Source organism: Niallia sp. WK069_GA_01, assembly GCF_983173855.1.
In genome coordinates, this window is record NZ_OZ470138.1 from 4,727,672 (window position 1) to 4,785,342 (window position 57,671).

Consider the following 57,671-nt stretch of genomic DNA (forward strand, 5'->3'; position numbering starts at 1 on the left):
TATTATAAATTACTTGAAGGGAGCTAATTAAAAATGGGATTACAAACAAAAGTCGAATTACAAAAAGAATTAAATGTACAAATTGCTAACTGGAGTGTGCTTTATACAAAATTGCATCAACATCATTGGTATGTAAAAGGAACTTCTTTCTTTACATTACATGAAAAATTTGAAGAGTTATATAATGAAGCTGGAGCTGCAGTTGACGATATTGCAGAAAGATTGCTTGCAATTGGAGGAAACCCTGTTTCCACTTTAAAAGAATTTATCGAAACATCCACTTTAAAAGAAAGTACTGAACCATTATCTGCAATTGAAATGGTAAGATCTGTTGTAGAAGACTTCAGCCATATTGATACACAATTAAAAGCTCTTGCCGATCATGCTGATCAATTAGGTGATAACGTAACAAATGACATGGCAATTGGATTAAGCGGCAGTATTGAAAAACACCTTTGGATGTTAACTGCATACTTATCTGAATAAATTTCCAAAAAGGTTGTCCCAAAAAACTTAGTTGTTTTCTGGGACAACCTTTTTTTGAACAAAGCTTAGGCTTAAAAAGGTATTAACCATTTCAAACTGACTGCATTATAAAACAGGTTTAATGACTTTTAAGTGATTTGGTAAAACATTTATTTCATTTGGTGTTTTTGTGTATATCTCCCCATCCATATCCACATCCACAGGATGAGAAGTAGATACTTTTACCTTTTTACCACGATAATACTGGATATCCTTATTCATCACTTCATCTGTGTCTTCTTTTCTTAATGCGATAATTTCTTTTAATAAATTTAGAGTTGTATTTTTTATCATGAAAATGTCTACAAAACCATCATTATATTCTATTGCCTGAAAGGGTATTGATTTTCCTCCAATATATTTTCCATTTGCAATTAAGACCATTACCGCATCTTCTTCAATCGTTTTTCCATCTATCTCCATGTTAACATGTATGTCCTCTATTTTATTTATTGTTCTTACAGCACTAAACAAATAGCTTGCCTTCCCAAATACATTCTTCTCTTCCTCCTTAATATTATTAGATGTTTCTGCTATAAGCCCAATTCCCCAAAAGTTTAAAAAATAATGTTCATCCGCTTGAACTACATCTATAAAGACCTCACTGCCGTTCACTATCTCCTCTGTCGCTCTTTCAATATTTTGCGAAATCTCCAATGTTCTTGTAAAATCATTACAAGTCCCCCCTGGCAATATGGCCAAAACAGGTCTTTTGTTTAATTTGGACAATCCATTGATGCACTCATGTACTGTTCCGTCACCACCTAAAACAATCACTAAGTCTACTTTTTCTCCATACTGCTCACACAATTCCATTGCATGCAGCGGTTTAATTGTTTTGCATAAATATATTTGCTCCATATGCTTCGTTAAGATACGCATACATATCCCAACCAGCTGATATATATCCTGTTTCCCAGCATTTTCATTATAAAGAAATAACACCTTTTTATACGGCATACTATTCATCCTTTTCTTTTTACTATACAAGCAATTAATAAGAAACTAGCTACTTACCATTCTATACACCTTATTCCCCAATAACAGCGACTTTAAAGCTTTTTTATTGGATTAATTCACTCGAACAAATTGAACCTTTTTATACTTCTTAGGTCGTCCTTTTCTAAAACCCTTCTCCTGCTTTGCAATTGCCTTACCTTTCAGGGGACGTTTGACAATCATATCCGTTCTATTTCAACAACAGCCAATATGGTTTGTAAAAAGAATTTGCCCATTGTTTTATCAAGATATAAAATGGAACCACTAGTAGCCAGTTCACTTTATAATAAGAGTAGCATTTCATAACATTCGTATTAAAACGGGGGAGCTATTAAAAATGAGTAAACAATTTGTCGTTATTGGACTTGGTAATTTTGGAGGAAGTCTAGTAGAGGAATTTCATGAGATGGGTGCTGAAGTTTTAGCAATTGACCAATCTATTGAAAAAGTAGAAAAATACCAGGGGATAGCAACACACTGTGTTCAACTGAATGCCTTAAACGAAACAGCATTTAGCCAATTAGGAATACGCAACATGGACCATGCCTTTGTTTCTTTTGGGGATGACGTAGAATCCAGTATTTTAACAACACTTATTCTCAAGGAATTAGGAATCAATCAAGTATGGGTGAAAGCTGCTGATAACTATCATAAAAGAGTTTTAGAAAAAATCGGTGCAGATCGTGTTATTCATCCTGAAAAAGATATAGCAAAAAGAATTGCCCATCATGTTGTTTCCGAAAAAATGATTGATTATATCGAACTATCTACAGAACATGGCATTGTTGAGATGATCGCTACCAAAAAAGTACATCATAAGTCTATCATTGAATTAGATGTTAGAGCCAAATACGGATGTACGATTATCGGCATACAAAGAAAGGGCAAAACAATTGTATCTCCCTCTGCTGAAGAAGTGATTTATAAAGAAGACGTTTTAATTGTTATTGGCAGTAACGAGGATTTATATCATTTTGAAAAAGAAGGTCTTTAATTACCCTTGTTTCATAACAGATTAAACCATTTTTCATCCTTATTTTCGTTTTTCATCCTTTTAAAAAAACCTTTGTTTTTTTTCGTTTAAACAATTACTTCACGGGTAAATGATTATTAATCGACAAGAAAATAAGGAGTGAAGAATATGAACAGTGCAAATTATTGGAACGGGTGGAATTATTATTTAGACAGGCTACCCGACTTCTTGCTAGCCATTTTAGTATTAATTATTGGTTGGATTATTGCAAAAGTAATTGAAAAAATAGTTTTAAAAGGACTAAACAAGACAAATCTTGACAATAAAATATTCCGAGATAAAAACACAACAAAATATTCTTCTGAAAAGATAATCAGTAAAATCGTATATTATATTTTACTAGTATTTGTATTTACTTTATTTTTTAATATTTTAAGCTTAACAGCTATTGCTTCACCATTAGTAAGCATGCTTTCATCCATTTTAGGAGCTGTTCCCAATATCTTAAAAGCAGCTATTATCCTTTTATTTGCTTGGGTTATCGCAACAGGCTTAAAATTTATTATCAAAAAAACTGGAACTACTTTAAAAGCACATGAAAAACTACAAAAGTGGAAATTAATTGAAGGAAATCAACAGCAGCCGAATTTAATAGACAAGGTTGCAAATATTGTATTTTATTTTGTATTGCTACTGTTTCTGCCAGCAGTATTAGGTGCATTAAATCTTCAAGGGGTTTCTGAACCATTTACGAATATGCTGCATAATATATTAGCCTTTTTACCAAAATTATTAGCAGCTGCTCTTATTATTTTAGTTGGCTGGTTTATCGCAAAAATTGTAAGAACCATTGTAACAAGCTTTTTACAAAGCATTGGAACAGAGAATTTAGTTAATCGTGTTGGTTTAACGAAACTGTTTGAAAATACAAGTGTATCTTCTATTATAGGAAATATTGTTTTTATCTTTATTATGATACCAACTGTTATTTCCGCCCTTGATAAACTGGATATTGAAGGAATTTCCGATCCAGCCATCAACATGTTAAATGATATTCTGACGATGATTCCAAATATCGCCGTTGCTATCGCCCTTCTACTAGTTGGAATCTGGCTAGGAAAATGGGTAAAACAAATCATCGTATCTTTATTAGTGAAACTCGGTTTAGATTCGTATGTAAGAAAAATGGGGATTAGTCCTACTGCAAGTATTTCAAACATTATTGGATCTATTGCACAAATTTTGGTCGTTTTCTTATTAGCGGTACAAGCTTTAAATCTAATCGGACTTCAGTTCTTAGTAACACTATCTACAGCTGTAGTTGCCTATTTACCTCAAGTTATTGCAGCCATTGTTATTATCGGTGTAGGTTTATGGTTAGGTTATTTAGTTCAAAAGGTTCTAAGCGGTTTAATACAAGGTGCACACTTCCGTTTACTTCCTGCTGTTGCAAAATATGCGATCATTGCCCTTTCTATTTTTATGGCATTAGATCAATTAGGGGTTGCATCGTCCATTGTTAATGCTGCTTTCATCCTAATTCTTGGTGGATTAGCATTGGCATTCGGCTTAGCTTTCGGTCTTGGCGGCAAAGAGTTTGCCTCTAAACACTTAAGAAAATTGGATAATGCTATGGAAAATACAACAATCAACAAATCAAAAGATGATCAAAGCTTGTAACAAAAAGAGACTGTCCCAAACTTTCGGGACAGTCTTCTTTCTTTTTATTAAATCTATCAGTAAGTAAAACTTCTTCCTACCTCTATTTCTTCAACCATTCATATCCGTCAATTAACTTAGACAACGGAACAATATTCGCTTCTTGCTCGAAGACGGGGATATACTCTTTTAAAACACTAACCACTGTTGGTCCAGAGATGCCTACATGCCCAATCGCAATAAGTTGATCCTGCTTATCTAATTCATGGGCTAATTTATTTGCTTGTTTTACAATATACTGGTTCGAGTAAACATGATCAAAAAATAAGTTATTTTCTAAATAAGGAACATGCATCTCTTCCGCCAATTTTTTTATTACACTATTTCCTGTTGTTTTACTGTCTAAATAATATAAGTTATTCTTCTGGCATTCTTCCAATATAATGCGCATAACCCTTTCATCCTCTGTAGCTTTTGAACCCATATGATGATTCATCCCAACAGCATACGGAATACTCTTAATAGCTTTTCTAACCCTTTTTCTTATTTCTTTATCACTTAAATCCGTAGTAATGGCACCAGGACCTAGCCAGCTTTTTTTTCCCTTTTTTGGTTCTAACGGCAAGTGGACAATCACCTCATGCCCCTTTTTATGAGCAAGTTTGGCATCCTCCTTGCTTGTTGATAAAAAAGGCATAATAGCAGCTGTTATTGGAACAGGTAAATTTAACATTTCTTCTGTTCCCTTCATGTTATTGCCAAAATCATCAATAACAATCGCCAGGACATTCTTTTGTTCTATTTGTTCTGCCTGAACAACTGTCCCGCAGGAAAATATAAATAAGAAAAACAAGATAACTTTTTTCACGATACTATCCTCCTCTTTTTTATAGTATTTTCTATTCTGAAATACTTCATCCAATAAAAAAGGCACCTTGTCGATATGATACGTGTTTTTCTGCTCATCCTGTGAACATCTCCGAAGCTACGTATCACTTTATATGAAGGAAATCTTTATTTGTGAATAAAATAAAAGGCAGTGAAAAATTTGATAAAATCAAACTTTTCACTGCCTGGTAAGAAAGTAGACTAACTAAACGCCCTAGTTTTTCAATTAAAAACCAATTTACTTTTTAGAATTCAATTGCAAATGTTTAATGGTCACATTATTGAACGTTGCCGTACCACCTTCTGCAAATAAACTAATTCCTTTATCCTCTAACTCTGGAAACACTTCACTTGAATAAACAATCTTTCCATCATCGACGAATACTTCAATCGTTGTTTTATCGACTAAAATTTTCAAATGCACATTCTTTTTCTCTTTATCAAAAGGTGCTTTAGACTCTAGATATTTATTGCTCTCATCCGGTTGGCCCGTATAGCCTCTATTAACATAAGAATATGCTTCATCCAGCTTAATTCCAATATCAATATGTCTTGTTTTATCCTCCGATTCCCGAAGTCTTAAGCCGACATTGTCTATATCCGACCAGCTTATATCTGCTTCAAGCAAATAACTGTCTCCCTTTGCTTTTAGCGTTTTTGTATCTTGTACCTCTATATCATTAAAAGTTTCCGTTGACGTTACAATATCATTTAACGTCTGAACTGGTTGTGATAATAAACTATATTGATCATTCTCTTGTTTTTTTAACGTAATTTCACGAACGATAGAATCGGTTCCATTGAAGTCTTCCTTTAAAGTAGGTGTATTATTTACATAATCCCAGTTATTCATCCATGCTAATGCAAACCGCTTATCACTGATATTTCCATCATCAAACGTTACACCGCCATACCAGTCAAAACCATAATCAAGCCATTGTGGCTCAGAATCATCTGCAGTAAATTGGGTACCGTTGAAATCACCTGTCCAATAAGCATAAGTATTCGGTTTGCCAAATGCCTTTCCATTAGCACTCGCACCTAACACCCATTGCATGGTCCCATCATCTGCTTGTATTTGAAAGAGATCTGGACACTCTACTAAACCAATATCTTTCGTTATAAAATCACCAATATATTTCCATTCTTTTAAATTATCTGATTGATAAAAACCAATCTTCTCTCCTTCGGCCATTAAAGTAATCCATTTATTTGTTTGCTCATCCCAAATAATTCTCGGATCCCTAAAATCCTTTTGTCCTGGATTAGACATAACTGGCTGATCGCTATAAGATGTAAAAGACTTGCCTCTATCTTGGCTGTACCAAAGATATTGCTCCTGTTTTCCACCATCTTCAGAAGGCTGGGTGACGATTGCAATAAGTGCGCCTTCTCCAAATCCTGCTGTATTATGTTCATCCATCACAACAGAGCCAGTCCAAGGATCACCATTTTTATTCGTATATTTAGGGATTGCAACTCCCTCATCCTGCCAATGCACCAAATCTACAGATGTCGCGTGACGCCATTCGGTTCCATTTCCATTAGGGTAATCACGGTTATAAAGGTAATAGTAGTGAAATTTTCCATCCATATAGATAGGTTTTTGGGGATCATTTTTCCATTTATCAGGAGACGTGAAATGATAATTTGCTCGATAGGAAGATTTTTGTTCATTTTGATCAGGATTGTTTTCCTCTTGGTTAGAATCTTTCTTATTCATTGCGTATGCTGCAATAGCAAGTACTGCTAACACTATAAAGGAAAATATAATCCAATAAATGTTTTTTCGTTTCACTTTTTCTTTCTGCAGAAATAAAACCTCCTTGTTTTTTTAGCAGTTCATTGACACTATATTTATACCATACATGCTAATACGTAAAAAGGAAAGAAAAATGCCGATACTAATCAATCGGCATTTTCTTCATTATTATCCAATAATTTCACAAACGTATTATTGCTTATTAACGTTGATAAGATTTTTTCTTCGTATCTACTGTTAATTGACCTTGTTCTAACAAACTATTTTTTACTACAGATGTTTTAGAACCTTTAATATTCAGTAAGAAACTTGGAGCAAATGTAGTATGACGATCTTCAAAGTAGCCTCTATTTGTCATATAACCAGTTACTACTACTTCATTGCCTTTTTTGCTTGGTGTAACAAAATGAGCATAGCTGAACGTAACATCATATGGATCTAAGTCATGGTGTAAAACAAGTCCTGTTCCGTTTAAAGGTTTGTAAGATCCTGTTAGAGAATCTGCTACATATCCAAGCATATAGATATCTTTGTCATTCATAGCATCTGATGCAATTTTAGAACCTCTAGTACTAGTAAATAAATACCATTTACCATTCATTTTAAACACATTTGCTCTTTCTATTTCATCTGTAATTGTATTAGATGTAAGAAGTGGCTTCATTTCTTTTTTCATCGTATAATCATCATTTAATTCAATGATTCCTAATGCACCATTTGCTAGTGCTGCTAAATCTTTTTTATTGCTATTGATTAATTTATTTTTTTCATATTGATAGAAGAATTTATTTCCACCATAATAAGCGCGGTTAGATAATGACTCTTCTCCTTGATAACCGTAATCTGTACCAGTATTCGCTTCAAATACCAGATATTTACGGCCTTTATCTTCAATATAGTGAGGATCTCTTAATGTATGGTTATCTGCATAGTTTCCTCCACCAAAAGCTTGAGTAACATTTTGATACGTTTTTCCGTCTCCACCATCATAAATAGATTTGAAATCTTCCACTCCATCTATTTTTAGTGAATTACCATCTGGTTGGGAAACATTTACTTGTGCAGTTGTTAATGTTTGTTTACCAAAATGGTTTTGCTCTGGAATCCAGCCTTCACGATTCGTATAGAATAAACGGACTTTCCCGTCAGAAGTTAAGGTTGCAGAACCAGACCACTCTTCTTCTTGATATTTAAGAAATGGATCATTTGGAACGAATTTATCACTGTCTTTAAACACACGCCCTGCATTTACCCAGCTATCAATAGAAGTTTCTCCTACTTTTTGATAGAACATATAAATAAATGTATCTGCTCCATTTTTAGGATCCCCTGCTAAACCGAAAAGAATGTGATAACCATTATATTCTGCTACTGTTCCATCTGCATTTTGTAAAGGCCAAGTATCCCAAACATCTAAATCGATTGGATTTCCTTGTTTATCAAACCCTTTAGCTGCAGGTATATTTTTAGTTGCAGCTGCATCAAATTGAGGAATCTTATAACGTTCACTTTTTTGCTGAACAGACATTTCATACATGTCCAAGCGTGTCATATGAGATACTCCATAGCTATTATAATAGCCATTATCACCTTTTTCTTTTCCATGTGCAAAAGTAGTAGTTCCTCCACTTGCAAGTAATGCTGTAGCCAAGGTTATTACCGATGCTTTTTTAAAAAATCCATTTAGTTTCATTCGAGTTTCCCCTCTCTTATTCTCTAATTTTTTAAGAGTCGACCTGCTTGTCCATATAAACATCTGGATTTTTTTAAATATTCAGATGTTTAATGTTTTGTTTGTGTTTATACAGGCTGTTAAATAAATTATAATTTCTGCTTTAACAAGGTTATTAATAAGCACTTGCTAGGAACCGGTTCTGAATTAAGCAAAGAATTTAATATGTAATCATGTTATAAATGGCCATTTATAGATTACTTTCAAAATGTTTCTTGAAGCATCAACTGTTCTAAATAGCTAACAGATTTGATGTCTTCCCAAGATTACTTTGATAATGTGTACACGTCAACTCAATCAAAAGTAACAAAAAACGGAAAAATTCGACTCCTAATTCCTATTACCTGCATCAAAAAACTTAATTTTATGTTAATTAATTACAAAATAAGGATTATATCTCCTTTTTTATTAAATTGTTTATTTTTCTATTTCATTGTTTTTTCCTTTATTCATCTATTTTGTAAACCCTTTTCATGATTTCCTTCACATTTATTATTTGTCATCATATTGTAACGCTTCACAGGAACACAGACCTAGTTTTCTAAAATGAAACAGAATGAGTCCTATAGCACACAAAATATTCCCAACTATTGATCATAAGCTAGTCTTCCTATTTTGATTTTTAGGTTGCAGTGAAATCAGAGACAATCAAGAAAAGCGCAAACGTCCTGGAACTGCTCTGAGCTAGACACTAATCTAAGTTGAAAAATGTTAAACTTACTTACTTTCAAAAAAAACTCCATTTCCCCGTCAAATTTTCTCTTAATCTGACGACAAAAATGGAGTATTCATTCTCTTTAGACTTCATACATTTATTTTCGATGCATTTTAAATTCAAGGAAAAGATCATTATATTCAGCAAGTGATTTTTGCCCTAAATTCTCGTATACTTCTAACTTTGACGTTTTATCTTCCTCTAAATAAAAACGTTTATCCTCTGTAATTTCTTTCGGCAAATACTTCATTGCTGCTTTATTTGGAGTAGAATAACCTACATATTCTGTATTTTGAGCAGCGTTTTTAGCTTCTAGCATAAAGTTAATAAATCGATGAGCACCTTCCACGTTCTTTGCGGTTTTTGGAATTACCATGTTATCAAACCACAGATTAGAACCTTCTTGTGGCACGACATATTCTACTTCTTCATTTTCCCACATAATTTCAGCAGCCATTCCTGACCACAAAACACCGATTGCTGCCTCTTCATTTTCTATCAGCATGCGAATCTCATCTCCAACAATTGCTTTTACATTTGGCGTTAGTGCATCTAGTTTTTCCTTTGCTTCTTTTAAGTGTTGATGATTTTTATCATTTAAGGAGTACCCTAAACTATTTAAACTCACCCCCATTATTTCCCTCGCGCCATCAATCAGCATTATTTCATTTTTGAGATCTTTATCCCATAAGTCATTCCATGAGGTTATCTTTTTCCCATCCAGCATTTTCGGGTTGTATACAATACCAACTGTCCCCCAAAAATACGGGATTGAATATTGGTTATCTGGGTCAAACGATAAATCCATAAAACGGCTGTCAATATTTTTTAGATTAGGAATTTTCGAATGATCTATAGGAATTAATAACTTTTCTTTTTTCATTTTATCAATCATATATTCAGATGGAATGGCAATATCATAATTCGTTCCACCTTGCTGGATTTTCGTCATCATCGCTTCATTAGAATCAAATGTTTCGTAAATAACTTTAATTCCTGTTTCTTTTTCAAATTTTTTTATTAAATCAGCATCAATATAATCTCCCCAGTTATAAACAGTCAATGTATTTCCGCTTGTATAGCCTCTAGTAGCGTTTAATTTTTGTACAATAAGAAGAAGGGCAAAGGATAATACAAAAATAATGATTAATCCCCTGATGAGCGACTTCATTTTTTCACCCCCATATTATGCCTCTTATTACCTCTTTGCATAATAATATAATAACCGACCACAAGCAGTAGCGTTAAGAAAAATAAGAGAGCAGATAGTGCATTGATATTTAAGGCAATCCCTCTTCTTGCTAATGAATAGATTTCAACAGAAAGAGTCGTAAAACCATTTCCAGTTACAAAAAAAGTAACAGCAAAATCATCTAATGAATACGTTAACGCCATAAAAAATCCAGCATATATGCCCGGTGAAATATAAGGCAATATAACTTTCGAAAGTACGTCTTTCCATCCAGCACCAAGGTCAAGGGCAGCATCAACCAAAGTAGGGCTCATTTCCTGTAATTTCGGCAATACCATAATGACTACTATAGGTATACAGAAGGCAATATGCGATAATAACACCGAAAAAAAGCCAAGTTTAATGCCTATAATCGTAAAAAAGATAAGGAAAGATGCACCAATAATGACATCAGGACTTACAATCAATACATTATTTAAAGATAGAATAGTATTCTTAAATTGTTTTTTTCGAAATAGAGATATGCTTATTGCTCCAAGCACCCCAATAATGGTGGAAATTGCAGCTGATAATAGAGCAACAACAATTGTATTTAATACGATTAAAAGTAATCTTGTATCCTGAAAAAGTTCTTTATACCATTTCCACGTAAAGCTTTCAAAATGATGCATCGTTCCACCGCTGTTAAACGAATAAAAGATAAGATAAAAAATTGGAGCATATAATATAGCAAAAACGAGTATTAAATATAATACAGAAATACTGGAAAGCTTTTTCATTTCTATACTCCCTTCTTTCTACTTCCAGTAAGAATCATAATAACGATCATACTAATAATTAAAAATACAGCAATCGTAGAGCCCATTCCCCAATCCTGGGTAATTAAAAAATGCTGTTCGATTGCTGTTCCCAGTGTAATAACACGATTTCCTGCAATCAGCCTTGTTATCATAAACAAAGACAATGCTGGTATAAAGACAGCTTGACAACCTGATTTCACTCCATCAATTGTTAATGGAAAGATAATGCGTTTAAAACTAGTCCAAGATGAAGCACCTAAATCTTTAGAAGCATCGACTAAGCTTGGATTCAACTTTTCTAACGAATTAAAAATAGGTAAAATCATAAAAGGAATAAAAATATATACACTTACGAATAAAAAACTAAAGTCGGTAAATAAGATTTGCTGTTTGCCAATCCCTATGAATTGCAGCAGCTCATTAGCTGCTCCATACGTGCCAAAAATACCCAAAAATGCATATGCTTTTAATAATAAGTTAATCCAGGAAGGCAAAATGATTAATAATAACCATAGTTTCTTATGTTTTGTTTTGGTTAATAGGTATGCTGTCGGGTAGGCAACAAGAAGCGAAAAAAAAGTAATTAAAAAAGCATACCAAAAAGAATTTACCGTCATTTTTAAATAAACAGGTGTAAAGAACTTTTGATAATTATGAAATGTGAATGCTCCCTCTATATTAAAGAAGGAATAATAAACAATAAGAGCAACTGGTGCTATCACAAAGAAAATTATCCAGATATAATAAGGTACAGTATACCAACTCATTTTATTTTTCATCGATAGCACCACTATAAGCTTCTAAACGCCGATCAAATTCTTCTTCTGTTTCCCCTATTCGCATAACATGAATTGCTTCTGGCTCAAAATACAGCCCAATGTCCTCACCCACAATAGCCTTCTTAGTGGAATGGACAAGCCATTCATTGCCATCTTCATCGTAGCCGCAAATTTCATAATGGACTCCCCTAAATAGCTGGGAATCAATTTTGACCTTTAATTTCCCTTCGCTAATAGAAGTAATCTCTAAATCTTCCGGCCGGATAACTACTTCCACCTGTTCATTTTCATGAAAACCTTGATCGACACATTCATATGTTTCACTTCCAAACTGAACGACAAAATCTTTTTTCATTAAAGCTGGCACAATGTTGGATTCTCCAATAAAATCTGCAACAAAGCGATTAATTGGCTCATCATATATGTCTGTCGGTGTACCACTTTGTACTATCTTCCCTTTATTTAACACAAAAATTTCATCAGACATTGCCAATGCCTCTTCTTGATCATGTGTAACAAAAATAAACGTAATACCGAGCCGCCTTTGCAATTCTCTTAGTTCGTACTGCATTTCTGTTCGCAATTTTAAATCTAAAGCAGAAAGTGGTTCATCCAACAAAATAATTTCTGGTTCATTAACAATTGCTCTTGCAATGGCAACACGTTGTCTTTGTCCTCCAGACATTTCACTGATTTCCCTATTTTCATAGCCTTCTAAATTCACAAAACGTAAAGCCTCTTTTACCTTTTCTTCTATCACATGCTTTTTCCATTTTTTTATACGCAAACCAAATGCTACATTTTCAAACACATTTAAATGAGGAAATAAAGCATAATCCTGAAATACTGTGTTTACCTGTCTTTTATTGGCAGGGATTTTATTAATAACTTTATTATTAAAATAGATGCTCCCTTTTGTCGGCTCCATAAAACCTGCAATTAACCGCAGTACAGTTGTTTTGCCACATCCAGAAGGGCCAAGCAGTGTATAAAATTTACCTCTTTCAATTTCAAAACTGACATCATCTAGTACGATTGTATCCTGATCATATGCCTTGGTAACATGATCAAATCGAATAATTGCTTGCTCGGACATATTCCCCATATCCTCCTTATATATAAACTTTAACCATCAAATTATTTATTAATCAAAAAGGCTACATGTTCTTTCACTATAGATAGGATTCAGTTGCAACAAGCAGCAGCTCCGAAGTGCCCTCCGCAATATTAAATAACTGATGTTCTTCCGTTGCATGGTAATAAATAGATTGCCCTTTTTTGGCTCTATATTCTTGTTTTCCTAGTTTCAAAAGCACTTCCCCTTTCATAACAAAGGCAAAGGTTTCTGAAAGAGAGGGTTCAAATTGTTTAAATTCCCCTTTTTTTAATAGCTTAAGCCTAATTGGCTCCATTTCTTTCTCATTCGATTCAGGAACGAGCCATTTTATATGATACCCTCGCTCTTCTTCATAAAAATTTGTAACATCCTCCTCTGTATAAATCACCTTTTGTGATCTTTCTTCCTCATCAAAGAATGCCTTTGGCGGACAGCCTAACACTTCTAAAATAGCAAAAAAAGTTTCAAGAGACGGAGAACTTAAATCTCTTTCCAATTGAGAGATATAGCCTTTGCTTAAATCCGTTCTTTCTCCTAATTCTTCTTGGGTTAACCCTTTTTTTAGTCGCAAATTTTTTATTTTTTTCCCAATTTCCATGTCTCTACCTACTTTTATGTTTAGAAATAGTAAACTTCTAGAGAATCGATAAATACTTACTTTTTTACCTACCGTAACAAAGTTGCATAACCTAAACCATCTAGTGTCTTTCCTTCAATGGTATCATACGTTAAAATGAATTTTTTTCGTCCAATCCTCTTATTAAAAACAAAACTTATTCGTCACAGTTGTTTAGTATTTATAAACTTAATGTTTACTTTCACTCAGTCTATTATACAATAATTTAAATCCCCCGCAATCCTATTTCAAAATAATATAGAGATTTACTTTAAACAACTTACGGAAAGCGAAGTGTATTCTGACTGCGGACCCATTGAGAAAGCAACCCTTTTTTCAGGGTAGACAACCATGCAACAAATTTGCACGATGGCGCATGAAAAGAAGCAGCTCTCTTAAATGAAACAGGGAGCAGTCAGAATACACGAAGACTCCTATGGGATTTGCGAGACAGGTGAGACCCCGCAGGAGTTTACTCCGAGGAGGCTCACCGCTCGCCCCATGGAAAGCGAAGTGTATTCTGACTGCGGACCCATTGAGAAAACAACCCTTTGCCCAACAAAAAAGAAAAGCTAGGAAAGATAATATACTCCCAGCTTTTCTTCATTTAAAAGTTCACCCTATTCGATTGTACAATCGGTTTATACTTGCCATTTTCAATTTTTTCAATTTTATTAAAGTGCATTAGCTTTTTTAATGATGCGTTACAATAAGCAGAAGCATCGTACGAATCTCTTCCAACCTTTAAGCCAATTTCCGTTGGGCCAATGCCTGTATCCTCGCCCTTTTCCTTGTACAAATCACATAAAGCTCTGTAAATACTATTATCTTTTTCTGTAATTCGCAGTTTGGAATTGTGTCTCACTATGTATTCCTCCTATACAATCTCCCCGTTTGCTAATAAATACAAATGAGTTTTTGGTTTAGTCGCTGTTCTTTATACTCTTACCCTCTTTTTCCTCAAAAAATGATAGATAGAATAACAAAAAATGGAAGAACATAACACGGCTTCCATTTGGACAAAAAACCCTTATAAATAAGAATACTAATCATTGTAAGAAAATACATTCATTTATGGCTGGTTTTCTCAAAAATAGATATAATGTTTGAGAGAACATTGAGAGAACAATTCATTCATAGGTAAAAAATCATATATTTTTTCCAAATGAACCATGATATTAGATTTGTATTTACGGATAAAAATTCCATTTGCTTTTCAAGACAAAAAAATAACCACTGCAGCAGTGATTATTTTTTATTCTTATTCATGTTTATACTTCACATGTCCATGCATTCCCATTTTATCATGAAACGGTAGAAGCTTTAATTTTTTTACTTCTTCTGGATTTCTTATCATCATTTCCTTTAACAATTCTTCAGCTGTTTTATTTTTAGTATCCAATCCGAGCTTTTCTGCTGCTGCGATTATTTGTTTTTCTCTGACTTCCTCTGCGACTTTTCTAAGCTCTTTTCCTTCTGTCTTAATCCCTAATTTCTCTGCTTCTGTGTAGACAATTTTTTCTTGGACCTCTTTTGCTAGTTCTTGCATGTTTTTCCCTTTCGTTTCAATGCCTAACTCTTTTGCTTTATTTTGAATCTTAGCTTCAAATACTTCCTTCATCACAATTCTTATATCTTTATTTTCCGTTTTTATACCCAACGATTTAGCTTCTTGTTTTATATGTGTTGCATGAACTTCCATTGCGATTTGCTTAATATCTTTTCCTTCTGTTTTAATCCCCAACTTCTTTGCTTCTTTTTTTATTAATACTTCATGAACCTCTTTTTTTAATGCTACATAATCTTTTCCTTCTGTTTTTATTCCTAAACTTTCGGCCATTTGTTTTAAAAATTCCTGATTCTCTTCCTTTACTTTTTCTCCTGCTTCAGGTGATGGTGGTGCTGCTTCTACTATCCCATTATGATTCGGTATAACTAGTCCAATTGTACATAATAAGAGAATAAGTAAATGTTTCATTCTAATAATCCTCCTTGAATAATCTAATGAAGTTTTTCGTCCTTTTTATTATTTCCTGTATTTTACTTACTATGTATTTGCTCAGCTAAAATATCTATTTATATATATAAATAAAAATGAAACCATAAAAAAAGAGGATAATTCCAAAACTGGAATCTCCTCTTTTTTTCTATTTAGAATAGATTACTCATTAAGATAATTTTTGATTTTATAGTCTGCCTTTTTCTTTTCTAACCACGTACTGTATTCTGTTTGGAGTTTTTGTTCTAATAATGTCTCTTTTATTTCCTCTTTATGATCTTCCAGCTTTGCATCCTTTGCCTCTTTATGTCCTGTTACTTTTATTATATGATAACCGAACTCTGTTTTTACCGGGTCACTGATTTCATTTTCTTTCATAGAGAATGCCGCATCTTCGAATTCCGCTGCCATTTCTCCTTTGCCGAAGTAACCAAGTTCACCACCGCTTGCTTTGGAAGCTGTATCTGTGGAGTATTCTTTTGCCAAATCTGCAAAATCTTCTCCATCATCTAATTTTTTCTTTACCTCTTTCGCTGTTTTTTCATCTTCTACTAAAATATGACTTGCTTCTACCTGCTCAGCTTGTGCATAAGTTGCTTTATTCTCATTAAAGTAGGATTTAATTTCATCATCCGTTATTTTAATAGTTGGTGTTAATAATTTTTTAATTTTTAAATAACGCTCCATTTGCTCTTCAATATCAGCTTTGGAAGCATTATTTGATTTTAAAGCTGCATTAAAACTTTCTTCTCCACCATATGAACTGATTAATGTATTCATTTCTTCTTCTTTTTCTTTGGCTGTTATTTTAATTTTTTCTTTTTCCGCTTCTAAGTCGACTACCTTATCAGCAATTAATGAATCAACAATACTTGAACCATATTGTTCATTTAATACTTTATTTACTTCCGTTTTTGTAATTTTTTCTCCATTCACAGTTGCTGCTGTATTTTCTTTTTTCACTAAAAGCACAGCTCCTATGATTAAGGCAATTAAAATTATGGCTAAAATCGGTACAAATACTTTTTTATTCTTTAACATATTCTATCCTTTCTACAATCCTTTTATTTGTTCTTATTATGTGACTAATCTTCCACTCTATTAAACGACATACGAAATATGCTAACAGATAATTATGACCAAATTATGACCAAATTATTATTTTTTTCGTCATTACAGCTTGAAATCAGATGGTTGTACACCATCTGATTTTCACTTTATCCGTTTGTATTTGTATTGCTTGTCAAAGTTAATTCTACTGTTTTAGACTTGCCGTTATGGTAAATTTCCAGCTTAATTTTGTCTCCTATTTTTACCTTTGTATAAAGAATTTTTCTTAAATCGGATGCTCCTTCTAATTTTGTCCCATTAACTGATACAATAACGTCCTGAACTTCTAACCCTGCTTTAGCGGCTGCAGAACTAGAATCAATATTTGTAATCATCACGCCTTTTGTCACATCATTAGGAAGATCTTGCAAGTACATACGCGGTACCTCTTCTAAGCTTGCTAACCCTACTCCGATATATGGACGTTCTACTTTACCTTTTTCGATAATTTCATTCACTATAGGAAGAAGATCATTACTTGGAATAGCAAAACCTAAACCTTCCACTCCATCTTCAGAGATTTTCAAGCTATTAATACCGATAACCTGGCCAGCTGCATTAATTAATGCTCCACCACTGTTTCCTGGATTGATGGCTGCATCTGTTTGAATAACATTAAACTGCCAGTCTCCTGCTGAAGTATTTACGTCTATACTTCTATCCACAGCACTTACAATCCCTTGTGTAACTGTTCTGGATAAATCTAAACCGAGTGGATTTCCAATAGCCCATACTTGGTCGCCAGGTCTTAATGTAGAAGAATCTCCAAAATTAATAGTATCTGTTGCATATTTCGCATCAATTCTTACTACAGCTAAATCAGTAAGGGCATCTGCTCCAATCAGCTTACCTTCTGTTTTATCGCCATTATATAGCGAAATTTCCAAGCTATTAGCCCCTTCGATTACATGATTATTTGTAGCAATATAAGCGTATTTATCATCCTTTTTAAATATTATCCCTGAGCCTGAACCACTTTCCACATCACCTTGTGAACCTTGTGAGAATTGATTTGTTTGCTGCTGCAAGTTAACAATTCCAACAATTGCTTTTGATGATGTTTCCACCATATCCGCAATTGAAGTTGAACTGCTGGCAGATGATGAAGCAGTAGCAGCAGTTGTTTGAGCTGTAATATTACTAGCATTATTGCTTTCTAGCTTTTGTGATAAATCTTCGACCTTCTGTTCAACCTTTTCGTATTTTTCCTGATAGGAATCAGTATATGGAATCGTAAAGATTGTTAATGCAGATCCTACTATTCCTGCTGCCAATAAAGAAAAGAATCCCTTTAATCTGGACTTTTCACTATTCTTTTGTATTTTAGAACGTTGTGCTTCCGGTTCTTCCATGGATGCTGCTGCCATTTCCTCTGCTCCAGCATTTGATTCTTCCGAGCGATGCTGTTGTTCTGTCTGAACTGCTGAATCTGATTCATCTATTGATGGTACTATGTCCAATTCTTCCCGATCAGCAGAATCAAATTTCGTTTGATTTTCAACGTGACTGACTTGCACATTATCTTCTGGACTTTGTGCTGCTTTCTTGTTCTCCTCTTCTACTTTTGCATCTGAATGCTGAAAGGAATCTCCCTCCTTTCCATTCGTTGTATTTTCTTCATTATAGTCATCCTTTTTATCAAATTCACTCATGATAAATGCCTCCTCTTTTACTATCTATTAAAAATTCACTTTTCTTCTTTTATTTCATTTTGGAAGATCTCCACTCTAATAATTATAGAAATATTTTTTAATAACCTAGAGTAGTAAGCTGCGTTATATTTACATCATAACCAGTATATATGAATAAATTATTAACAAACTTTGAAAAGACCTAGAAATAATAAAGAACAAACCGAGACATACCAAAAAACGCTCATTTAAAGCAAAAATTGTGAGTTTGATTAAGTTTTTTCTTATCCTGAAGCAGGAAGCAGACAGATACACGAAGACTCCTATAGGAATTGCGGGACAGGCGAGACAGCGAAGAGGCTCGTAGATGAGCCCGAAGGAAAGCGAAGTGTATGCTGGCTGCGGAACCTTTTTTTTAGATAGACATCCAAGCAAACAAAAATTTGCACCATGACGCACAAAAAGAAGCAGCACTCCTTTTTTCAGTCTATGTTTAAAGCAAAGAGCAGCCGGAATACACGAAGACTCCTATGGGATTTGCGGGACAGGCGAGACCACACAGCGCAGCGAGGAGGCTCGGCGCCCGCCCCATGGAAAGCGAAGTGTATTCCGGCTGCGGACTTCATTGAGAGAGCCAAAACCTCTTCTCAGAGTGCCTAAGAAGCAAAATTTCTATTCTATTGTTATTCATCCATTGGAAACAGTATAGTAAAGATAGTCCCTTTTCCTTTTTCACTCTTGACCGTAATAGTGCCATGATGGAACTGTACTAATTGTCTTACAATCGACAAACCTAATCCAAACTCTCCATATGGCGTATTGGTTCTAGATATATCTGCTTTATAAAACCTTTTCCATATATTCTCTATTTCTTCTGCTTCAATTCCTATTCCTGTATCCTCTATTTCAATAATAGTATTGTTTCCTTCCATTCTGCCACGAAGCCAAATAAAACCATTTTCAGTAAACTGAATACTATTTTTAGTTATATTAATAATAATTTGAACTAAACGATCATAATCTGCAAATATCACCACATCATCCTCAACAGCTACATCAATTTTTATCCTTTTTTCCTCTGCCTGTGTATATAACTGTTCCTGAATTATTTCGAGAACCTCTTGCAGTTGAATCATTTCTTTCGTTAACACAATTTGATTCGAACGAATTTTATCATAATCCAAATTTTCATTTACTAAACGAATAAGTCTTTTTGTTTCTTGACTTACTAAATGAAGTCCTTTTCCTTTTTCTTGTTCTGGAATCATATTATTATTTAATCCTTCTATCACTCCACTAATGGTAGTTAAAGGGGTGCGCATCTCATGAGATACATCTGACATAAATTGTCTTCTTCTATTTTCTAATGCGTCAATTGCTTCCTTTGATTCTCGCAGTTTTCCGACCATCCTGTTAAAATCATTCGCTAATTCCCCTATTTCATCAAAATTAGAAGAAGGAACTTTTATATTATAGTCACCGACAGAGACAAGACTTGTTGCTTCTTGCAGTTTTTTGATTCTATTAACATGAATCCTGGATAATAAAAAACTTAACAGCAAAGCAACACCTGATGCAAAAATAACCGTATATACTAAATAACGATTGATTTGATTAATCATTTGTTGAGAATAGCTTAACGGGGCTGTCAACACAATTCCCCCTGCTACATGTCCATTTATTTGATAAGGAATAGCAACCAATGTAACTTCTTTATTTCCACGCACTGTACTGCTCTCAATTAACGGCTTCGTTCCATCTTTAATTTTATTCCACTCTTTAGCAGTTATGGAAAGATGCCCACCAATATTAACCAGTTCATTTCTCTGTGTATCAAATAAGCCAAAATTAATGCCTCTTGCTCTTAAAACATCTGCATAATTAAAGAGCGTCGATTGACCGGAATCAAGAAAAGACGTATTTTGCAGATCACCAAGTATATTTACTCCATAATCATATAGCTCCTGCCCTTTTAATTTTAAAACGATACTCTCGACAGACTTGGTAAAAACTAGACTTACCACTAAAAATGCAACAATAATAACGCTTATATGGCTAATTAATTGCTGATAAATATATTTAATCCTCATTCACTACCACCGTTTCATCAAATTTATAGCCTACCCCCCATATCGTATGGAAGAATGGCTGGTTATCGCGGCCAATCTTTCTTCTTAACCTTTTAATATGAACATCTACCGTCCTATCATCTCCGTAAAACTGAAAACCCCATACTTGCTCCAAAATCTGTTCTCTTGAAAATACTTGCCTTGGATGTTGTATAAAAAAAGATAAGATTTCAAATTCTTTTGGAGTAAGGTTCGGAATATTTTTATCTTGAATAAAAACCTCTCTTGTTTCTTTATTAATTTTGACAATACTTGCTTCTTTGGCATCTTCCCCGTCTTGTTTATTCAATCTTCTTGCAACTGCCTTCATTCTAGCAGTTAATGCGAGCGGGCTAAATGGTTTTGTTACATAATCATCTGCGCCCATTTCCAATCCCAGCACTTGATCGGATTCTGAATCCTTCGCCGTTAACATAATAATCGGTATTTCTTTATTTATCTCTCTTATTTTCCTACATACTGTTATACCATCCATTCCAGGCAGCATCCAGTCAAGGACAATAAGATCATATTCATTCTTCAAGAAATGCTGATAGCCAGCCAATCCATTATGAATAAATTTCCCTTTAAAATTATCTTTTTCAAAAAACATTTCGAGCATGGAGCAAACACTTTCATTATCTTCTATTACTAATACTTTCATATTTGCACCTCTTCTAACCTTTTTATTATTCAATTTCTTCCATTAAAACGCTATTCTATTATTTTCGCAATCGTTTTTCCTATATTTAAATCATTGTTAATGGTTAGGAAATAATTTGTTCATACTTTTTATTTTTTGTTCTTATCTCCTTCATGATAAAAGAAGCATCACTATACCTAAAACATAAAAACTTATGTAAGGAATCTAGAGTGTTGATTCTCCCAAAAATAGACAGACTTATCCTATGAAACGTTAAGTAGCTTTTTAAACCAGTACAGTTTACCTGTTTCGATTTAAAAATGGCAATCAGAACCAAATTCCATTGAAAATGAGGGGGTACTGTCCGAAAGCATTACCATAATGGGGGCAGAATCCCGAATTTAAAAAACTTTTTTTAGGGAGTTATTAGTTAGTCAACACGCCTGGTAAGGAATACTTCATGTTTTATCATGTATCAAAACTTTTCTGCCTCAAGAGAGAGGACTAGATGAAGTTTATAATGATCTGTGTCGCAAGCTTCACAACTGCTTCCCCCTTTTAGAGTATTTTTGTATGTGCTAAAATTTACTCTATCAAGAAGGGAATGCAGAAAAAAATCTCCACATTAATAGAGATTCACACCATGGCATATAAAAAGAAACAGAGAGCATAAACCTATTTTCAGGGTAGCATTTCATTCATATCCTCAAAATAAAGACAGATAAAAAGAAAGGCAAATAATATGATGGTCATAGAACTAGATCAAACTAACTCAAAAATAGCAAAGGAAATTTTAGAGCTTCAAACAGCTGCTTACAAAGTAGAGGCACAAATTATTCAGTATGAAGATTTACCGCCTTTAAAGGAAGATTATTTAAGCATTCAAACATGCAAGGAAACTTTCATGGGGGTGTACAGCAACAATCGATTAGCTGCCGTTATTTCATTTAAGGAGGAAGCCGAGTATCTAGAAATCTGTCGACTTGTTGTTCACCCCTCTTTATTTGGCAGAGGTTTTGCAACAAAACTGCTTGATTATATTATACAAAAAAAGTCAAAACGAATTATTGTATGTACAGCAGCAGATAATAAACCAGCATTGCAGTTATATATAAAATTAGGATTTACAATTAAACAGATCTTTGAAGTAGAAAACAGGCTGAAGCTTGTGAAACTTGAAAAATAAGTACTAGCGTTCCACAAATGGATTGCGACCAAAACCATATGACAAAATTAAAAAAGGGCATCCAATTGTCGATAAATAGACTTTTGAACACCCCCTTGTTCCTAACACTTTTTTACGCCTATAGAAATTCCGTAAGAATGAAAAAATAAGTCTATTTAATAACAAACTCCTTGCTTTCATTCCAAGCTTTTTTTGCCAAAAGGATAGCACCAGTGATTCCTGCCTGATCACCAAGTCCTGGTTTGACAATGTATTCTGCCATATTAGATGATAATTCCGGAAATGCTAAATAACCATTCAAAAATTCTTGTAAATATTTATAAATAGCCGAGAATACATGGGACTGATTCATCACACCGCCGCCTAAGATGATTCTTTCAGGAGATAAAATCAAAATATACTGCATAAGTGCCTGTGCGATATAATATCCTTCTATATCCCAAACTTCTTCTTTTTCGCTTAAATGCTTGGCACTTGTTCCCCAGCGTGCTTCAATTGCAGGACCTGATGCCAATCCCTCTAAACAATCTCCATGGTATGGGCATCTTCCTGTAAACGTATCTTCTGGATGTCGTCTTACTAGAATATGGCCCATTTCTGGATGTGTTAATCCTTGTAATAATTCTCCTTGGATGTAGGCTCCAGCTCCGATGCCAGTACCTATTGTGATATATAAACAGCTGTCCACTCCTTTTGCTGCTCCTAGTATCGCCTCTCCTAGTGCTGCCGCATTTACATCTGTATTAAATTCAACTGGAACAGAAAAAGCCTTCTTTACCGTTTCTAATAAAGGATAGTCTTTCCAAGCTAATTTTGGAGTAGTTGTTATATTTCCATATGTTCCACTTTTTTTATTTACATCAATAGGTCCAAATGAGCCAATTCCGATCGCTTCCACTTGATGCTTTTGAAAAAAGGCTAAAACCTCTGGCATTGTTTCATCAGGGGTTGTTGTCGGAATAGATACTTTATCTTTAATCTCTCCATTTGCATATCCAACTGCACAAACAAATTTTGTTCCACCAGCCTCAATTGCTCCAAATAACGTCATATTTCCTTCACCCTTTCCTTAACAGCAGCCGTTTACAATAGCGCTTACATTTGTATATCTTCTTTAACTATAATCACCTTTATTAAAAATGTATAGCAACATTTTCAGCTTTATTCTTTTAAAATTTTTGGTTTTTAAATCTTCTCAGCTATTCATGATCGGCTGGAAAAATAATACCTGTTTGTTTTCTAACCTCTTCCATTATTCCCATTACTGCTAAAGATACTTCATGTGTATTAATGGTCGATTCAATTTCACCTGCTTTAATGCGTTCTATAAATTCCTTTGCCTCATAATACATGGATTCTTCTTTTTGCGGCTGAGTAATGTCTTCCCTTTCTCCATCTCGATAATAAATATCTACTTTTTTCGGTGTGTTCATTTGATCTAGTAAAATATTCCCTTCTTCTCCCTGTATTTCAGAAGGAATATATGAGTTGGTAATTTTCGAATACATTATCACAATGTCCATCTCTTTATAGCTCATTAAAATACTTCCTTCTCCATCTACACCTGTCTCTAATAAATAACTGGATGCTTTTACTGATACAGGTTTTCCGAACAATACTACCATCGGATAAATGCAATAAACACCAATATCCATTAAAGAGCCATTCGATAGTTCTGGTTTAAATGCATTTAAGATGTTTCCTTCTTTATATGCATCATAACGAGAGGAATATTGACAATAACTTGCAAAAGCACGGCGTACCTTTCCAATCTTATGCAGATTCTTTTGAACCGTTTGAAAATTAGGCAGCATGGTTGTTTTTAATGCTTCCATTAATAAGACATTATTTTCTTTTGCTACAGCAACCATTTTCTCTAACTCTTTCACCGTTGATGCAATCGCTTTCTCACAGAGCACATGTTTTTTATTTGTTAAAAAAAGAATAGACTGTTCCGCATGAAGAGAATTAGGACTCGCAATATAAACAGCATCCAAACAATCGCTTTCTGCCATTTCCTTTAAGTCAGTAAATACGTTTTCCGCTCCATATTTTCCAGCAAAGCTTTCTCCTTTTTCCTTTGTTCGTGAATACACTGCTGTTAATGAAAAATCTTCTATTTGCTTGGCAGCTTGGATAAAAGACTCAGTTATCCAATTTGTTCCGACAATTCCAAATCTCACAGTCATACTATTCCTCCCTTATCTTGCATAAATTTAATATTATTTTCTTCTTATATATTGGATTCTTTAAGTTGAAAATGCAATATTTATATCCTAATTTCCTATAGAAAACTTTCTCCTTTACTATCACTACTCCATGCGAAGTAATTGGTTGATTCACAGCCTACACTTTCTAAACTAGAACAAATGCGTAAGTGTCTTGAACAGCTCTGAAGAAAATGTTTACAGGAGCTAGGCGCTGGAGCTGAATGCGAACACAACCGCCTAGTTATCCACCATCCCATTTCATTTAAAATTTCCTAAAAACGAAAAAACCATCTAACCCTTGAAATGAGGATTAGATGGTTTTATTAAGACAAATTATTTTGCTATGCCTGCTTCTATCTCTTTTACCATTTCTTCTACAGAAACAAGTCCTCCACCAGATAGATACCAGTAATTAGGATCTAAATAAATGATATGACCATTTTTTGCTGCATTTGTACCGTTAACAAGCTTATTGTCTAATACTTTTTGAGCAGAGGATTCCCCTGCTACCACAGCACCTCGGTCAACGACGAATAAGTATTCTGGATTTTTTTCAGCAATATATTCAAATGAAATACTTTGCCCATGTGTAGATGCTTCTATTTTTTCATCCGCTGGTGCTAATCCAAAAACATCATGTACAATTCCAAATCTTGATTTAGAACCATACGCACTAACACTTCCATCATTCACCAATATAACTAAAGACTTTCCTTCTATTGCTTTTGCTTTCTCATTAATTTCTGCAACTGATGCATCAAACTTTGTTAACTCATCTGCGATTTCTTGCTTTTTATCAAAGATTTCTCCGATAATATTCATATTTTTCTTAAATGATTCTACATAATTGGCACTGTCAACTGCCACGTATACGGTTGGGGCAATCTTGCTTAATTCATCATAAGCAGCGGATTGTCTTCCTGAGATAAAAATAACATCTGGAGCCAACTCACTAATTGCTTCAAAATCTGGTTCTTTTAAGCCACCCACATTTTTATATGATGCATCTTTATATTTTGATAAATATTCCGGTATATTTTTTTGTGGAACTCCTGTTACCTTTACTTCTAGCTTATCCAAAGTATCTAGAATTCCAAAATCAAAAACTACCACTTTTTTAGGATTCACTTTAACTTTTGCTTCCCCTAGTTCATGTTTAATTGTTACTTCAGTTGCCTTCTCTTCTTTATTATTAGAGCCTGTAGTAGATGTATTCCCACAAGCTGCCAAAACAGTCACTATCAATGCTACAAATAAAATAGATAATTTTTTCAAATTAGACACTCCAAACTCCATTTTTATTATATTTAAATTGATTTCATTGCAATGGAAAACAGAATATCCTATGATTAGATATTAAGAGATAGTTTCAGCTAGTGAACATTTTCCTAGAATGCTCTCTTGCTATTGAAACTATTTTTTATTCCAGTGGTAGTGTTATTATGGTACTTTTAGCCAAGTGACTTTTTACAAAGTCTTATTCCATAACAGCACTGCCCCCTTTCTTTTTGCTACCACTAGCTGCCTTCTAGCAAATCAATAATTTACGATTTTGATTAAGCAAAATAAACGCAGATTTTTTGGTTATTAATTTCCTCAATTTGCATGTCCATTTCATAAATATCTTTTAGAATGGATCGATTTATAATGACATTTGCTGGTCCATTATTAACAACTCGACCGTCTTTTAATGCCACAATATTATCCGAATACACAGAGGCAAAATTAATATCATGTATAACAATTACAACTGTTTTTCCTAATTCATCTACCATTCGTCTTAAGACTTTCATTATTTGTACAGAATGCTTCATATCTAAATTGTTTAGTGGTTCATCTAACAGAATATATTCTGTATCCTGAGCAATTACCATTGCAATATATGCTCTTTGCTTTTGTCCACCGCTAAGCTGATCTAAATATTTATGTTGTATCTCAGCCAATTCCATATATTCAATAGCTTCCTCAACAAATCTTTCATCCTCTTTTGTCAGCTTTCCTTGTGAATATGGAAACCTTCCAAAACCGACTAGCTCTTTAACTGTTAAGCGCAGATTAATATGATTCGCTTGTTTCAAAATAGAAATTTTTTTAGCAAGGACATTATTATTGCTATTTTTAAGATTTTCTCCATCTATGAAGACATCACCACTATCAGCTTTCAACAATCTGCTTATAACAGCTAGCAACGTACTTTTACCAGCACCATTCGGACCGATAAAAGAGGTTATTTTCCCTTTTTCAATGGAAAGAGAAACATTTTCAAGGACACTTTTTCCACTGAATTGCTTCACTACATTCTTAACCTCTACCATGCTTTCCTCTCCCTTAAAAGTAAATAAATAAAATATGTACCGCCAATAAAGTTAATAATCACACTAATTGTGGCTGAAAAGGTAAACACTCTTTCTACCACTAACAAACCGCCTACTAATGCAATGATGCTGAATAGGATAGAACTTGCTAGTAAGTAGCTATGTTTATATGTCTTCATAAATTCCCGTGCTAAGTTAACAACAAGCAGTCCTAAAAAAGTAATTGGACCCACTAATGCAGTCGCTATTGATACTAATATGGCAACAACAATCAACATATTTCTAACCACTTTGTCATAATCAATCCCGAGGTTAATAGCTTGATCTTTGCCAAGTGACATCACATCAAAGAATCTACTAAACCTGTAAGTATATATAGCTACCCCAGTAACAGCTATACTACTAATTATTAAGATGTTTACATTAATATTATTAAAGCTTGCAAACATTTTATCCTGAACGATAAGAAATTCATTAGGGTCAATTAACATCTGCATAAAAGAGGATAAACTTTGAAAAAAAGTTCCTAGTACAATTCCGATAAGGAGCAGCAGTAGAATATTTTGATTTTCTCTTTTAAAAAATAATTGATAAAGTATTGTTGTAAATACAATCATTATTGCAACAGATAAAAGAAAATTCATATTACTATTCATCAGCGTAAAATTTTTGGAGCCAAAAAAGAAAATGACGAAAGTTTGAATAAATAAGTAAAGGGAATCGAGGCCTAAAATACTTGGCGTTAATATCCTGTTGTTTGTAATGGTTTGGAATACGAGTGAGGTAAAAGCTATACAACCACCTGTTAAAATAATAGCCATAATTTTAACGGCTCTTCTAGGAAGAACATATCCCCAATTATATGGATTCACTTTTATTAACATAAAAATGGAAATTAAAATACTAGCTAGAAGCAATAATAATAGTATTTTTATTTTAAGCTGCTTCATATGTTTTTCTCCTTAATAATAAATAAAGGAATATGGCACTTCCAATAACACCAACCATTAATCCAATTGATATTTCATAAGGATAAATAATAATTCTTCCTAAAATATCACAGACAAGTACAAACACTGCTCCTAGTAATGCAGTATGTAATAAACTATGCTTCAGGTTATCGCCTCTATAGATCGATACTATGTTTGGAATAATTAGTCCTAAAAAAGGAATTGTTCCAACTGTTAACAAAACAACAGATGATACTAACGCTGCTATGATTAATCCAATATTAACAACTTTTTTATAGTTCAGGCCTAAGTTCTTAGCAAAATCTTCTCCCATTCCTGCGATTGTAAACTTGTTAGCAAATAAATAAGCAATAATCACTATCGGAATGCTTATATATAATAGTTCATACCTTCCTTGCATAATTAAGGAAAAGTCTCCTTGCAGCCAAGAGGACATATTTTGAATCAAATCATATTTGAGTGCAAAAAAGGTAGTGATGGAACTAATGATATTTCCAAGCATTAATCCAATAAGCGGAATAAAGATAGCATCCTTAAATTTTATTCGATTTAAAATTTTCATAAATAAAAAGGTTCCTAATAAAGCAAATAAAAAAGCAATCAGCATTTTGGTTATGGGGCTCGCTGAAGTAAACATCATCAAAGCAATTAGCACACCAAACCTTGCCCAATCCATGGTACCTGCCGTTGTAGGTGAAACAAATTTATTTCTCGTAATTTGCTGCATAATAAGTCCACAAATACTTAAGCTCATTCCGGCAATAATGATACTGATTAAACGTGGAAACCTACTTATTAGCAGAATCTCCTTTTGATTTTCTGTGAGATGAAAAATACTTAATGGGTTTATATCTATTACTCCTACAAATAAGGAGATAGTAGATAACAATAAAAGGATAATTAGTAGAAATTTTAATTTCATTTTATATAGAGTAAATAAGAACTCTCCTACCCCTCCTTTTATCAAATTTTAAGATATTTAAACGAAAATGATATTCATTATCATTTAATTCTCATCTAATTTTAACATTTCTATGTATTTCGTCAATACTTTTCTATTATTTGTGACATTTTACGTATACTTTGCTTATTTCTTTGGAGATGTGATTCTTTCTAAGACTAAGGTAATGCACTCTCAATAAGTCTGCAGCCGAATTACACTTGGCTTACCATGGGGCGGGCACAGATTCTATAGGTTTCTCCGTGTATTTCGGTTGCTCCCTGCTTCAGCATAACAATAAACTCAATCAAACTCGCCTATTTTCATTGTTCATGGTGCGAAATTGGTTGCATGAAAAAAGGTCTAATCTCCACCTTCTTACTAGTTGGCAGTGGTTTCTGCTGTCTAGTAGATGGTTATAAGATTAGACCTTATTACAAACTATTCAGTTCGAATTTTTTCAATTCTCGGGATTAATAATGCACATGCCCTGATGTCATTACCCAAATTGTACCTGCTGCAACTACAATTGCGCAGAAGAACGCATATACAATATTAATAACTTGAACCTTTCCTTCTCCTTCAGTTAAATGCATAAACATAAACAGCTGAAGGGCTGCTTGGATAACAGCTAATGCACCAATTATATACATAACCGTATAAAATGGTAAATCTGTAAATTTAACTGCTCCAACTGCTGCAAAGGTTAGGAGCAATGAAACGATAAACCCTGCAATATGCCCAGTTGGAAACTTTTCATTTTTATGATTTTTCGTCATTTTGTCCACCACCCCTACATTCTCGATAAATAAACGAATGTGAAAATAAAGATCCACACTACGTCTAAAAAGTGCCAGTATAGACTAATAATAAAAGTTTTACGAGCAGTAGTTGGTGTTAAGCCGTGTTTCACTAGTTGTATGATTATTAATATTGCCCAACCAATCCCCATCGAAACATGCAGACCATGCGTTCCTAAAAGAACAAAGAAACTAGATAGGAAAGCACTTGTTTGCATGGTTGCTCCTTCATGAACATAATGAATAAATTCATTTACTTCAAAAAATACGAAGCCAGCACCTAATAAAAGCGTAATAATTAACCAAGTAATTAAACCTTTTACATTATGACGGCGCATTTCCCAAATTGCGATACCGCAAGTAAAACTACTTGTTAATAGCAGCAATGTTTCAATCAAAATATCTTTTAACTTAAAAAGTTCCTGTGGAGTTGGTCCTCCAGCAAATTTATCTGCAAGGGAACCATACGCTGCAAATAAAGATGCAAATAAAACGACTTCCGCACCTAGGAAGATCCAGAAACCTAGAATATTCAAGCGGTTTTGCTCCGTTTGATACTCTAACGGTAAAGATGTATCTACTTTAGCCATTATTTCTCACCTCTCCATGCACGTTCCGTTTTCTTGATAACATCAAGTTTTACATGATAACCTTCATCACGATCAAAGGAACGAAGTATTAATCCTACAAAAATACCAATACTAGCAATAGCTGCAAGTATATGCAATTCAAATACCATAAAGAATCCTACTGTACCAAAGACAACACACATAAAGAATGGAAGCCATGAGTTGCTTGGCATATGGATTTCTTCCAGCTCTTCTTCTTTTAACACTAAATCTTGTTTATTTTTTTTCATATACCAAAATGCATCTAATGATTTCACTTCTGGAAGCTGTGCAAAGTTATAGAACTGAACAGGTGAAGCTGTATGCCATTCTATTGTTCTTGCATTCCATGGATCAGTAGAAATATTTCGATCTGAATAGCGAGCACTGTAGTAAATGTTATAACATAATACTGCAAAACCTGCTGCTAAGATTAGAGAACCAATAGCTGATAATAAGAATAATGGACCGAACCCAGACTCTGCTGAGAAAGTGTAAGAACGTCTTACTGCTCCTTTTAGTCCTAAGAAGAACATTGGCATAAATGTAACGTTAAAACCAATATTAAATAACCAGAAATGCCATTTTCCTAAACGTTCGTTTAATGCATAACCAAACATTTTCGGCCACCAGTAATAAAATCCTGCGAAAACAGCGTAAACAACACCAGGTATTAACACGTAATGGAAATGAGCAACTAAGAATAATGTATTATGATATTGATAGTCTGCTGCAGCCATTGCAAGCATTACCCCTGTTACCCCACCGATTGTAAAAGTCGGGATAAAAGCAAGTGACCATAACATCGCTGTTGAGAATTGAATACGGCCTTTTCTCATCGTAAATAGCCAGTTAAATATTTTCACACCTGTAGGAACAGCAATTAACATTGTTGTAATAGAGAACACCGAGTTAACAACTGGTCCTGAGCCCATTGTATAGAAATGGTGAACCCAAACCACAAAGCTTAAAATCGCAATCCCAACAATCGATACAATCATCGATTTATATCCATATAATTGTTTTCTTGAGAAAGTAGAAATAATTTCTGAGAACATACCGAAAGCTGGTAAGACAACAATGTATACCTCTGGATGTCCCCATAACCAGAACAAGTTATTCCAAAGCATTGCATTTCCTCCACCAGAGATGGTAAAGAAATGTGTTCCAAACAAACGATCAAATGTCATTAGTGCTAATGCTACTGTAAGAATCGGGAAAGCAAAAATGATAATGATATTTGTAATTAATGCTGTCCAAGTAAACATTGGCATTCTTAACAATGTCATGCCTTTTGTACGCATTTTCAAGATAGTAACAACAAAGTTAATCCCTGTCATTAATGTACCGATACCTGCAATTTGCAGTGAAATAGCATAAAAGTTATTTCCGATTCCAGGTGTAAATTCTTTACCTGCTAATGGGAAATAAGATGTCCATCCTGCATCAGGAGAACCTCCAATAACGAAAGATAGATTAAATAACATAGCACCACTAAATGTCAGCCAAAAACTAAGGGCATTTAATTGTGGGAACGCTACATCTCTTGCACCAATTTGCAATGGAATAACCACGTTCATTAAACCAATTAAGGCAGGCATTGCCATGAAAAGAATCATGATAACACCATGCGTTGTAAATACTTCATTATAATGCTGTGCATCTAAAAACTTCATATCCGGTACAGCAGTTTGTGCTTTCATCATCAAGCCATCGATACCGCCACGGAAGAACATCAAAACAGCTACGATAATATACATAATACCAATGCGCTTATGATCAACGGTTGTGATCCACTCATCCCAAAGGTATTTCCATTTTTTCAAATAAGTTATCCCAACAACCGCACCAACCATTGTTAAGATAATTCCGATTTGAGCGGAAAGAATCAATGGGTCACCTGTAATAACAATGTCACTCCATTTAATGTCCATCATGTTCACCTCCGTCAGATTCTTTGCTTCCATTACTCTTTTCATCAGAGAATATTTTTCCTGGATAACCATGAACTTTATATGCTTCAGGATTTAAATAATAATTAGAATCTCCGCCTTTTCCATGATTGATCCATTCTAAATGAGTATTAGAATATGTCATACGACCAAGATGGGTCGGCTTTAATATTTCTTTATATTTATCTTCAGTAAGTTTCGGAGCAGTATCTTTCACTTCCTGTACCCACTTATCATAATCTTCTGGTGTTTTAGCCTCTACATCAAATTGCATTTCAGCATAGCCTCTACCATTAAAACTTGTATTTTGACCAAGATAAGAGCCGGTGTTATCAGCTACTACGTATAATTCAGTCTCAGCACCATACATTGTATACTTTTGGCCAGCAAGCTGCGGAATCCAAAATGACTGCATTGTTCCAGCAGATGTTAATTTAAACTCTACCGGTATACCAGCAGGAATATTTACATAGTTTACTGTTTCAATACCTTCTTCAGGGTAACTGAAAATCCACTTCCAATCTGCTGATGTAACATTAATAACAATTGGATCCTTATCTTTATAATCCTTCGGGATATCTTCTAAAGCATATATTGTTTTGACAGTAGGAATTGTTAATGCAATGATAATTAAAAGTGGTATAACCGTCCAGATAATTTCCAGCACTGTGCTCCCATGCTCTTCTGGTGGTTCATAGTCTTTATTCTCTGGTTTTTCACGATATTTCCAAACGATATAACCAAATAGTAAAAATACGACAATAACAATAACAACCATAAATACAAGGGACCAATTAATTAAGTCCATAATACTTTTGGCTACAGGTCCTTGTGGATCAAATACGACCATGTTTGTTTCGCACCCACTTAGAATAAAGATAGGAACGATGCTTAAGAGCGATAATAAAAAGCCCTTCTTCGCCTTCATTTTGTACAGCCCCTCCCAATTTATATTAAATGTTAAATTATTCACAGAATGTTCAAAAATTAGCCACAGAACATTCAATTTCATAAGGTAAAATATCTATTATTACTACCTGTATGATAATAACACATTTGCAATATTGTAAATGTGACAAAAAACGTAAGGATAAAATTACCAAAAACCCGCATTTTCCCGATACTAAATACACTAATATCAACCAAACTATTATAGCAGAAATATCGGTGAAATGCTATTTTCATAACCACCACATGATGATTTTTTTATAGAAAACATCAACTTTCAATCGGTTACATCTTTTATTCATTGCGAATCGTTTTTTCTTTTATACCCTTTATTTTCAAAAATATTTCCCATTATTAAATGAAACAAAAATTTTATTCGAATTTCCGTTTCTCCATATTACGCTGTTACTTTTATCACACTTATTCAAATGTACAAACCCGTTGTTTAACCCTCAATTTTCCTTTGACCCAGAAAGTGCTTTTGCTTTCCGAGTCAAAGATTGGATAATCACTTTAGTATGGACACCAAAATAGAAGGCTAAAAGCGTATGCCGTCTAAAGATGGTGGAGTTAGTCTACTTATTGGGAAAATTAAAACCAGGCCCGAATATACTTTAATGAAGTATGAGGACAATTTCCGTCCTCTAGATTTAGTTCCCTATTATTTCTTTCACTTTATTTTTCACCTTTTCACTGGCAGTTTTTGCGTCTTTTTTCATTTCCTTTACGACTTGATCCCATTTGGAGGAATTATCTTTCAAACTCTCTTCCAATTGATCTGCTTTATCTTTAATCGCTTTTTTCGTATTCTCTATTTTTTGTTTCTTAACTCCTTCGCTTTTCAATTGATCACTTACAGGCAATACGGAAAAGTTTTCCGGTTCTACATATTGAACAGCTTGGTCCATTATTGTTTTGAAAATAGGAACAACATCTCCTGAACTTTTGCTTTTTAAATAATGTTGTTGATCCGTCTTATCATAGCCTAGCCACATAGCACCAACTAAATTAGGTGTATACCCTACAAACCATTGATCTTTTGTACCTGAAATGTTTTTATATGGCAGCTGAGTCGATCCTGTTTTCCCGGCAATTTGAAAACCTGTCACTTTTGCTCCTTGTCCCGTTCCTGACTTTATGACATCTAACAGCATAGAAGTTATATCATTTGCTACTGCTTTAGATGTAACTTTAGTTGATTGCGGTTTATATTCTGCTATTATACTTCCTGTAGGACCGACAATTTTTGTTATTAAATGACTTTCCATCCTTACCCCATCATTAGGAAAAGTAGAATACGCTTCTGCCATTTCTAACGGAGAAACCCCCTTGTGCATACCACCTAAAGCAATCCCTAAATATTCATCCTCTTTATCTAGCGGAATGCCAAAACGCTTTAAAGAATCCAACCCTTTATCTAATCCGATTTTATCTAACAGCCACACCGCCGGGACATTTAATGATTGTTCTAACGCTTCATACATCGGGACTTCTCCTTTATATGTCTTTGTGAAATTTTGCGGTTCATAATCCCCCTTTTTAAAAGGTTTGTCCTGCAAGGTAGACGTAATCTTATATCCCTCTTCTAATGCTGGGGTATAAACAGCTAAAGGCTTCATAGTGGATCCAGGCTGCGCTTTAATTTGTGTTGCTCTGTTAAAGCCGCGGAAAACCTGCTGCTTTCGTCCTCCAACCAGCCCCCTTACACCGCCAGTTTCTGGATCTAATAAAACTGCTCCCCCTTGAACGAATGTATTATCCGAACTAGATGGAAATAGATAATCTCGCGCAAATGTTTTTTCAAGGGTCGCCTGCAGATTTTGATCCATTTCGGTATAAATTTTATATCCTCTTTTTAAAAGTTCATCCTGTGTTAACCCATATTTAGAAATCGCCTCATCTATGACAGCATCAACAAAATAAGGATAATCTCTTTTTATAAATGTTCCGCCGCCATCTTTTAGCACTATCTTTTCAGCAAGAGCTTCTTTATATTGTTCCTTTGTAATTACGTTCTTTTCTTTCATTTTACTTAGAACTATATTTCTCCTTTTTATTGCGCCATCATAGTTTTTATAAGGATCTAAAGCGGAAGGAGCCTGCAATAGTCCTGCAAGAAGTGCTGCTTCACTGATGGAAACATCTTGAATATTTTTATGATAGTATTTTTGGGAAGCAGAACTGATTCCCCAGGCACCGCTGCCAAAATAAACATGGTTTAAATACATTTGCAGTATTTCATCTTTTTTATAGTGTTTTTCGATTTCCACTGCTAGAAATAATTCCTCTGCTTTACGTTTATATGTTTGTTCTGATGAAAGCAATGCATTTTTCGTTAATTGCTGTGTTATCGTACTTCCTCCACCTGTTATTCTTCCAGCAAAAATATTTTTAAAAAAGGCGCGAGCAATCCCTTTAATATCAAATCCATTATGTTTGTAAAATCGTTCATCTTCTATTGCCACAACTGCTTTTGGCACATAATCGGGTACGTCTTTTAGTGTAATGCCTTCTGTCCGATCTGTTTTAATTCTTGTTGCTTCATCTCCGTCTTTATCATATATAACAGTTGCTTGGCTAAGTCCTGCTTTTAATGTGCTTACATTTGCCTGACTCGCTAAATACGTAAAATATAAAATAGAAAGAAGTACTACTAACAAAAGTGCTAAAAGGATAATTTGGGTAATATGTCTTCTTTTCCAAAATCGACGTAATTTTTCTAAATAGGGTTTGATTTTTTCCATTAACTACCTATCCTTTACTTTTTTTAAGCTTCCCTGAAAATAATGCTTATTAATTAAGTCCGCAGTCGGAATATACTTCGCTTTTCATGGGGCGGGTGGCGATCTTCTCTTCTTTCTCGCTTTCCCACAGTAGTCTTCATGTATTCCGTCTGCTCCCTGCTTCAATTACAAGAATCAACTCTTCATCAGGATTTTTTTCATACATGATCTTTCATATAGCTTGCTCTACACTTTGCAAACAAAAAATATACTCTATAAAAAACTATATGCTCTTTTTTTCATAAATACAAGAATCAACCTTTTTTCCTATTATTTGTTTCTTTGTTAAGCTACTCTGAAAAAGGCTTTGACTCTAGTCATAATACAATTCGCTTTCCTGTAGACTCATCTTCATGTGCAATGGTGCGATTCTTTATTAGCAAGGGTGTCTAACTTTTCGAGTAAATATAAAAAAGCTTTTCTATCGATCGTCCTGTTTCAGTTTAATAATTCGCTTAATTGGGAAATGATATAAAATAAGAAAGGAAGTGTTTTGAATGAAAAAATTTATTAAAAGGGTTATTAAATGGGCACCTATTATTTATCCTATTGTAAAAAAAGGCTGGCATAAATATAGACAAACGAAAACAAGAGCAAGTTCTAGAACATCTCATTAATAAATACTTCATTATTGTTCATGAGCATCTATATGGTTTATCCAATATCCATTATTCTTACCACTTGTGAGTTCTCCTCCACTATTTTCCTGTTATAAGAAAAAGCTGCCATAAGGAATTATCCTTTCGGCAGCTTTTGCATGAGATCATTCTGCTACTATCTAAAAACTATCTTCTATACGGTATCAATATTGTCTTGATCGAATAGAAGAATCTTTCATTTTTTATTCTTATCAGTTATTAACCACTGTAAATGCTGCAACCGCCTTAACTAATGCATGTTCTTCCTCTAAGCCAGTTATTTCACTAAATGCCTTTGTTATTCCCTTTTCCTCAATCAATTGCTTCATTTCGATAGATTCTTGATCTTCTGGAGTATAAAAAGTTAGTGCAGCTGCCATTACTTGAACTAGACTATTTGGAACCGCTTTAAAAATTTGCATGTATTCTAAAGCCGGTGCTACTAAACGATCATTGGGACCAAGCTTGCGCAAAGGAGAACGCCCCACTCTTTTAACATCATCCACAATCTGTGGATTTGCAAAACGACCGATAATCTTTTTTATATATAGAAAATGTTCTTCTTCTACAAAATGATGCTTTTTTATCAAAACTTTTCCTGTTTCTTCTAGTACGTTTAATACTTTTGCTTCTATTTCCTTCTTTTTAATCGTTTCTGCTATTGTTTGATCATTTTCTACATATCCAAAATAAGCAGTAGCAGCATGACCAGTATTTACTGTAAACAGTTTTCTCTCTATATATGCTTGTAAATTCTTCACAAATTGCGCTTCCTTAATAGAAGGCTTTGCTCCTTTAATAGCCGTCTCATCAATTACCCACTCTTGAAATGGTTCAACTAAAACATCTAATAACTTTTCATTATGTTGATTAGGAACAATTCTATCAACAGCTGAATCGGGAAAACCGACATACTCTTCAACCCATGATGCTTCTTCCTTGTTTAAATGTTCAAGTACAAATTTCTTTAATGCACTACTTGCACCAATCATATTCTCGCAAGCGATTACATTTAAATAAGTATTTTGTTTTTTTCTTCTAGCCTTTAATCCTTCCGCAATAACTGGAGCGATAAATGAAAGAATAGTAGGACCAGCAGCAGTTGTAATTAAATCTGCAGATACAATTTCCTCTACTACCTTTTCTGGATTTAATTTACTGTTTATTCCTGTTACGTCAGATACAGTAAAAGACTCGTTTTGATTATTCGCTAAAAAAACTTGATACGTTCCTACCTTGTTGATTTCCTCTATTAATCTTTCATTTACATCGACAAAACATACTTCATAATCAGATTGATTCAATAATAAGCCAATAAAACCTCTTCCTATATTCCCTGCGCCGAAATGAATCGCTTTCATTTCAGTTCACCTCACTTAAAATTCGGATGATTTCCTCTTCCGTTGTTGCCTGAACTAATTTTTCAACATTCTCTTCTTCTGAGCACACAATAGCAATTTGAGACAAGATATCTAAATGCTCTCCATCTTTACCAGCAATTCCAATTAACAGTTTAACTATATTTCCGTCTCCAAAATCCACTCCATTCGGAACTTGCAATACAGATAAACCAGAATGAATAACAGAGCCTTTTGATTGATCCGTTCCATGAGGAATAGCTAAGAAGTTACCCATATAAGTCGATGACATTTCTTCTCTTTTTAACATCTCCTCAATATAATCTTGTGACACATAACCATTGTCCACTAGAAGCTGCCCCGTTTTTTTAATCGCTTCCAATTTTCCTGATGCTTGACTGTTTAACATAATATTTTCTTCTTTTAAAATAGACATTACTTCTCCTCCTGATTAACTTGAATATAGTTATTTAAATATTGACAGCTTATATAATGAATTAATTCTTCCTTATTTCCATCTTTAAATAGTTGAATACTTTTTTCCGATTGAATAATTAAAGCACTTATAAAACTTAATAATTCCATATCAGAATCATCTAAATTAAATGGAGCTAACAACAAGAGAATTCTTTTTACTTTTTCCTTTTCTCCATTCATTGCATTTAGTTCCAATGGTTCTTGCAATTCTATAATATTAAAAGATGGCTTGATTACGTTAGAATGCCTTGTATGATAAAGAGCTAGAGTAGTTCCTGGTATCGCCAGCCCACCTAATTTTGAACGGTCTAAAAGGCTAGTGAGGACCGCATCCACCTGTTCGATAGATCCTCTTTTCACTAGTTCAGCTAGCGCTTGCTCTAAAGTAGTATGAAATTCCCCTCCATCTATTTCATTCCATATTTCCATTTCTTTTAGGATGGATGCTAACCTTTGAATTTGATTTCCCAACTGCCTAAAATGATTAAAATGTAGAGATATCTCTTGTGTTTCTTCATTTATTCTAGGCAATTCGTCCAACAGCAGCTGCCCACTCTTGTCATGCAGATAGCTTTTCACTTCTGCAAGCTCTTGATCTGTTAAAATTGGACTCACTAGTAAATAATCATGTGTCTTCTCTTCAATTGGAATCGTTGAGAGAACCGCATCATAACTATCTAATGAAATATTTTTCAATCCAAAAACAGAAACCGTTTTCAACTCTGCTAAACCTGGTATCTGATTATATATTTTTGCTGCTAGCATTTTAGATGTCCCTATACCACTTGAACAAATTATTAATACCTTAAGTTTTTTCGTAGATTGTTTTGCATTAATAGCAGAGCCAAAATGTAAAACTAAATACCCAATTTCCTCTTCCGGTATATACATTGTTGGGATAGAAAGGGATGCTGCTTCTTTTACTTTGAGAAATAAATCTGCATAATCCTTTTTTATCTTTCCTAGAAGCGGATTAGATATTTTCATCTTTTGTTTTAGCCGATACATGGCTGGCTGTAGATGTGCAAGCAATCCATTAAAAAGGGACGCATCGGTCAGTTTCGTACGAAGCAATACTTCCATATTTTTTATAAGATCATGAACAATCATGGCAACTTCTATATTTTCGTCTCTTATACCGAAATCCTTGTTATACCTAATTTTTGCCCCTCTTAAATGCATCGTTATATACCCAATTTCTCCTTCAGGAATACAAACGGTAAATATTTGTTCTAGTTGCTGTACTATTTTTTTTGCAAACTCATATTCTTTCGTGCTTCTTAATTCATATAAATACTCTTCTTTTAAGATAATATTTTCTCCCCTTTGGATTCTCTCCATCGCAAGAGCAATATGCACAACTAGACCTACGTATGAGCTGTCTGCTAGTGGATATGGCAGTAATTCATTTATCTCTTCAATAATATTTTCAATAAGCATAAGTTTATCTTTTTGCATTAATCCTAAAAGTCTTGCTGAGATAGAATCGACTTTATTCGTAGATTTTTTTTGAATATTCTCTTTTACCATTTTCAAAAAATCAGGTACATCAAAACGGTCGGCAATAAGATTGCGAATAGCCCCTCTTTTTCCTTCTTCCGGTCCTTCTAGTTCAACCCCATATCCCCTTTTTCGAATAAGTTTCAATCCATACTCTTGAAGAAATGGCTCCAATTTATCTAAATCATGACTAACCGTAGCATTTGTTACTCCTAAGTCGTTAGCTAAGGTAAATAACTTCGTTGGTTCCTTATTATCAAGTAATGCACACAGAAGAACTATTAGCCGTTCTTCGGAAGTATATTCGGTAAAGTCTTGCTTTAAAATGGTTAACCGTAATTGATAAACATCATCTTGATTACCTATAATTTTTAATCCCACACCTGCTTTTTTTTGTAATTTCAGATGAAAGCTGTGTAAAATATCCTCAATATTTTTTACATCTCGATGAATCGTCCGCTCACTGACATTTACTATTTCAGCAAGTTGTTTAATGGTAATTTCCTCATTTATTCCTTCTAATAAAAACTGTAAAATTACTCTTTCTCTAGCTGATATCAGCATGTCTTCTCACCCTATTGCCTTGACATAATTTAATTATATAAACGAATGATAGCACTTTCAATTAATACAAAACATATTATTTTCAAACTTATTGTTGCCAAAATTAATTTAATAATTCCCTATTTTCTTACCCTATATTAAGAAACACACATGATTTCACACTCACACCCCGGCATGAAAATTTTTTCTAAGCCGGGGTTTTACTTTTTTGTCCATTTTTCCATACTGATTAATGCTATGGGAAGTAATCTTTACGTGCGCTTTTGTGGTGGTTCGACCCTGTATAAGAAACTGTTTGGAATTTGCCTTGTGTACACCCCTTTGTTGACTCTTCAATTTTTGAGGATGATCACGTACAGAAAAATGCTGTTTGACCAAGCTTATTCCACTTTCCATAGACACTACTTTGGAGGTTGTTTTATTTGGACATTTTATTAACCCATTGTGCCGGAATGGATGTTCATCAAAAAGAGATTGTAGTTTGTGCCCTAACTGGCACTAATAATGAATCCATTCAAAAAGAAACCAAGACTTTTTCCACTTTAACCAAAAGTTTATTTGATTTATTAAAGTGGTTAGAAGAAAAACAAATTACACACATTGCTCTGGAAAGTACCGGAATCTATTGGAAGCCGGTATACAACATCCTTGAAGGATATTTCGATATTACTGTGGCCAATGCCCAACGTATTAAAAACGTTCCTGGTCGTAAGACCGATGTTTCAGATGCAGAATGGATTGCCAAGCTTCTTCGTCATGGATTGATTGAAAAAAGCTTTGTCCCTTCCCAAGATCTTCGGGAATTAAGAGATTTGAACCGTTTACGCAAGAAATGGGTTGGTAACTTAACAGCTGAAAAAAATAGAATTTCAAAGGTCCTCGAATGTTCAAACATAAAGCTTGGTTCAGTTATTTCTGATATCTTTGGGGTTTCTGGACGTAAACTTTTGAAACAGTTAGTCGATAATGGATACCTTGATAAGGCTGATGTTGATGCCAATATCCATCATTCTCTCCGCAAGAAGGCTGATACCATTTCCGATTCTCTTTTCGGAACATTAAATGAACATCAAATGTTTATGATTAAAAGCTCTTGGAATCATATCATGTATTTGGAAACTTCCATTCAAGAACTTGAAAATAGGATAGATACCCTGCTTCATTCCTATCAAGAAGAAAAAGAAATACTTTTATCTATCCCAGGTATAAAGGAACACACAGCTGCTGTTATTATTGCGGAAATCGGAACAGATATGAGCCAATTCCCTTCATCAAGACATTTAGCTTCTTGGGCTGGTGTATCACCTGGCAATAATGAAAGTGCTGGTAAAAAGAAAAGTTCCAAAAGCGTTCAAGGAAACCCACATATAAAAGCTGCTCTTTGTGAGGTTGCTTGGGCTATATCAAGGTCGAAAAATACCTCAATGTCAAATGTTTTTTGGTCTCTATCTGCAAGAAGAGGAAAGAAAAAAGCTTTACAGGCTATTGCACATAAAGTTTTAAGAATTATATATACCCTATTTATTAATAAGCAACACTTCTCTGAACCACGTCTAGCTGGTTAGACGACCTTCCATTACAATACTCTATTAAGGTTGTGATTTTTTTAAAAAATTGAGGTCACACCCTTTCTTTACTATTGTCTTTTTTCTAGAAGTCCACGCTTCAAGATTTTCTTTACACCAAAATCCTGTACCCGCCCTATCAAATAGAACACGTTACTGTATTATACAGATACCCAGAATAGCCACTCGCCCGTTTTATTTTCACAGAAAAAGCGCAAGCGCCCTTGCTCAGCCCCGAAGAAAAATGTTCTCCTGACTCAAAAAGTGTTCTTTACTTTTAGAGGCAGGAGGTTATCTTTCACAGGGGCTAGGCGCTGGAGCTAGACACTAATCTAGTTTGAAAACTTTATACTTTCTTACCTTTTAAAAAAAGCGCGGGCGCCTTATTCAGCCTCAAAGAAAAATGTTCTCTTGACTCAAAAAGTGTTCTTTACTTTTAGAGTCATGAGGCATAGAGGCTAGGCGCTTGCCGGCTAAATACGCGTAAAAGAAGAAAATCGACTAAATATGCAACATCGATTGACTCGCATCCTGCGAGCCTTATGTCTTCACCGCACTTGTACATCCTGTATGTCGGAGCTAGACAGCCTTAACATTTCAAAAATTTTATACTTTCTTACCCTTAGAAAAAAACACTGCCCTTGGACAGTGTTTCAAAAATCGATCTCCCTTAAATTTTTACCTGTTCTTCTGCTTCCATTAATTTATTAACAATTTCATCATATTTTGGACTATTTAAGAAATTATCCACTGATACATGATGCGTATTTGGCAATTTTGAAATGGCACGATCTGTTAAATCTTTATGTGTAATAACAAGATCTACATCACTTGGAAGATTGGCAATAGATGTATTCGTTACTTCTATACCAGAAACGCCAGATTTTTTCACTTTGTTTCTTAGAATAGATGCACCCATAGCACTCGAACCCATTCCCGCATCACAAGCAAAGATAATTTTTTTAACCTCATTATAGTCTATTTCCGCATTAGTTAATTTTGATGCTGGTTGATCTGTTAACGTTGATGCTACAGAGCTTTTTTTACCTTTTAACGCTTCCATTTTTTCAGTAGCTGCGTTAATATCTTCTGTTTCTTTTTTACTTGTTTTTAGAATAATAGAGGCAATGACAAAGGACACAACTGCCGCAACAAATACACCCGCTAAAACACCAAGATGCTGACCTTTTGGAGCCATTGCCATTACAGCAAAAATACTACCTGGTGATGGTGTTGCCACAAGACCTGCATCAAATAAAGTAAATGTAAATACTCCACTCATTCCCCCACCAATTACAGCTAATAGCATCATTGGTTTCATAAGAATATATGGGAAGTAAATCTCATGAATACCGCCTAAAAAGTGAATAATTGCTGCACCTGGTGCTGTTTGTTTAGAAGTTCCTTTTCCAAATAGGCAATATGCCAATAGAACACCAATACCAGGTCCTGGGTTTGCCTCTAATAGGAATAGAATAGATTTTCCAACCGTTTTTGCTTGTTCTACACCAATTGGACCTAAAATCCCTTGATTAATTGCGTTATTTAAGAACAATACCTTTGCCGGTTCAATAAAAATACTAGCCAATGGCAGCATGTTAGCATCAACAATTAATTGTACTCCATTTGATAGAAAGTTACTTAACCCTTCAACAACAGGACCAACATATTCAAAAGCAAAAATAGCGATAATAGCACCTAAAATTCCTGCAGTGAAGTTATTAACTAACATCTCAAAACCAGTTTTGATTTTTCCTTTTAATAGATCATCTATTTTCTTTATTAAATATCCACCAATTGGCCCCATAACCATAGCACCAAGAAACATTGGAATATCCGCCCCAACAATAACCCCCATTGTTGCAGTGGCGCCCACTACGCCACCACGAACGTCATACACCATTTTACCGCCTGTATACCCAATTAATAGCGGAAGCAGATATTTAATCATTGGACCAACAAGTTTTGCTAATTCCTCATTAGGAAACCAGCCTGTTGGAATAAATAGCGCTGTTATTAATCCCCATGCTATAAAGGCTCCAATATTCGGCATAATCATCCCGCTTAAATGACTTCCGAACCTTTGTATCTTTACACGTAAATCACTTTTATTTTCATTTGACATTTTAAATTCACCCCTTCGCTTTCATATTTTAATATTAAAGCGTTTTCATTACATAAACAATTCAAACTAAGTATAACTTTGACAGAGATATAGTTGACAAAACTAAATTAAAGAGATTGTTCTAAAAAAATGGGTAAAATGGACACATCGAATTTCTTCGTTGGCTTATCTTCCGCTTATCACGTATTTAAATGGAGGATCTTCAACTAAAAACACTCACGTGAGCAACGTTGAAGTCACCACATCCTATGGAAGCTCGATGCTCAAAGTGAAGCTGCCTCGAGCTTCTTGATCCTTTTTTTGAACACGCACTTCAATTATATTTTCATAAGAAAAGCGCAAGCGCCTTGGTAAGCCCCGAAGAAAAATGTTCTCCTGACTCAAAAAGTGCTTTTTACTTTTAGAGGCAGGAGGTTATCTTTCACAGGGGCTAGGCGCTGGAGCTAGACATTAATCTAAGTTGAAAAATTTTATACTTTCTTATCTAGTAAAAAAGAAGGAAATTCCCTTAAAAGGAGTTTCCTTCTTTTTTTATTAAAGTGTATTCTTTTCAGTAGTAGACTTTAGTATTTCTATAAAATGAATATGATGTTCCTCAATGCTTTTTAATCGGAAAATATATCCTTCTTCCTCAATTTCTTCCCCTTCCACTGCATCAAAGTGGTTTGTTAAGAACCACCCGCCAATTGTATCCACTTCCTCTTCAGCTAGGTGTGTTCCTAGAAGATCGTTCACTTCGCTAATTAAAACTTTTCCACTTAATACATAATGGTCTTCATCCAATTTGCGAATATCAGCAACTTCATCTTCATCGAATTCATCACGAATATCTCCAACTATTTCTTCTAATATATCCTCAACTGTAACAATACCTGAAGTTCCGCCATATTCATCAAGCAATATAGCCATATGCGTTCTCTCTTTTTGCATTTTAATCAGCAGCTCACGAATAGGAACTGTCTCAATAACACGAATAATCGGCTTCATATACTCTTCTAATCGAATATCTTCCTTGTTTTGTATCTTAGCTGTTAAAAATTCTCTTATATTCATTAAACCTAATACATTATCTTTATCGCCATTTACAACCGGATATCTCGTATAGTTCTCTTCTTCCAGAATATCCATTATTTCATCAAATGTCTGGTCAATACTAATCGTTACCATCTCTGTACGAGGAACCATTATTTCTTTTGCGATTCTTTCATCAAATTCAAAGATATTATTTACATAGTTCAATTCATTTTTATTAATTTCTCCGCTTTTATAGCTCTCAGACATTAAAATACGCAATTCTTCTTCTGAATGTGCCAATTCATGCTCTGATGCTGGCTTTAATCCAAATAATCCTGTCAACATTCTTGCTGACCCATTTAATAACCAAATAAACGGGTAAAGAATTCGATAGAACCAGATAATAGGTGGAGAAAATAATAAAGTTACAGATTCAGCTTTTTGGATAGCTACCGTTTTTGGTGCCAATTCTCCTACAACCACATGGATAAAGGTTACCGCAACAAAAGAGATAACAAAGGATATGATATGAGAAACTGATTGAGATAGCTCAAACTTAGTAAAAAGTGGTTCTAATATTGCTACTACCGTTGGCTCCCCTATCCAACCTAACCCTAAAGCAGTCACTGTTATACCCAATTGACATGCTGATAAATATTCATCTAAATGGGTGGTAACTCTTTTTGCTGCTAATGCACCTTTTGCTCCTTCTGTAACTAATTGATCTATTCTTGAACTCCTTACCTTAACAATCGCAAACTCTGTTGCAACGAAAAATCCTGTTAATGCTATTAAAATGACAAATAAAATGATATTAAAAATCTCCAATAACTAGCCTATTAAAGGCTTACACCTCCTGATTTTTTAAAAAAATTTAACTTAACAGAAGCAACAAAGTTTGTATTAAAGAAATACTCTCATGGGATATAGTATTTCTAACTTCGTTTTTTTTATGATTTTGACCTTCAAAAGAGGTTAACACGCCCTTAATTTCTTTGTCCAGACTTTCCAGCATCTTTTTTATATGTTCAATATCAACAGTTTCCATTTTTTTATTAGATAGACTTTCCTTGATTTCTTCTAAAGTCATTTTTTTCTGTTTACATTCTTCTATAAATTTAATCTGTTGTACCGCATGTTCATCATAATAGCGATAATTTGCAGCAGAACGTTCAGCTTGCAGTAGACCAAGGGTTGTATAATAATCGATGGTTCGCTTTGTTACTTCCGTCATTTTTGCTAACTCGCCAATTTTTAGTTTCACATCCCCATGGTTCCCACCCCTAACCGTCACGTTTTAGTTTTACTATTTAATTATATAGGCTTCACTTAGATATACACAAGAAAAAAACTTTCCAACATATTATAACTTCACATAAAAAACAAAAGAAAATCAGCTCTTTTTCCTTTCCCTTTACAAAAAGAAAATAAGCAGCTTTTTGATATATTTTTATAAATAGCTCTTTTCTTACATATCAAGTTATTTAATCCTTAGAAGGGATGCCCTTTCCTAGAGGAGTCTGTATGTATTTATGCTGTGTAATAAAAAAAGATTATCTTTCATAATTTGACGTGCTCACTCCATCCCTTTATAATTAAATTATGTTACTCATTACTTAGTATTTTTTATATTGAGTAACATTAAAGGAGCAGAAAAACATGGAAGTTGTAGAAGCAATTAAAGATATAAAACAGATTAACAGCATGAAACGATATTTAAAAAAGAATTCCGAACGAGACCATCTTTTATTTGTTTTGGGTATAAACACCGGTTTAACTATCACAGAAATATTGGATATTCGTGTAAAGGATCTTGTTAATGGAGAAGTTGTAAAAGATTTTTACACATTAAAAAAAGAAGATAATAAGGAAGAAAAAAAGATTTATTTAAATCAAAAAGTAAAAAAATCCATTCTATATTATGTACAAACTACATGTTTAACCCCCGAGAACTACTTGTTTCACTCTAAAAAAACAGATAATCACTTAAGTAGACAACAAGCATATCGAATCATTCACCAAGCAGCAGAAGCAATTGGCCTCGATGCAAAAATTGGCACTCATTCTATGCGGAAAACATTTGGATATCATGCATATAAACGCGGAGTTGCCGTGTCATTGCTGCAAAAGCATTTTAATCATTCAACAAAGCAAGAAACATATAAATTTTTAGGAATAACAAAAGAGGAATGTACCACACCTCGAATTGATGTGAATTTATAAACCACATCACGGCTTACCCTCGAAGCTACTATTAGCACTTTCTTTGGAAACTTTATTATTGAAAGAAGATTGGGATTATCGCTACTACTATTTGTCTTACCATTATGTCAAAAGGAGAATTCTCTATTATTGTAGCGAATTTTAGCATCACCGTGGATTTGCCTCTAATGCGAGAACCGTTTTCTGCATGATACGTGCATATGCTCGCCAATCTAGGAGCTTGATTAACAAGAAAATTTTCTAAAACTTTAAATTTTTCTCAATAAATTCAAAAATTCAAAGAAAAAAAACGACAAAAAGTGTAATAAAAGATGTTTCTTAATCTTTTTAGTTATTTCTAACATAATTTTAAGGTAAAATAAAGAGAGACAAACATTTGAAGATAAGGGGACATATTGTGGAAATAGTAAACAAACTACTGATGAATAAAAGCTTAAAGCGGGTTGCGATTTTTGGATTGATTATTTTGGGGATATATTTATTAAGAAGCATGATTAACTTAATGTTGTTTACTTTTATCCTCTCCTTTTTAATGGACCGCTTAGAAAAAATCATTTCGAAACAAATCTCCATCAAAAGGAACGTTATAGTAAGTATACTCTATTTAGCGATTATTAGTTTATTATCATATGGCTTCGTGAAATATTTACCAATGCTAATAGAAGAAATCACTTCTTTAATTAGGCAGCTAGTTGACTTTTATACTAGGCCACATGATAATGCTGTTCTCAACTATATTGTAACCGTCATTAAAGAAAGAGAAATTAACAGCTATTTGGAGCAAGGACTTGGTTTTGTTGTCAAATACTTTACGGATATCAGCGCACTCGGTGTACAGTTTTTATTAGCGATTATTTTAAGCTTCTTCTTTTTATTAGAAAAGCCTCGTCTAATTAAATATAAAGAGAATTTCAAAACAAGTAAAATAGCAGCTTTTTATAATGAAATAGAATTTTTCGGAAAAAAATTCGTACTAACCTTTGGAAAAGTTTTAGAAGCTCAATTTATCATTGCATTAGTGAATTGTCTATTAACAACAATTGGTTTATGGATACTTGATTTTCCGCAACTGCTTGGTTTATCTATTTTAGTATTCGTTTTAGGGCTTATTCCAGTAGCAGGTGTCATTATTTCACTTGTTCCCCTGCTAACGATCGGCTACACCATCGGCGGTTATATGTATGTTATCATCATTATTATTTTTGTATGTATCATTCATGCCTTGGAGGCCTATATACTCAACCCGAAATTAATGTCTTCTAAAACCGATCTACCTGTTTTCTTTACATTTATTGTGTTAATTTTTTCCGAGCATTTCTTTGGAGTATGGGGTCTAGTTATTGGAATCCCGGTATTCGTTTTTCTTCTTGATATACTTCAAGTGAAAAGCATCGAACCAATTGAAGAGGAAAAACTTACGAAGAAAAGCACAAACACCTTTGAAAAACACTAAAAAAATACCCCTTTTCCTCTAAAAACACTTTTGTCTTTAGCAGAAAAGGGGGTTTTTTACAAGAGCTAGGTGCTGCTGTAGCCGGATGTGGATACAACCACTAAGTTATCTACATTCCATTTCGCTTATACTTTCCTAGACAAATAAAAAGGTGTACTTTTGATTTTTCAAAAGTACACCTTTTCTTTATAAGGAACAACATAGTTCCAATTAGATTTTCATTATTCCGCCAGTGCTTGCAGATGTTACAAGTTTAGAATAACGAGCTAAATAGCCTGTTTTTACTTTCGGTTCAAAACCTTTCCACTCTGCTTTTCTTTGTTCCCATTCGTCTTCAGGAACGATAGCATCCATTGTGCGGTTTTCAATATCAATAATAATTTTATCTCCGTCTTTTACAAACGCCAGCGGGCCACCTTCTGCTGCTTCTGGTGAAGCATGTCCAATCGATAGACCTCTTGAAGCACCTGAAAAACGACCGTCTGTTACTAAAGCAACCTTCGCTCCAAGACCCATTCCAACAATTTGAGAAGTTGGTGCTAACATTTCCGGCATTCCAGGTCCACCCTTTGGTCCTTCATAACGGATAATTACAACATGCCCTGCTTCTACTCTTCCTTTTGAGATGCCCTCTAATGCCTCTTCTTGTGATTCAAAAACAATAGCAGGACCCTCATGGCGTGTAATGCCTTTTTGCACTCCACCTGTTTTAATAATAGCACCATCTGGAGCCAAGTTTCCGAATAGTACCGCTAATCCACCTTTTTCCGAATGAGGATCTGTAATTGGTCGGATAACATTGGAGTCTTTCACTTCACAACCTGCAATATTTTCACCTAGTGTTTTAGCTGTTACCGTCAATGTATCAAGGTGTAATGCCCCCTCTTTTTTCGATAACTCATTCAAGGCTGCAGATACTCCCCCTGCTTCATGCAAATCTTCAATATGCACATCAGATGCAGGTGCTAGTTTAGAGATATGAGGTACTCTTTTTGCAACTTCGTTAATTCTTTCAAGTGGATAATCTACTCCAGCCTCATTTGCTAATGCAAGCGTGTGAAGCACTGTATTTGTTGATCCACCCAATGCCATATCCAATGCAAAAGCATTGTCAATCGCTTTTTCTGTTACAATATCCCTCGGTTTAATATCTTTTTCTATCAAGGTCATCAACTGTTTTGCAGATTTTTTCACGAATTCTTTTCGTTCTGGAGCAACAGCTAATATTGTTCCGTTTCCTGGTAACGCAAGCCCTAATGCTTCCGCCAAGCAGTTCATGGAATTGGCCGTAAACATACCTGAGCAGGATCCGCAGGTCGGACAGCCAAATTGTTCTAATTCTAGCAATCCTTTATCATCTATTTTTCCAGATTGATATGCTCCTACTCCTTCAAATACAGATGATAACGAGATTTTTTTGCCATCGCTAGTAACACCCGCTTTCATCGGTCCACCACTGACGAATATACTCGGAATATTCAGACGCATAGATGCCATCATCATTCCTGGTGTAATCTTATCGCAGTTCGGGATACAAACCATCCCATCAAACCAATGTGCTGCAACAACCGTTTCAATAGAATCAGCAATAATTTCTCGACTTGGCAGAGAATAACGCATACCAATATGTCCCATAGCAATTCCATCATCAACACCAATTGTATTCATTTCAAATGGAACTCCACCAGCTTCACGAATTGCGTCTTTTACTATTTTTCCAAACTCTTGTAGATGTATGTGTCCTGGCACGATATCTATATATGAATTAACAACCGCAATAAACGGTTTGCCAAAATCCTCTTCTTTTACTCCAGCTGCACGCAATAAACTTCGATGGGGCGCACGATCAAACCCCTTTTTTATCATATTACTTCTTAATCCAGTCACTTTTACCCCTCCATTGTCCAATAAAAACGAAAAATCAGTATATTTAAACTTTTGTATATTGTAACACTATTAATCTAAAAAGTGTAATACTCTTTTTCGTTTTTTTCTCTAGGAGAATAATTTTTCCGGATTATTTTCCAAAATTAACCATTGTTATATTTCCTGACACACAACGTCACAAACACTTGTTTTATAAGATTATTTTTCTATCATATATATATTCTATTAGATAAGAAATCACTTTATCATCTTACTTATATATTATTCCAAAATAACTTCTAACTTTCTTAAGCTAGGGAAGTTGAAAATTTTTGAAATGTGAAGGCTGTCTAACTCCGAGTTACTGGATATACAAGGTGCCCGCGCTTTTAGTCATTTTACTATACGGTTCCTTTTCAAACCTGAATTTACTAGAGATAGTAAATTATTTACTTAACTGTTCCGAAATAAATTATCTTCTGATAACTCATGCACAGATACTTCTCCAGAAAGTGCCAATGAGAGTTCAAACTCTTTTTTGAAGTTTTCAATAACAGAGATAACCCCTAATTCACCAGAAACACATAATCCATACATGAATGGTCTTCCTATCGCAACCGCATCTGCGCCTAGAGCAAGTGCCTTAAACATATCTGCTCCATTTCGTATGCCACCATCAACCATGATTGGAATTTGTTTATTTACCGCTTTTGCAATGAGCTGCAATGCATCTAAACTAGAAATTGCTCCATCAAGCTGGCGGCCGCCATGATTGGATACGATTATACCATCAAATCCTAATTCAACTGCTTTTTTTGCATCTTTCGGATGAAGAATTCCTTTTAAAATAATGGGCAACGAAGTATGTTCTCTTAAAAAAAGGACATCCTCCCAATTTAAATCAGGATGAAGAATATTACTAAGAATAGCAGCCAAAATATTTTCTTGGCTCCAATCTGGTACACTTTTTTTGAATACTGGATCTTGCCTGTAGTTCGCCTCACCTAAAGATTCCATTAACGGTACAAAACCATTTTTATAGTCGCTTTTTCTCCAACCTAATAAACCTGTATCTACTGTTACCACAATCGCCTTAAAACCAGCCTTTTCTGCTCTTCTTACCATACTTGCAGATACTTCTTTATTTCTCGACCAGTATAATTGAAACCAATTATCCCCATTAGGAGCAGATTCTGCTATTTCTTCTAAGGAATAGGTAGAAACAGTACTTGCTATATAAGGAACTCCTGCACGTGCTGCAGCTCTTGCAGCCGCTTTTTCTCCTTCTTCATCTGCTAGTCCTTGAAACCCTACCGGTGCCAACACCAACGGAAACGATAACTTTTGTTCAAAAAGAGTTGTTTCTGCAGAACTTAACGATACATCCCTTAAAACCCTCGGTAATATAGACCATTTCTGAAACGCTTTTCTATTCCCCTTTAAAGTCTCTTCATCTCCAGATCCGCTTCTTATATAATCAAAAGGGCCTTTTTCTATTATTTCTTTCGCTTTTTCTTCCCATTCTTCTATAAAGATTGGCAAATTTTTTGTTTCCTTATTAATAGAAGTAAATGATTGTGCACTCACTACATTGCCCCCTCTAAATTATTTAACATACTTATATAATACAAGATTTACTTATTTTTTTACAAAGACATATAAAGTCTCGTTTATTTAGTCTTTTAACTTTTTGCTACAACTAGACTAAATATTATAGTAGAATTTAATCTAATTGACCCAAGCGAAAAACTAAATTTTTTTTTGCATTCCCCATAATAATTGTTAAACAAAATAAATCTATACTTTAAAAAATAATGCAATAGTAGCGACTTTACCATGCAAGTATGCTTCTACTTTTAAAACGACCTCCATATATATATAATAAAGATACTACTAGAAAGGATTTTAGATCTAAAGTGAACATGATTAACAAAGTTTTGCTACCATTCATTATCATCATTGCTTTTTTTGTACTTTGGATAAAAAGTGATATTCAGTTTTCTCTCAGCTTTCCCTTTATTCTATTATTAACTGTTCCCCTTTGGATTTATTATCGAGTATCTAGATGTAAACAATATCAAAATAACTTAAGAACAGGGAGAGAAGTATTAGTTAATATCTTTTTTCTGTATCTATTGCTTGTTTTATATGTTACATTAAATCCATTTCATTTTTCGCCGCCTGGAAATAAAGGACATATCAACACGGCTCCCTTTGTACAAATACTTTATCAGTACAAATATAAGCCGCCTATCTTCTGGATGCTTTATGCCATTGGAAATATTCTTATGTTTGTCCCTTTTGGCTTTCTTTTTCCGGCAATCTATAAAAGAAGGTTTAAAATGATTGTTACCATCCTAGTGGCAGCTCTATCTTCCTTAACCATTGAATTAACACAGTATTTATTTACAATCGATCGCGCTGCAGATATTGATGATTTAATTATGAATGTTTTTGGCGCTCTTGTTGGCTACATTCTCTTCAGAATAACCAAAAAAATAACCTATAAAACCAAAATGAGCATTTTCTATATCAAATAAGAAAAATGCATTCGTTGTCCTTGTATCTATTAAGCGAACAATATTGTCATTTAAATAAATATCTACCAATATTAAAACAGACCGGCTTTCAGCCGGTCTATTTTTTCATAAATTGTATAATCAATCATGATTGAGTTCTTCTATAAGGTTATTACTTTTCCCCAATAATTCTAACTTCTGTTTCTAATTCCACATTAAATTTCTCTTTTACCGTTTTTTGCACATGTTTAATTAAAGATAAATAGTCATTTGCTGTTGCATTTTCCACATTTACGATAAAACCAGCATGCTTTGTTGATACTTGGGCTCCACCAACTTTTACACCCTGTAATCCACTATCTTGAATTAGTTTTCCAGCAAAATAATTAGAAGGTCTTTTAAATACACTCCCACAAGAAGGATATTCCAAAGGTTGCTTTGATTCACGCAAAAAAGTTAATTCATTCATCTTTTCTTTAATCGCCACTTCATTACCTTCTGTTAAACAAAAGGTTGCTTCTAAGATAATTGAACCATTTTTTTGAACACTGCTTGTTCTATACCCCAATTCTAACTCTTCTTTTGCTAATACAACCACTTCACCAGATTGCGTTAATATCTTAGCACTCTCTAAAACATCTGCAACTTCTCCGCCGTAAGCACCTGCATTCATATATAATGCACCACCAATTGAACCAGGAATCCCGCAAGCAAACTCTAAACCTGTTAGCTTATGCTCTAGCGCAAATTTTGACGTCTCAATAATGGCAGCACCACACTGAGCAATTATTTTATTACCTTCTAATGTAATATCCGTTAACCCCGTTAAATTAAACACAGCACCTCTTATCCCACCATCTTGAATCAATACATTTGAACCATTTCCTAAGATAGTAATGGGCAGGTTTTGTTTTAATGCATATTGATAAGCATCCTGTATTTGTTGATACGTTTTTGGGAGTAAAAGAAAATCTGCTTTCCCGCCAATTTTTGTATACGTATATTTATTTAAAGGTTCATCTATTTTAACATTCTCTTCTGACAAAACTTGAATAAAGTTCTTAATTATTTTGTTTTTTTCCATCATCTCAACCTTTACCTTTTCTCTTCATATTTCCTTCTATTGTATACCATTATAATAAAGTGGTACGACAAATGTAATCAAATTTATGTGAACTTTTTATATCTGTAACACAATATATGATATTTAACTTTATTCATGCATAAATTGCTGTTTTACATGAAGAAATCATACAAAGACTCTTTCTTACCTGATAAAAAAAGAAGAAATCAACAAACCTACATGCAAACTAAAGAAAACGATAAGAAAATCTTCCTATAAAAATGGTGTATGAACTAGTTATTCCATATAAATTGGCATACCCCCAAATCTCTGAAATAACTTTTTGTAGATTTTATGCTACAGCACTTTAGGACTCTTCACAACAAACAAACTCGCAAATCAACAAACTAGTGATTTACGAGCTGCTATCATAATAAATATTCCTATAAATGACTATTTCGTTCCACCTTCTTCCTCACACCAATCAAAGATACACCTCCCAATTAATTGAATAAATTCTTTTCCCTTTTTATTCGTTGGAAATTGTTCGGTCAATACGGAAACATAAATGGTTTCCTTTTTATAGGTAATGATGGCACAATCATGTTCCACTAGATCTAGTTCTCCGGTTTTGTTGGCAACTTGAATCTCCAGGTTGTTTTTAAGAAAACCAGGTATTTTATCTCGAAATTGTTGTTGTTTTAAGATATCCAAAAGCAACGTGTCTTTGTTTATCTTTTTCAAACAATTTAGTATGTCCAGTGGTGTCGTAACATTGTCTATACCATTTTCTCGTGCTTTTGCGTCCATCATTTTTCTTTTCAATTTGGTTGCAGGCATTCCTATTTTCTCACAACGATCATTAATGTTTTCTTTTCCTACTACATCCATTAAAAAATTGGCTGCCATGTTATCAGAAACAATAATCATTAATGTTGCTAAGTCTTTTATCGTTAACGAGCTATGCTTCGATAACGATTGGACTATTCCTGCTCCCCCTGCCACTTTTAGTTCAGCATTTTTTATTTGTTGCTGCATGTTTATTTGACCTGTTTTTGCCTGCTCAACTACTTCGACTACTATCGGAAGTTTAATAAGACTGGCACTTGGAAACATATCTTGGCTATTATATTCTATTTTTTTATTATTCCATTCAATTGTAATCCCAATATGCCCTTCCTCTTTATACATTCGAATAAGCGTTGCTATATTCTTTTCAAGGGATAAAAAATTCATGCTTCCTGCTTTCCTTTTTTATCCTCTTTGTATAAATGACATGCTACAAAATGATTTGTCCCCACTTCTTGCCATAAAGGTTTTTCTTTTGTACATATATCCATTGCTTTTGGACAGCGTGTTCGAAATACACACCCACTTGGCGGGTTAATCGGACTAGGCAATTCTCCTTCCAGAATAATTCTTTCTCTTTGATCCTCTAAGTCTGGATCTGGAATCGGAATAGCAGAAAGCAATGCCTCTGTATAAGGATGCAGTGGTCTGGCATATAATTCTTGGCTTTTTGTCAGTTCTACTAAATTACCTAAATACATCACACCAATGCGATCACTTATTTGTTTAACCATGGATAAATCATGTGCAATAAAAAGATAGGTTAATCCTTTTTCCTTTTGTAGTTTTTTTAATAAATTTACAACTTGCGCCTGCACAGAGACATCTAATGCTGATATCGGTTCATCTGCTATAATAAATTCCGGATTTAACGCCAAAGCTCTCGCGATGCCTATACGTTGTCTCTGCCCCCCACTAAATTCATGGGGATAACGGTTGGCATGCTCCTTATTTAAGCCAACACTTTCCAATAATTGATAAATTCTTTCGTTTTGGTCTTGTTTACTTTTATATAAATGATGGACTTCCATTGGTTCTGCAATAATTTCTCTAACCGTTGAGCGTGGATTTAATGATGCATATGGATCTTGAAAAATCATTTGCATTTTTTGATAAAATAATGTTTTTTCTTTTTCTCCTAGCGTTTCCATCTTCTTGTTATTATAAGTAATCTCACCTTTTGAACTTTTATACAAACCGATAATGGTTCTCCCAAGAGTAGATTTTCCACATCCTGACTCCCCAACAATACCAAAGGTTTCCCCTTTGTTTATATGAAAGGAGACGTCATTAACGGCCAGTAGTTGTTCATTTCGATCAAGTGTAAACGTTTTTGACACGTTCTCTACCTTTAATAAAACTTGTTGGCTCATTCTCAAATCTCCTTTACTCCCAATATCTTCTTGCTATACACAGCTCTTTTTCATATAAGGTACCCGCCATAGACTGAATCTCAATTGTTTTGCCAGTCTTCGGTGAGTGTAAAAGTTTATTATTTCCATAATAGATACCAACATGGTGAATATTCCCTTTTCCTTCTTCATTTGCAAAAAATAATAAATCTCCAGGTTCGAGTTTATTTAATGGAATGGCTTCTCCACCCTCCGCCTGCTCATGAGCATCTCTGGGAATTGTATATCCGTTTGCTTTACACATCGTATAGCTGAAACCTGAACAGTCATATCCGTAAGCACTCATCCCACCCCATAAATATTCTAAGTGGAGAAATTTTTTTCCTTCTTCAATGATGCTAATTCCATTTCCTTTTCCTAAATGATACTTGGATTGAAAAACATGAATATCCTTATTTTTTATCCACTTTTGATCAGAAGGTGTCTGAACAATCGTCCATTCCTCTTTTTGCTCCATAACTGGAAGTGTAGTTTGATAGGAAATCTCCATTTCTACGTCTAACTGTTTGTTATAAAGAGCCGTTAACGGAACACGAACAACAGCAATTGGATTATTTTCTAATAAAAAGCGATTATTTTGCTTTAGCTGATTGACAGCTATCCATCCAGGATATCCCTCTTTATTTTTAGATGATGCCTGTTCAGGGACTAACACATGAGCCCATCCCTCTTTTACTTCCTGTACATAGACTTCTTGGCCATACAACACTTGCGACTGCACTAAATTCTTTGTACATAATTCCAACTTGTTATCATAATCCAACTGCTTCAACCATTCGGAAACTGCACAAGGATTTTCTAATCCTGGCTGGTCTATGTCTCGTGCTGAGTCATAGGAAGTCCATAACGTAGCAACAGGAACATCTACAATATACACTGTGCTCTTACTCATACGATACTCTTCCTTTCCTCCAATAAAATACTCTTGATTCCTAATCCGCTTCTTTCTGACAAAGTAATCACTCTTCCATCATACTTTATGCCGCCGTCGATGATATCACTTGCCAGCATCAATGGAGCATCAAAATCATAACGGGTAATATTCTTTTTGCTTGCTGCAAAATGCGCGGCTGCTGTGATTCCT

48 protein-coding genes (1 of these 48 cut by a window edge) are annotated in these 57,671 nt (G+C 34.2%); 9 read left to right on the forward strand and 39 right to left on the reverse strand.

The features are described from left to right. Positions 1-33: 33 nt before the first annotated feature. Complete coding sequence (locus AC5LWL_RS22020; RefSeq protein ID WP_493436284.1) at positions 34-486, forward strand: Dps family protein; 453 nt, start codon at positions 34-36, stop codon at positions 484-486. A 105-nt stretch (positions 487-591) separates the two neighbouring features. Here the strand turns inward: AC5LWL_RS22020 and AC5LWL_RS22025 are convergent, their stop codons facing one another. Then, positions 592-1,485, reverse strand: coding sequence for a diacylglycerol/lipid kinase family protein (locus AC5LWL_RS22025; protein WP_493436285.1), 894 nt, complete (start codon positions 1,483-1,485; stop codon positions 592-594). Between the two features lie 376 nt (positions 1,486-1,861). On the opposite strand from AC5LWL_RS22025, the gene AC5LWL_RS22030 reads away from it, so the two are divergent. Both AC5LWL_RS22030 and AC5LWL_RS22035 read left to right on the forward strand, forming a co-directional pair. After that, positions 1,862-2,518, forward strand: a complete 657-nt coding sequence (locus AC5LWL_RS22030) for a potassium channel family protein (RefSeq protein WP_493436286.1) — start codon at positions 1,862-1,864, stop codon at positions 2,516-2,518. 147 nt (positions 2,519-2,665) lie between these two features. Continuing rightward, on the forward strand, positions 2,666-4,177 hold the full coding sequence (locus AC5LWL_RS22035) for a mechanosensitive ion channel (protein ID WP_493436287.1): 1,512 nt from the start codon (positions 2,666-2,668) through the stop codon (positions 4,175-4,177). Between the two features lie 82 nt (positions 4,178-4,259). On the opposite strand, the gene AC5LWL_RS22040 is transcribed toward AC5LWL_RS22035, so the two are convergent. The 14 genes from AC5LWL_RS22040 to AC5LWL_RS22105 form a co-directional block, all read right to left on the reverse strand. Beyond that, the gene (locus tag AC5LWL_RS22040; protein ID WP_493436288.1) at positions 4,260-5,024 is read right to left on the reverse strand and encodes a divergent polysaccharide deacetylase family protein; all 765 of its coding nucleotides are present in this window, start codon (positions 5,022-5,024) and stop codon (positions 4,260-4,262) included. Between the two features lie 258 nt (positions 5,025-5,282). Continuing rightward, positions 5,283-6,767, reverse strand: coding sequence for a glycoside hydrolase family 32 protein (locus tag AC5LWL_RS22045; protein ID WP_493436686.1), 1,485 nt, complete (start codon positions 6,765-6,767; stop codon positions 5,283-5,285). A 241-nt stretch (positions 6,768-7,008) separates the two neighbouring features. Further along, entirely contained in the window at positions 7,009-8,499 is a 1,491-nt protein-coding gene (locus tag AC5LWL_RS22050) for a glycoside hydrolase family 68 protein (RefSeq protein ID WP_493436289.1), read from the reverse strand. Positions 8,500-9,350: 851 nt separating this feature from the next. Continuing rightward, the gene (locus tag AC5LWL_RS22055; protein WP_493436290.1) at positions 9,351-10,424 is read right to left on the reverse strand and encodes an ABC transporter substrate-binding protein; all 1,074 of its coding nucleotides are present in this window, start codon (positions 10,422-10,424) and stop codon (positions 9,351-9,353) included. Continuing rightward, the gene (locus AC5LWL_RS22060; protein ID WP_493436291.1) at positions 10,421-11,224 is read right to left on the reverse strand and encodes an ABC transporter permease; all 804 of its coding nucleotides are present in this window, start codon (positions 11,222-11,224) and stop codon (positions 10,421-10,423) included. Before AC5LWL_RS22060 ends, AC5LWL_RS22055 begins: the two co-directional genes overlap by 4 nt. A gap of 2 nt (positions 11,225-11,226) precedes the next feature. Further along, entirely contained in the window at positions 11,227-12,024 is a 798-nt protein-coding gene (locus AC5LWL_RS22065; protein WP_493436292.1) for an ABC transporter permease, read from the reverse strand. Further along, on the reverse strand, positions 12,014-13,120 hold the full coding sequence (locus tag AC5LWL_RS22070) for an ABC transporter ATP-binding protein (protein ID WP_493436293.1): 1,107 nt from the start codon (positions 13,118-13,120) through the stop codon (positions 12,014-12,016). The genes AC5LWL_RS22065 and AC5LWL_RS22070 overlap by 11 nt, the downstream gene beginning before the upstream one ends. A gap of 76 nt (positions 13,121-13,196) precedes the next feature. Beyond that, positions 13,197-13,739: a helix-turn-helix domain-containing protein gene (locus AC5LWL_RS22075; RefSeq protein ID WP_493436294.1), complete on the reverse strand. Its 543-nt coding sequence runs from the start codon at positions 13,737-13,739 to the stop codon at positions 13,197-13,199. 625 nt (positions 13,740-14,364) lie between these two features. After that, entirely contained in the window at positions 14,365-14,622 is a 258-nt protein-coding gene (locus tag AC5LWL_RS22080; protein WP_493436295.1) for a hypothetical protein, read from the reverse strand. A 396-nt stretch (positions 14,623-15,018) separates the two neighbouring features. Beyond that, the gene (locus AC5LWL_RS22085) at positions 15,019-15,735 is read right to left on the reverse strand and encodes a hypothetical protein (RefSeq protein ID WP_493436296.1); all 717 of its coding nucleotides are present in this window, start codon (positions 15,733-15,735) and stop codon (positions 15,019-15,021) included. A 183-nt stretch (positions 15,736-15,918) separates the two neighbouring features. Then, the gene (locus tag AC5LWL_RS22090; RefSeq protein WP_493436297.1) at positions 15,919-16,797 is read right to left on the reverse strand and encodes a peptidylprolyl isomerase; all 879 of its coding nucleotides are present in this window, start codon (positions 16,795-16,797) and stop codon (positions 15,919-15,921) included. 176 nt (positions 16,798-16,973) lie between these two features. Continuing rightward, the gene (locus tag AC5LWL_RS22095) at positions 16,974-18,233 is read right to left on the reverse strand and encodes a S1C family serine protease (protein WP_493436687.1); all 1,260 of its coding nucleotides are present in this window, start codon (positions 18,231-18,233) and stop codon (positions 16,974-16,976) included. Between the two features lie 947 nt (positions 18,234-19,180). Continuing rightward, a complete protein-coding gene (locus AC5LWL_RS22100) occupies positions 19,181-20,587 on the reverse strand; it encodes an ATP-binding protein (protein ID WP_493436298.1) in 1,407 nt (468 codons plus the stop codon). Continuing rightward, positions 20,577-21,269, reverse strand: coding sequence for a winged helix-turn-helix domain-containing protein (locus AC5LWL_RS22105; protein WP_493436299.1), 693 nt, complete (start codon positions 21,267-21,269; stop codon positions 20,577-20,579). Before AC5LWL_RS22105 ends, AC5LWL_RS22100 begins: the two co-directional genes overlap by 11 nt. A 721-nt stretch (positions 21,270-21,990) precedes the next feature. Between AC5LWL_RS22105 and AC5LWL_RS22110 the strand changes: the two genes are divergently transcribed. Continuing rightward, positions 21,991-22,434 carry a GNAT family N-acetyltransferase gene (locus tag AC5LWL_RS22110; protein ID WP_493436300.1) on the forward strand — a complete coding sequence of 148 codons (444 nt, stop codon included), beginning with the start codon at positions 21,991-21,993 and terminating at the stop codon, positions 22,432-22,434. 151 nt (positions 22,435-22,585) lie between these two features. Here AC5LWL_RS22110 and AC5LWL_RS22115 read toward each other — a convergent pair whose 3' ends face one another. The 11 genes from AC5LWL_RS22115 to AC5LWL_RS22165 form a co-directional block, all read right to left on the reverse strand. Then, positions 22,586-23,485, reverse strand: coding sequence for an ROK family protein (locus tag AC5LWL_RS22115; protein ID WP_493436301.1), 900 nt, complete (start codon positions 23,483-23,485; stop codon positions 22,586-22,588). Positions 23,486-23,633: 148 nt separating this feature from the next. Beyond that, on the reverse strand, positions 23,634-24,623 hold the full coding sequence (locus AC5LWL_RS22120; RefSeq protein ID WP_493436302.1) for a Gfo/Idh/MocA family protein: 990 nt from the start codon (positions 24,621-24,623) through the stop codon (positions 23,634-23,636). Positions 24,624-24,977: 354 nt separating this feature from the next. Continuing rightward, positions 24,978-25,919, reverse strand: coding sequence for a siderophore ABC transporter substrate-binding protein (locus AC5LWL_RS22125; protein ID WP_493436303.1), 942 nt, complete (start codon positions 25,917-25,919; stop codon positions 24,978-24,980). A gap of 281 nt (positions 25,920-26,200) precedes the next feature. Further along, positions 26,201-26,959 carry an iron ABC transporter ATP-binding protein gene (locus tag AC5LWL_RS22130; RefSeq protein WP_493436304.1) on the reverse strand — a complete coding sequence of 253 codons (759 nt, stop codon included), beginning with the start codon at positions 26,957-26,959 and terminating at the stop codon, positions 26,201-26,203. Further along, the gene (locus tag AC5LWL_RS22135; protein ID WP_493436305.1) at positions 26,953-27,909 is read right to left on the reverse strand and encodes an iron chelate uptake ABC transporter family permease subunit; all 957 of its coding nucleotides are present in this window, start codon (positions 27,907-27,909) and stop codon (positions 26,953-26,955) included. Before AC5LWL_RS22135 ends, AC5LWL_RS22130 begins: the two co-directional genes overlap by 7 nt. Continuing rightward, on the reverse strand, positions 27,896-28,852 hold the full coding sequence (locus AC5LWL_RS22140; RefSeq protein WP_493436306.1) for an ABC transporter permease: 957 nt from the start codon (positions 28,850-28,852) through the stop codon (positions 27,896-27,898). Before AC5LWL_RS22140 ends, AC5LWL_RS22135 begins: the two co-directional genes overlap by 14 nt. A gap of 491 nt (positions 28,853-29,343) precedes the next feature. Continuing rightward, on the reverse strand, positions 29,344-29,649 hold the full coding sequence (gene qoxD, locus AC5LWL_RS22145) for a cytochrome aa3 quinol oxidase subunit IV (protein WP_493436307.1): 306 nt from the start codon (positions 29,647-29,649) through the stop codon (positions 29,344-29,346). A gap of 14 nt (positions 29,650-29,663) precedes the next feature. Continuing rightward, positions 29,664-30,260, reverse strand: coding sequence for a cytochrome aa3 quinol oxidase subunit III (gene qoxC / locus AC5LWL_RS22150; RefSeq protein WP_493436308.1), 597 nt, complete (start codon positions 30,258-30,260; stop codon positions 29,664-29,666). Next, positions 30,260-32,212 carry a cytochrome aa3 quinol oxidase subunit I gene (gene qoxB, locus AC5LWL_RS22155; protein ID WP_493436309.1) on the reverse strand — a complete coding sequence of 651 codons (1,953 nt, stop codon included), beginning with the start codon at positions 32,210-32,212 and terminating at the stop codon, positions 30,260-30,262. Before qoxB ends, qoxC begins: the two co-directional genes overlap by 1 nt. Beyond that, the gene (gene qoxA, locus AC5LWL_RS22160; RefSeq protein ID WP_493436310.1) at positions 32,202-33,158 is read right to left on the reverse strand and encodes a cytochrome aa3 quinol oxidase subunit II; all 957 of its coding nucleotides are present in this window, start codon (positions 33,156-33,158) and stop codon (positions 32,202-32,204) included. The genes qoxB and qoxA overlap by 11 nt, the downstream gene beginning before the upstream one ends. Positions 33,159-33,828: 670 nt before the next feature. Then, positions 33,829-35,922, reverse strand: a complete 2,094-nt coding sequence (locus AC5LWL_RS22165) for a PBP1A family penicillin-binding protein (protein WP_493436311.1) — start codon at positions 35,920-35,922, stop codon at positions 33,829-33,831. A gap of 536 nt (positions 35,923-36,458) precedes the next feature. On the opposite strand from AC5LWL_RS22165, the gene AC5LWL_RS22170 reads away from it, so the two are divergent. After that, the gene (locus AC5LWL_RS22170; protein ID WP_493436312.1) at positions 36,459-36,578 is read left to right on the forward strand and encodes a hypothetical protein; all 120 of its coding nucleotides are present in this window, start codon (positions 36,459-36,461) and stop codon (positions 36,576-36,578) included. A 233-nt stretch (positions 36,579-36,811) separates the two neighbouring features. On the opposite strand, the gene AC5LWL_RS22175 is transcribed toward AC5LWL_RS22170, so the two are convergent. The 3 genes from AC5LWL_RS22175 to AC5LWL_RS22185 are packed head-to-tail and all read right to left on the reverse strand — an operon-like array spanning position 36,812 to position 40,498. Then, complete coding sequence (locus AC5LWL_RS22175) at positions 36,812-37,960, reverse strand: mannitol-1-phosphate 5-dehydrogenase (protein WP_493436313.1); 1,149 nt, start codon at positions 37,958-37,960, stop codon at positions 36,812-36,814. Position 37,961: 1 nt separating this feature from the next. Further along, on the reverse strand, positions 37,962-38,393 hold the full coding sequence (locus tag AC5LWL_RS22180) for a PTS mannitol transporter subunit IIA (RefSeq protein ID WP_493436314.1): 432 nt from the start codon (positions 38,391-38,393) through the stop codon (positions 37,962-37,964). Beyond that, a complete protein-coding gene (locus AC5LWL_RS22185) occupies positions 38,393-40,498 on the reverse strand; it encodes a BglG family transcription antiterminator (protein ID WP_493436315.1) in 2,106 nt (701 codons plus the stop codon). Before AC5LWL_RS22185 ends, AC5LWL_RS22180 begins: the two co-directional genes overlap by 1 nt. Positions 40,499-40,920: 422 nt before the next feature. Here AC5LWL_RS22185 and AC5LWL_RS22190 point away from each other — a divergent pair, with 422 nt between their 5' ends. After that, a complete protein-coding gene (locus tag AC5LWL_RS22190) occupies positions 40,921-42,063 on the forward strand; it encodes an IS110 family RNA-guided transposase (protein ID WP_493432573.1) in 1,143 nt (380 codons plus the stop codon). A gap of 670 nt (positions 42,064-42,733) precedes the next feature. Here the strand turns inward: AC5LWL_RS22190 and AC5LWL_RS22195 are convergent. The 3 genes from AC5LWL_RS22195 to AC5LWL_RS22205 form a co-directional block, all read right to left on the reverse strand. Next, complete coding sequence (locus tag AC5LWL_RS22195; protein WP_493436316.1) at positions 42,734-44,188, reverse strand: PTS mannitol transporter subunit IIBC; 1,455 nt, start codon at positions 44,186-44,188, stop codon at positions 42,734-42,736. Positions 44,189-44,722: 534 nt separating this feature from the next. Continuing rightward, the gene (locus tag AC5LWL_RS22200) at positions 44,723-46,030 is read right to left on the reverse strand and encodes a hemolysin family protein (protein WP_493436317.1); all 1,308 of its coding nucleotides are present in this window, start codon (positions 46,028-46,030) and stop codon (positions 44,723-44,725) included. A 46-nt stretch (positions 46,031-46,076) separates the two neighbouring features. After that, positions 46,077-46,466, reverse strand: a complete 390-nt coding sequence (locus AC5LWL_RS22205; protein WP_493436318.1) for a MerR family transcriptional regulator — start codon at positions 46,464-46,466, stop codon at positions 46,077-46,079. A gap of 395 nt (positions 46,467-46,861) precedes the next feature. Between AC5LWL_RS22205 and AC5LWL_RS22210 the strand changes: the two genes are divergently transcribed. Then, complete coding sequence (locus AC5LWL_RS22210) at positions 46,862-47,425, forward strand: tyrosine-type recombinase/integrase (protein ID WP_493436319.1); 564 nt, start codon at positions 46,862-46,864, stop codon at positions 47,423-47,425. 397 nt (positions 47,426-47,822) lie between these two features. Continuing rightward, entirely contained in the window at positions 47,823-48,878 is a 1,056-nt protein-coding gene (locus AC5LWL_RS22215; protein ID WP_493436320.1) for an AI-2E family transporter, read from the forward strand. A gap of 210 nt (positions 48,879-49,088) precedes the next feature. Here the strand turns inward: AC5LWL_RS22215 and ilvD are convergent, their stop codons facing one another. Both ilvD and AC5LWL_RS22225 read right to left on the reverse strand, forming a co-directional pair. Next, positions 49,089-50,765, reverse strand: coding sequence for a dihydroxy-acid dehydratase (gene ilvD / locus AC5LWL_RS22220; RefSeq protein WP_493436321.1), 1,677 nt, complete (start codon positions 50,763-50,765; stop codon positions 49,089-49,091). Positions 50,766-51,197: 432 nt separating this feature from the next. Then, positions 51,198-52,331: an alpha-hydroxy acid oxidase gene (locus AC5LWL_RS22225; protein WP_493436322.1), complete on the reverse strand. Its 1,134-nt coding sequence runs from the start codon at positions 52,329-52,331 to the stop codon at positions 51,198-51,200. 335 nt (positions 52,332-52,666) lie between these two features. On the opposite strand from AC5LWL_RS22225, the gene AC5LWL_RS22230 reads away from it, so the two are divergent. After that, positions 52,667-53,284, forward strand: coding sequence for a VanZ family protein (locus tag AC5LWL_RS22230; protein WP_493436688.1), 618 nt, complete (start codon positions 52,667-52,669; stop codon positions 53,282-53,284). A 151-nt stretch (positions 53,285-53,435) separates the two neighbouring features. On the opposite strand, the gene murB is transcribed toward AC5LWL_RS22230, so the two are convergent. The 5 genes from murB to AC5LWL_RS22255 form a co-directional block, all read right to left on the reverse strand. Next, positions 53,436-54,347, reverse strand: coding sequence for a UDP-N-acetylmuramate dehydrogenase (gene murB / locus AC5LWL_RS22235; protein ID WP_493436323.1), 912 nt, complete (start codon positions 54,345-54,347; stop codon positions 53,436-53,438). Between the two features lie 432 nt (positions 54,348-54,779). Then, positions 54,780-55,562: a serine hydrolase gene (locus AC5LWL_RS22240; protein ID WP_493436324.1), complete on the reverse strand. Its 783-nt coding sequence runs from the start codon at positions 55,560-55,562 to the stop codon at positions 54,780-54,782. Further along, on the reverse strand, positions 55,559-56,548 hold the full coding sequence (locus tag AC5LWL_RS22245) for an ABC transporter ATP-binding protein (RefSeq protein WP_493436325.1): 990 nt from the start codon (positions 56,546-56,548) through the stop codon (positions 55,559-55,561). The genes AC5LWL_RS22240 and AC5LWL_RS22245 overlap by 4 nt, the downstream gene beginning before the upstream one ends. A gap of 13 nt (positions 56,549-56,561) precedes the next feature. After that, positions 56,562-57,479: a C40 family peptidase gene (locus AC5LWL_RS22250; RefSeq protein ID WP_493436326.1), complete on the reverse strand. Its 918-nt coding sequence runs from the start codon at positions 57,477-57,479 to the stop codon at positions 56,562-56,564. After that, positions 57,476-57,671, reverse strand: partial view of a dipeptide epimerase gene (locus AC5LWL_RS22255; protein ID WP_493436327.1) — the end only. It continues 905 nt past the right edge of the window; the window shows 196 of its 1,101 coding nt (coding positions 906-1,101); its start codon lies off the right edge, out of view; its stop codon occupies positions 57,476-57,478. The genes AC5LWL_RS22250 and AC5LWL_RS22255 overlap by 4 nt, the downstream gene beginning before the upstream one ends.

Bases quoted from the DNA above. Each gene is read 5' to 3' on its own strand.
- AC5LWL_RS22195 (WP_493436316.1), bottom strand. From the start codon at position 44,188: ATGTCAAATGAAAATAAAAGTGATTTACGTGTAAAGATACAAAGGTTC.
- AC5LWL_RS22245 (WP_493436325.1), bottom strand. From the start codon at position 56,548: ATGAGCCAACAAGTTTTATTAAAGGTAGAGAACGTGTCAAAAACGTTT.
- AC5LWL_RS22210 (WP_493436319.1), top strand. From the start codon at position 46,862: ATGGAAGTTGTAGAAGCAATTAAAGATATAAAACAGATTAACAGCATG.
- AC5LWL_RS22090 (WP_493436297.1), bottom strand. From the start codon at position 16,797: ATGTTAAAGAATAAAAAAGTATTTGTACCGATTTTAGCCATAATTTTA.
- qoxD (WP_493436307.1), bottom strand. From the start codon at position 29,649: ATGACGAAAAATCATAAAAATGAAAAGTTTCCAACTGGGCATATTGCA.
- AC5LWL_RS22020 (WP_493436284.1), top strand. From the start codon at position 34: ATGGGATTACAAACAAAAGTCGAATTACAAAAAGAATTAAATGTACAA.
- AC5LWL_RS22115 (WP_493436301.1), bottom strand. From the start codon at position 23,485: ATGACGTTATTTGGAGCAATTGAGGCTGGTGGAACAAAATTTGTTTGT.
- qoxA (WP_493436310.1), bottom strand. From the start codon at position 33,158: ATGAAGGCGAAGAAGGGCTTTTTATTATCGCTCTTAAGCATCGTTCCT.
- AC5LWL_RS22065 (WP_493436292.1), bottom strand. From the start codon at position 12,024: ATGAAAAATAAAATGAGTTGGTATACTGTACCTTATTATATCTGGATA.
- AC5LWL_RS22055 (WP_493436290.1), bottom strand. From the start codon at position 10,424: ATGAAGTCGCTCATCAGGGGATTAATCATTATTTTTGTATTATCCTTT.
- AC5LWL_RS22170 (WP_493436312.1), top strand. From the start codon at position 36,459: ATGAAAAAATTTATTAAAAGGGTTATTAAATGGGCACCTATTATTTAT.
- AC5LWL_RS22100 (WP_493436298.1), bottom strand. From the start codon at position 20,587: ATGAGGATTAAATATATTTATCAGCAATTAATTAGCCATATAAGCGTT.
- AC5LWL_RS22130 (WP_493436304.1), bottom strand. From the start codon at position 26,959: ATGGTAGAGGTTAAGAATGTAGTGAAGCAATTCAGTGGAAAAAGTGTC.
- qoxB (WP_493436309.1), bottom strand. From the start codon at position 32,212: ATGGACATTAAATGGAGTGACATTGTTATTACAGGTGACCCATTGATT.
- AC5LWL_RS22085 (WP_493436296.1), bottom strand. From the start codon at position 15,735: ATGAAACATTTACTTATTCTCTTATTATGTACAATTGGACTAGTTATA.
- AC5LWL_RS22025 (WP_493436285.1), bottom strand. From the start codon at position 1,485: ATGCCGTATAAAAAGGTGTTATTTCTTTATAATGAAAATGCTGGGAAA.
- AC5LWL_RS22030 (WP_493436286.1), top strand. From the start codon at position 1,862: ATGAGTAAACAATTTGTCGTTATTGGACTTGGTAATTTTGGAGGAAGT.
- AC5LWL_RS22185 (WP_493436315.1), bottom strand. From the start codon at position 40,498: ATGCTGATATCAGCTAGAGAAAGAGTAATTTTACAGTTTTTATTAGAA.
- AC5LWL_RS22075 (WP_493436294.1), bottom strand. From the start codon at position 13,739: ATGGAAATTGGGAAAAAAATAAAAAATTTGCGACTAAAAAAAGGGTTA.
- AC5LWL_RS22240 (WP_493436324.1), bottom strand. From the start codon at position 55,562: ATGAATTTTTTATCCCTTGAAAAGAATATAGCAACGCTTATTCGAATG.
- AC5LWL_RS22050 (WP_493436289.1), bottom strand. From the start codon at position 8,499: ATGAAACTAAATGGATTTTTTAAAAAAGCATCGGTAATAACCTTGGCT.
- AC5LWL_RS22180 (WP_493436314.1), bottom strand. From the start codon at position 38,393: ATGTCTATTTTAAAAGAAGAAAATATTATGTTAAACAGTCAAGCATCA.
- AC5LWL_RS22070 (WP_493436293.1), bottom strand. From the start codon at position 13,120: ATGTCCGAGCAAGCAATTATTCGATTTGATCATGTTACCAAGGCATAT.
- AC5LWL_RS22165 (WP_493436311.1), bottom strand. From the start codon at position 35,922: ATGGAAAAAATCAAACCCTATTTAGAAAAATTACGTCGATTTTGGAAA.
- AC5LWL_RS22060 (WP_493436291.1), bottom strand. From the start codon at position 11,224: ATGAAAAAGCTTTCCAGTATTTCTGTATTATATTTAATACTCGTTTTT.
- AC5LWL_RS22175 (WP_493436313.1), bottom strand. From the start codon at position 37,960: ATGAAAGCGATTCATTTCGGCGCAGGGAATATAGGAAGAGGTTTTATT.
- AC5LWL_RS22095 (WP_493436687.1), bottom strand. From the start codon at position 18,233: ATGGCAGCAGCATCCATGGAAGAACCGGAAGCACAACGTTCTAAAATA.
- AC5LWL_RS22110 (WP_493436300.1), top strand. From the start codon at position 21,991: ATGATGGTCATAGAACTAGATCAAACTAACTCAAAAATAGCAAAGGAA.
- AC5LWL_RS22035 (WP_493436287.1), top strand. From the start codon at position 2,666: ATGAACAGTGCAAATTATTGGAACGGGTGGAATTATTATTTAGACAGG.
- AC5LWL_RS22105 (WP_493436299.1), bottom strand. From the start codon at position 21,269: ATGAAAGTATTAGTAATAGAAGATAATGAAAGTGTTTGCTCCATGCTC.
- AC5LWL_RS22140 (WP_493436306.1), bottom strand. From the start codon at position 28,852: ATGAAATTAAAATTTCTACTAATTATCCTTTTATTGTTATCTACTATC.
- murB (WP_493436323.1), bottom strand. From the start codon at position 54,347: ATGGAAAAAAACAAAATAATTAAGAACTTTATTCAAGTTTTGTCAGAA.
- AC5LWL_RS22230 (WP_493436688.1), top strand. From the start codon at position 52,667: ATGATTAACAAAGTTTTGCTACCATTCATTATCATCATTGCTTTTTTT.
- AC5LWL_RS22250 (WP_493436326.1), bottom strand. From the start codon at position 57,479: ATGAGTAAGAGCACAGTGTATATTGTAGATGTTCCTGTTGCTACGTTA.
- qoxC (WP_493436308.1), bottom strand. From the start codon at position 30,260: ATGGCTAAAGTAGATACATCTTTACCGTTAGAGTATCAAACGGAGCAA.
- AC5LWL_RS22045 (WP_493436686.1), bottom strand. From the start codon at position 6,767: ATGAATAAGAAAGATTCTAACCAAGAGGAAAACAATCCTGATCAAAAT.
- AC5LWL_RS22135 (WP_493436305.1), bottom strand. From the start codon at position 27,909: ATGAAGCAGCTTAAAATAAAAATACTATTATTATTGCTTCTAGCTAGT.
- AC5LWL_RS22120 (WP_493436302.1), bottom strand. From the start codon at position 24,623: ATGACTGTGAGATTTGGAATTGTCGGAACAAATTGGATAACTGAGTCT.